This window comes from Pseudomonas xionganensis (genome assembly GCF_009763245.1).
In the GTDB taxonomy this organism is placed as follows: Bacteria; Pseudomonadota; Gammaproteobacteria; order Pseudomonadales; family Pseudomonadaceae; genus Aquipseudomonas; species Aquipseudomonas xionganensis.
This window is the reverse complement of the sequence record NZ_WKJZ01000001.1, coordinates 1,333,988-1,390,064: the sequence shown is the minus strand read 5'-3', so window position 1 is coordinate 1,390,064 and position 56,077 is coordinate 1,333,988. Positions and strand designations below refer to the sequence as shown.

The window sequence follows — 56,077 nt, the reverse complement described above, 5'->3', positions numbered from 1 at the left end:
CTGGCGGGTGCTGGTCTGCAGGGTCTGGGTCAGCCGACTCTGGTCGCCACCACCGAAGAAGAAGCCGGTCATGCCGTTGATCTGCTCGATCACCTGGGGATTGCTGTTGTTGCCGATGCTATCGAGGTCGATGGGGATCCACTGGGCATCCTGGGCGCCGTAGGTTTCCAGCAGCGCAGCGTAGAACTCGCCGTTGGCCTGGGAGTTGCGCGCATTGGCGGTGCCGGCATCCGGATCCTGGCTGGGCGGGATGGAGGCGGCGGTGATAATGCCGATCCGCGCCTGGCTGCCGCCGGCCAGCTGGATCAGGCGTTGATAAACGGCCGCATTGTCATCCTTGATGGCGCCGCCGATCAGCACCAGGGGGCCGGCAGCCTGGCCGGCCATGGGCAACAGGGCGAGTAGAAACAGGGTGCAGCGTAAAACTTTGCTAACCATCATGTTCGCGTTCTCCGAAACGTGCGTCTGGCGCACTCTTGTTGTGGGTGTTGTGCAACGAGAACTGCTGCAGGGTCAGGTAGTGGGTGGAGGGCCTCCAGCTCAGTAAACCGAGAAGTGTTTGAAGTAACGTTGCTCGATGCGCTTGTAGACGCCGTTGCCAAGGATCACCGCCAGGGCGCGGTCGAGGCGCTCGCGCAGGGCCGTGTCGCCCTTGCGCACGGCGATGCCCTGGCCCTGGCCGAAGTGCCTGGGTGACACCACCTTGTTGCCGACCTGCTCGAAGCCCTGGCCATGGGGCGTTTCGAGAAAACCGAAAAAGCCGGACACGGCGTCATCCAGCACCAGATCGACCTGGCCGGCGGCCAGGGCCTGGTACATCAGGGCAGCGGACTCGAAGCGCTGCAGCTGAACGTGGGCGGCGTACTTGTCATCCAGCAGGCGCTCGTAGGTGGTGCCCTGCTGCACACCGACCCGTTTGCCGGCGATACGCCGTGGAGTGACGATGACCTCGTTGATCAGGTTCTTGCGGGCGAAGAAGTAGGCCGGGGTCTGGGCGTACTTGGCGGTGAAGTCGACCCGCTGCTGACGGGCCTCGGTGATCGACATGGAGGCCAGGATCAGATCGGCGCGCTGGGTATCCAGGGCCGGGATCAGATCGTCCCAGGCAAAGCGCAGCAACTGGCACTCCACTGCCATGGCCTGGCACAGGGCCTGGGCGATATCGACATTGAAGCCCTTGAGCTGGCCGCTCTCGTCCAGTTCCTCGAACGGCGGGAACTGGCCTTCCATGGCGATGCGCAAGGGTTGTGCCTGCAGGCTGGTGGCCAACAGACAAAGAATCAGGGGCAGAACACTACGCATGCGGTTTATCTCGTGTGATAGCGCTGCATAAGGCCGCGAAAAAAACGGCACCCGCGGGTGCCGTCAGGTCAAAGGAGCGTGGAGAAGACCTTTAAAACTTGAGGTTTACCCTGCCCCGGGATGCAATCGGGACAGGGGTGCAACACCTTCAAAGTCCGGTCTAAGTCTCGCGAGCTAGAGTCATGCAAGGCGAAAACAGGCGAGGGAGCGGAGTTTACGAGCTGTAAATGAGCATCCCGAGCCTGGTTTCAACGCAGCAGGACCGACGCGCAGCAGACTTAGAGCAGGCTCAGCGGGTACTCGATGATCAGGCGTACATCCTGCAGATCATTGTCAAACCCGGTGGAGCGGTGGGTTGCCTGGCGCAGGCGCAGAGACAGGTCCTTGGCGGCACCGGACTGCACCACATACTTGGCTTCGAGATCACGCTCCCAATGTTTCTCGTCGTCGCCCGCCCAGCCGGCGAAGGCGCCATTGGGATCGGCCTTGGTGCCATCGATCTGGTCACCTTTGATATAGCGGGCCATAAAGGTCAGGCCCGGCACACCGAAGCTGGCCATGTTGAGGTCGTAGCGGATCTGGAAGGAACGCTCGTTGGGGGCGTTGAAGTCGGAGTACTGCACCGAGTTGGCCAACCAGATGGAGTCGCCACCGATATAGTCGAAGAACTCATCGCCGTTGACCTTCTGATAGGCCAGGCTGAGCTTGTGCGCGCCGAAGCTGTAGGCGCCCTTGATCGAGTAGGTCAGGGTATCCAGCTCACCGGCCAGGGCCTTGCCCTCATCGCGAGTCTTGTAGGCCACCAGGTCGAAGTTCAGCGACTGATCGTCGGCCAATGGGATGGTGTAGTAAACGTTACCGAAGTACTGACGCCAGACGTCCTCGGCTTCACTGCCATAGAGGGAGACGCTGAGGTTGTCGTGGATGTTGTAGGTGCCGCCGATAAAGTCGACGCTGCGCGCTTCCACTTCGGCGTACTCGCTGGTCAGCTCGCCATCGGAGTTGGTCGAGTTGCGACGGTTGATGGCGGTGAAGTGACCGGCTTCGAGGAACAGGTTGTCGATCTCGCTGCTGGACAGCTGGAAGCCCGTGGCGGTTTCCGGCAGCAGGCGCGAGTCGCCAGTGGCGAATACCGGGGAAGTCGGGCGCTGCTCGCCAAATTTCAGTTCGGTGGAGGAGATACGCGCCTTGACCGCGCCCCCCATTTCACCGGTGTTGTCCTCGATGCGGCCCTCACCGTCCACCGGCAGGATGCCATTGCCCACACTGCCGCGCCCGCCGTCGAGCTTGATGCCGCCATAAGCGAAGGCATCCACGCCCACACCCACGGTGCCCTGGGTAAAGCCGGAGGCGTAGTTCAGGTGCATGCCATGGGCCCACTCCTCACGGGTGTTGCGCTGGCTGTTGACGAAGTTGCGCTGCATATAGAGGTTGCGGTTGATCAGCTCCAGCGTGCTGTCTTCGATAAAGCCCTTGGACTCCTGCTGGTCACCGGCGACGGCGAACTGCGAGCCGGCGGCGACCGCCAGGGCGATCAGGCTCAGTTTTACGACTTTCATGGCTTACTCCATTGGGTTTGTTATGGGTTTCACTTGACCGTCCGCCTTCAGGCGAACAGCTCCGGCACCAGTTCGGGCGGACACTCGCCCTTGCTGATCACCGCCTCCAGGCACAGGGTCGATGCCGACTCGGCCCAGCAGACGAAATAGCCCTTGGCCCGCAGGCGCTTGAGGCGAAATGGCCACTCCAGCTCGTTGACCGGCTGCAGGGCAGCCAGGTGCTCGGGCAGCTGGATGATCGAGTAGAAGCCGGCACGGGTTTGCACCCGCTCCAGTACCTGCAGATCGGGCTGGCTGGCCACCAGCTGCTCGCGCTGCGGGGCATGCCAGAGTTTTTCCAGGGCGAAGGCTTCCAACCTGTTCAGTTGCATACAGGGCTCTCGGGGTAGCGGTGGTTGATTGGGCGGCGCCTGCAGGCACCGCCGCCTCGGACTTAGCTCTTGAGCAAACCGGCGATACGGGCCAGGGTCTGCGCCACTTCGGCGCGGCTGACCGGTGCCTCGGGCTCGAAGCGCCCCTGCTCGGCCTTGAGCCAGCCCTCGCCCACGGTCAGGCGTGCGGCCTCGGCCAGTTCGGCATCCAGCTGGCCCAGGTCATTGAGGACCGCAGTTTTTTCCAGGGTGGTGTTGTGGAAGCGCTCGACCAGCGCCTTGCAGGCCAGGGCCCAGTCCTTGCGGGTGACCGGCTGCTGCCCGGCAAAAGCCGCGCCGGCGCGCATCCAGCCATTGGACAGCACCACCTGCAGCTGCTCATGCAGGGGATGCTCGGCGCCGATATCGCTGAGAGTCGGCAGCTTGTCCAGCTTGGGCTCGGCGGCCAGGGTCATCTGCAGGGCATTGGCCAGTTCCAGGCGGGTGATGGCGCGCTGCGGCTCGAAGGCGTTCTGCCCATTGAGGGTCATCAGGCCACGGAAGCTCACCGCGCGAATGGCATCGCCCTGGGCGCCATTGCCGGCATCGCGCGGGGCACTGGCGGCCGGGTCACCCAGATTGGCATTGACCGGCCGGATATCCAGGCGCACGCCCTGCACGCTGTAGTTGGTCAGCGAATCGTAGAACTGACTGTGGGCGCTGAATTCAGGGGTTTTGCTGAACTCGAAACGGTAGCCGTAGTGGTAGCCGTTGAGCGGGTTGTAGCGGGTCATCAGACCCAGCTGGCGACTGGCGGTGTTATCGGCCAGGCCGTAGAGCACCGCGCGGCCCATGGCCGAGACGGCGGCCAGGTCGGTGATCAGCTGGTTGCCCACCAGATACTCGTTGCCCGCTTCGATGGCGGCCTTGCCTTCGGCCGGTTGCAGCGCGCCGCTGTTCAGGTCGTAGCGGTCACCCTGGCCGAGCATGGCCAGGCGCACATTGCTCAGCTGGGTGCCATAGAGGCCGAAGCCTTTCTCGGCCTGGCTGGCATCCATCACCGTCAGGTAGCCCTCCCCCAGCACTTCCAGCTGGCCACCGGGTTTGACCCACATGGCGGTGTTGGTATCCAGGCCAAAGCCCTTGGTGGTTTTGCGCTCGGCCAGATAGGCGGCCATGCGCGCGGCGCGGCCGGTGCTGGTTTCCTCGATCTGGTCCAGGTGCTGATCGATGATGCCGTTAAACAGACCGGCGCCCTTGAGGATGGCCGTGCCGCGCTGATCGGCCTTGGCGGCCACGCCAAAGTCCAGGGTATCCATCACCACGCCGTAGGCGGTGGGCATCTCGGCGCCGAGGATGCTGGCGCCGGCGCTGGTGCCCGCCACCACGCCACCCTGGTCATAGACCTTGCGTACCGCGTTCATCAGCAGCGAGGGGCTGCCATCGGCATTGAACAGGGCGCGAGCGATGCGCGCCTGGTCGCCACCGACAAACCACACCGCGCTGGCCTCGTTGAGGGGCTTGATCACCTCGGCGTCGTTCATGGTTTCCAGGTAGTTGTGGCGGTCGATGCCGACGATGCTGATGCGCTCGGCCGGCACCCCCAGGGCGACCAGCTCGGCCATAAAGCGCTTGCTGGAGCTCTGGCTGCCGCTGGCGGTGGGCAGGATGACGATGCGCGCATCGGCCTGGCCGCCGGCCAGTTCGACGAACTTGCCGTACACCGGGGCATTGCTGGCGCGCAGCATGCCACCCACGGCCAGCAAATGGCCTTCGGCATACACGGAGCTGGCGCAGGAGAGAATCAGCGCGGCAAACAGGCCGCGGGGCTGGAACGACTTTTTCATTCTTATTGCTCTTGTTATGAAAATTCTGGCGAGGTTTGACCTCCCTGTAGTGGCTACACGCCACGCCAGTCCTGGCACCCAGCATATGAATATTTATTTTCATAGTGCCGCTTCGTGAAATTTTATATACCAGCAAGACCACCTGCACAAGCGCCCTTGGCGACCATTTGTCCGCTGCCGATTTTTGAAAATTTCCTTTCATGGCACGCCATGCAGCGTGCTAGAGCGGCTGCGGCAGGCTCCAGAGCGCAGCAAAAATGATAGAAATATTTCTAGATACTAGCTTTATGAAAATAATCGTGTCATAGATAGCTCCAACAGGACCGGAGCCGGCCCACTTCGCCAGCTCTTTGCAACCCGACCCACAAGTACCGGTTGCCGGCTGCGCTCAGGCGCCGCCATTGCACGGGCAGCCCCGCTGCTCGGTGTGCAGTGACCACCCAGACCACAACCCAAGGAGTCAATAAGATGAACAAGATCGCACTTCTCGGCGCTCTGGCGCTCTCCGTCGCCAGCAGCTTCAGCCACGCCAGCCAGGACAGCCTGCGCATCGGCATCGAGGCGGCCTACCCGCCCTTCGCCTTCAAGACCCCGGACGGCGCCATCAGCGGCTTCGACTACGACATCGGCCAGGCCCTGTGCGCCGAGATGCAGGTCAAGTGTCAGTGGGTCGAGCAGGAGTTCGACGGCCTGATCCCTTCGCTCAAGGTGCGCAAGGTGGATGCCGTGCTGTCGTCCATGTCGATCACCGAAGATCGCCTGAAATCGGTGGACTTCAGCAAAAAGTACTACCACACCCCCGGCAAGCTGGCGATGAAGGAAGGCAGCCAGATCAACGACCCGCTGGTTGACCTGAAAGGCAAGAAGGTCGGCGTGCAGCGCGCCTCCACCTATGATCGCTACGCCAGCGACAAATTCGAGAAGGCCGGCATCGAGGTGGTGCGTTACGCCTCGCAGAACGAAGCCTTCCTCGACCTGGCATCCGGCCGTCTGGACGCCACCCTGGCCGACATCGTCAATATCGACGAGGGCTTTATCAAGACCGATACCGGCAAGGGTTTCGCCCTGGTCGGCCCGGACTTCAACGACCCGCAGTACTTCGGCCGCGGTGCCGGCATCGCCGTGCGCAAGGGTGATGAGGCCAATGCCGCGCGCATCAGCGCCGCCATCGACGCCATCCGCAGCAACGGCAAGTACCAGGAAGTGCAGGCCAAGTACTTCGACTACGACATCTACGGCCAGTAACCCTTCCCCGCCCGCAGAGGCATCCGCCACCCGGCGTGATGCCTCTTTCTCGTATTCGCGCAGCGCCTGTCGCCGCGCGTGAGGACCCCATCATGCTTCACGGCTACGGCTCGACCATCCTCGATGGGGCCTGGCTCACCCTGAGCCTGGCCCTGACTTCCATGGCCCTGGCCATCACCCTGGGCCTGCTCGGCGCGGCCTTTCGCCTGTCGCCGCTGAAATGGCTGGCGCTGCTTGGCGAGGGTTATGCCACGGTGATCCGCGGCATTCCCGATCTGGTACTGATCCTGCTGATCTTCTACGGCGGCCAGGACATCGTGAACCGTGTGGCGCCGCTGCTCGGCCATACCCAGTACATCGACATCAACCCCTTTATCGCCGGCGTCGGCACCATGGGCTTTATCTTCGGTGCCTACCTCTCGGAGACCTTCCGTGGCGCCTTTATGGCCATCCCCAAGGGCCAGGCCGAGGCCGGCGCGGCCTATGGCATGGGCCGCCTGCAGGTGTTTTTCCGCATTCTGGTGCCGCAGATGATCCGCTTCGCCATCCCCGGCTTCACCAACAACTGGCTGGTGCTGACCAAGGCCACCGCACTGATTTCCGTGGTGGGCCTGCAGGACATGATGTTCAAGGCCAAGAATGCCGCCGACGCCACCCGCGAACCCTTCACCTTCTTCCTCGCCGTGGCTGCCCTGTATCTGCTGCTGACCAGCGTCTCGCTGCTGGCCCTGCGCCTGCTGGAACGGCGCTACAGCGTGGGCACCCGCCTGGCCGACATCTAAGGAAGCTTGAGACATGCTTGATTTCCAACTGATTGCCGAGCACTTGCCGCTGTATGGCCGGGGCGTACTGGTGACCTTCCAGTTGCTGATTATTGCCCTGGCCCTGGGCCTGGCGTTGGCCATTCCCCTGGGCCTGATGCGGGTGTCGAAAGCCCCCTGGCTGAATGCCCCGGCCTGGCTCTACACCTATGTGATTCGCGGCACGCCGATGCTGGTGCAGCTGTTTCTGATCTACTACGGTCTGGCCCAGTTCGAGGCGGTGCGGAGCAGCTTTATGTGGCCCTACCTGTCCAGCGCTACCTTCTGTGCCTGCCTGGCCTTTGCCATCAACACCAGCGCCTACTCGGCCGAGATCCTCGCCGGCAGCCTAAAGGCCACGCCCCCTGGCGAAATCGAGGCGGCCAAGGCCATGGGCATGTCGCGGGCCAAGCTGTACCGCCGCATCCTCCTGCCTTCGGCCCTGCGCCGGGCGCTGCCGCAGTACAGCAACGAGGTGATCATGATGCTGCACACCACCTCACTGGCGTCCATCGTCACCCTGGTGGATATCACCGGCGCGGCGCGCACCCTGAGCTCGCGCTACTACATGCCGTTCGAGGCCTTTATCACCGCCGGCCTGTTCTACCTGGTGCTGACCTTCGCCCTGGTTCAGCTGTTCAAGGGTGCCGAACGGCGCTGGTTAAGCCATCTGGCGCCGCGCAAGGCCTGAGGAAAACCCATGGAGCCTATTCAATATCCGCTGCCCTGGAGCCCCAGCGGCAATGAGCGTTATCTGTCGGTGTTTCGTTATGGCAGCGGGGCACGCAAGGCCTATATCCAGGCCAGCCTGCATGCCGATGAACTCCCCGGCATGCGCGTGGCGGTGGAGCTTAAGCGCCGTCTGGCTGAATTGGAAAAGCAGGGACGCTTGACCGGCGTGGTGGAAGTGGTGCCGGTGGCCAACCCCATCGGCCTGGGGCAGATGTTCCAGGCCACTCACCAGGGCCGTTTCGACTTTGCCAGCGGGGCGAACTTCAACCGCGACTTTGTCGATCTGGCCAAGCTGGTTGCGCCTCACTTGGAAGGGCTGCTGGGCGAAGACGGGCCGAGCAATGTGTCGCTGATTCGCCGCATGATGACCCAGGCTCTCGACCAGCTGCCCCCGGCCCAATCGGCCCTTGAGGGGCTGCGCCGTCTGCTGCTGCGCCAGGCCTGCGACGCCGACCTGGTGCTCGACCTGCACTGCGATTTCGAGTCGATCCTGCTGCTCTATGCCCTGCCCCAGCACTGGCCGCGTCTGCAGCCTCTGGCCGCACGCCTGGGCGCCGGCGCCGTGCTGCTGGCCGAGGACAGTGGAGGTCAGTCCTTCGACGAAGCCTGCGCCGCGCCCTGGCTAAAACTGGCCGCGCAATTTCCCCAGGCGGCCATTGCCCCGGTCTGCCTGGCCAGCACCATCGAACTGCGCGGCATGGCCGATACCGAGGCGCAGCAGGCCCAAGACGATGCCGAGGCGATCCTCGGCTTTCTCGCCGATCAGGGCCTGATCGAAGGTGATTGGCCGGCGGCGCCTACCACCTGCTGCGCCGCCACGCCCTTTGCCGGCGCGCAGTACGCCTATGCCCCGCACCCGGGCGTGGTCAGTTATCTGCAACCGCTGGGGGCCTGGGTCGAGCCGGGCGATGCGCTGTTCGAGGTGATCGACCCGCTCAGTGATCGCCACAGCGTGGTGCATGCCGCAACCCGCGGCGTGCTCTATGCCCGCGAGCGCCTGCGCTATGCCCAGCCGGGGCTATGGCTGGCCAAGGTGGCTGGCGCCCAGCCCATTCGTCAGGGCCGTTTACTGACTGACTAAAAATAAGAGACCTCTACCATGTACACCCTGGAAATCGACAACCTGCACAAACGCTATGGCAGCCATGAGGTGCTCAAGGGCGTCTCGCTCAAGGCCAAGGCCGGCGACGTCACCAGCATCATCGGCTCCAGTGGCTCGGGCAAGAGCACCTTCCTGCGCTGCATCAACCTGCTGGAGCAGCCCCACAGCGGGCGCATCCTGCTCAATAACGAAGAGCTCAAGCTTAAGCCGCACAAGCTCACCGGCGATCTGCGCGCCAGCGACCCCAAGCAGCTGCAGCGCATGCGCGCGCGCCTGGCCATGGTGTTTCAGCACTTCAACCTGTGGTCGCATATGAGCGCCCTGGACAATGTGATGGAAGCGCCGGTGCATGTGCTGGGCATCAGCAAGCAGGAGGCCCGGGAGAAAGCTGAGCACTACCTGCACAAGGTCGGCGTGGCCCATCGCAAGGACGCCTACCCGGCCCATATGTCCGGCGGCGAACAGCAGCGCGTGGCCATCGCCCGGGCCCTGGCCATGGAGCCGGAGGTAATGCTGTTCGACGAGCCCACCTCGGCCCTGGACCCGGAACTGGTAGGTGAAGTGCTCAAGGTGATGCAGGACCTGGCCCAGGAAGGCCGCACCATGGTGGTGGTGACCCACGAAATGGGCTTTGCCCGCGAGGTGTCCAACCAGCTGGTATTCCTGCATCAGGGCCGGGTGGAGGAAAGCGGCTGCCCGCGCGAGGTGCTGGCCAACCCGCAGTCCGAGCGCTTGCAGCAGTTTCTCGCCGGCAGCCTGAAGTAAGCAGCAGCTGCACCTGGGGTGGCCGGCTGGGATAGACTGCAGCCACGCCGGCCTGCGCCGCCCCACTCACTCTGCGTATCCAACACCATGCCGAAAACCGCCGAGAACGCCACCGTCTATGCCGCCCCCGTGATGCGCAAGCTGGCCGAGCGCATCCCCACGCTGCAGCCCTCGCTGCGCAAGGTGGCCGAATTTATCCTGCGTCATCCGCTGAAAGCCGCGACCCTGACCATCGAGGAAATGGCCGTGGCCACCGTCACCTCGCCGGCGGCGGTCAACCGTCTGGCCAAGGCCCTGGACCTGGGCGGCTATACCGGGCTCAAGGCCGAGCTGGTGAGTACCCTGCAGCAGATGGTGTCGCCGGTGGACAAGCTGCGCAGCGAGCTGGAGAGTCGTCCGGACGGCAGCTTCGGCCTGCATGAACAGATCCAGATCGCCCGCAGCAACCTGGCCACCGCTGGCGCCAATAACACCCCGGCCAGTTTCGATGCCTTTGTCGACTGCCTGATCCAGGCGCGCAAGATCTATATCCTCGGCTTCGGCAACAGCGCCTATATGGCTGGCCTGGCCGCCGCCAACCTGGTGCCTTTCTGCGCCGACGCCACGGCCATCAGCATGGAGGGTGGCAACGAAAACGCCGCCTACCGCCTGGCCGCCATCACCGAGCAGGATGTGCTGCTGGCCATCGCCATGCCGCGCTACAGCCTGGACACCCTGCAGCTGGCGCGCTTTGCCCGCGAACGCGGCGCCTGCGTGCTGGCCATCACCGACTCGCCCGCCTCGCCCCTGGCCGGCATCGCCCGCCACAGCCTGTTCGCTCCTGCCGATCACCCGGTGCTGATCAGCTCCAACAGCGCCGTGCTGGCCCTGATCGAAGGTCTGGTGGCCGGGGTGATGGCGCGCAACAAGGAGGCGGTGCAGCTGGCCGCCGAGCTGACCGAAAGCGTGATGGCCTATTTGCATGTGCCGAGCAACGAAAAACCGCCACGCAAGAGCATCAAGCGCCGCGGCGGCCCTAAGTAGGCTGAATTATCCAAGGGCGGAGCAGTCTCAACTCCATCCATAGCGCCAAGGAGATCCGCCATGAGCAGCGCCCCATTACTCCGTCTGCTATTGATCGGCCTGCTGTTACTCGGCCTCAACGGCTGCAGCAGCCTGGGTGGGCATGATCCTTTGCAGGTCAATCTGGTGGGCATCGAGCCGTTGCCTGGTGAGGGCCTGGAGATGCGCTTTGCGGTCAAGCTGCGGGTGCAGAACCCCAATGCCCGCGCCGTGGATTTTCAGGGTGTGGCCCTGCAGTTGCGGGTCAACCAGCAGCCCCTGGCCAGTGGCGTCAGCGACCAGCGCGGGCAGCTGCCGGGCTTTGGCGAGAGCCTTATCAGCATCCCGGTGAGCATCAGCGCCTACTCGCTGATGCGCCAGGCCTGGGCGGCCGCCGGTTACCAGCAGGGCCGGGGCCTGCCCTATGAGCTGAGCGGCAAGCTGGGCGGCGGCCTGTTCGCCACCCAGCGTTTCAACGCCAGCGGCAAACTGGACTGGCCGCAGCCTCGCACGCCCTGAGCGTCAACCGATCAGGCCAGACTGACGTCGTAGCCGGCCTCGGCGATGGCGCTCATCAGCTCGGTGGCATCCACCTGGCTGTCCACCCGCACCTCTTTCTTGCCCAGATCCACCTGCACCTTGGCCGCCGGATCACGGGACTGCAGCGCCTCGCTGATGGCCTTGATGCAGTGTCCGCAGGTCATGCCTTCCACGTTGAATACTTGCATTTGCATACTCCTGAACAACCCGCCCCCTGGCGGGATTGGCAGCAGTCTCAGGCTTACCACGGGGGCAAGGTCAAGATCGCTGTCACATCGGCTACTCCAACCGCACCCGATACACCTCGGCCAGGGAAATAATCCGCTGCCGGGCCAGGGCCAGGGCGCTCTGGGTCAGAGGGCGCATACCATCGGCAATGGCCTGCAGTTCGATCTGCTGCGCCGATACCGCCGGCTGGATCAGGGCACGCAGGGCCGGGGTCACCTCCAGCAGTTCATAGGCCGCCACCCGCCCGGCAAAGCCCTTGCCATGGCAATGGGGACAACCGCGCCCCACATGGAAGAGTTCATCCTCGGCGATGCCCAGGGCCTGACGCACATGGCCGGGCACGGCTTCTTCCACCAGGCATTCGGGGCAATTGCGCCGCACCAGGCGCTGGGCCAGCACGCCGAGCAGGCTGGCGTTGAGCAGGTAGGGGGCGATACCGATCTCCAGCAGACGGGTCACGGTGGTGGCGGCGCTGTTGGTGTGCAGAGTGGACAGCACCAGGTGCCCGGTCAGGGCGCTCTCGGTGGCCATCATGGCGGTTTCATGGTCGCGAATCTCGCCCACCATGATCACGTCCGGGTCGTGGCGCAGGATATGCCGCAGGGCGCGAGCGAAGGTGTAGCCGATCTGCGGCTTGACCTGGATCTGACGAATGCCGTCGATCTGGTACTCCACCGGGTCCTCCACGGTGATCACGTTCACCCCGCTGTCCTTGATGCCGTTAAGGGCGGCATACAGGGTGGTGCTCTTGCCCGAACCGGTGGGGCCGGTCACCAGCAGAATGCCCTGGTTGTGACTGGTCAGCTCGGCAAAGCGCGCGGCATCCTCGGCATTGAAACCGATCTGGTCCAGGGTCTTCATGCTCTGCTGGGTGTCGAGGATACGGATCACCACGCTCTCGCCATGCACCGTGGGCATGATCGACAGACGCAGGTCGATGGTCCTCGCCCCGCGCCGCACCAGATGACGACCGTCCTGGGGCAGGCGCCGCTCGGCGATATTCATGCCGCCGATGATCTTGATCCGGCTGACGATGGCCGCCAGATTGCCCGGTTTGATCCGGCGCATCTCCATCAGCACACCATCGATGCGAAACAGGATCACCACCTCGTGCTCGCCCGGGCGCAGGTGAATATCCGAGGCGCGGCGGTTGACCGCATCTTCCAGCAGGCCATCGACAAAGCGCACCGTGGGCTTGTCCTCGGCCAGCTGCTTGATCCGATGCAGGCTGAGCTCAGGCTCGGGCACCTCATCCTCAGGCAGCTCCTCCAGCATCACCGTGCCGTAATAGCGGCCGATAGCCAGGTCCACACTGTCATCGCTGGCCTGCAATGCCTCGATCTGCTTGCCGGAAATAAAGCCCAGCAGGTGCAGCAACTCGGAGTCCGAGGGATTGGGGGTGGCCACCACCAGCATCTCCCCCAGCACCAGCAGCGGCAGCACCCTGCGCTCGCGGGCCAGCTCTTCGGGAATCAGCGCCAGGGCCTCGGCTTCGACCTTGAACGCCTCCAGGTCGACCCGGGCGATCTCCAGCTGCTCGGTCAGGGCCTCGGCCAGGCTGTGCCGATCGACCAGGTCCTGGTTCAGCAGGATCTGCCCCAGGCGGCTGTCATCCTTGTCCTGCAGGCGCAGCGCATACTGCAGTTGCGCCGGGCTCAGATGGCCGCCCTCCACCAGCAGTTCACCGAGACGGTGACGGCGCTGCGGTTCGGACAGGTGCTGCTGCAGGTAACAGAAGAGTTGCTGGTGATCCTGGATAAGCTGTGGCACGCCTGACACTCCCGAGATTGGCCCTGAAGTGAAAGCATAGTGCCAGCTGTGACATTGGCATTGCCGCGTATCAATGCACCCTGACGTTGCCGCGCAACAATGAACAATAAGCCCTTGACCTTACCCATATGGCAAGGTTGATCCTGTGCCGGAGTTCAATGGAGAGCCATCATGTCCAGCCCTGTCACCTTTGATCTACCCATTAGCGGCATGACTTGCGCCAGTTGCGCCGGCCGTGTCGAGCGCGCCCTCGGTCAGGTACCTGGGGTGGCCAGTGTCAACGTCAATCTGGCCAGCGAAAAGGCCCGTGTGCAGAGCGCGAACGGGGATCTGGCGCCTCTGGTGCAAGCAATTGAATCGGCCGGCTACCAAGTGCCCAGCGAGAACCTGGAGCTGGTTATCGGCGGAATGACCTGCGCCAGCTGCGCCGGACGTATCGAGCGCGCCCTGAGCAAACAACCCGGCGTGCTCTCGGTCAGCGTCAATCTGGCCAATGAGCGGGCCCGGCTGCAGGTGTTGCGCGGCAGCGATCCGCAAGCCCTGATCACGGCGGTACAGCAGGCCGGCTACAGCGCCAGTCGGCCGGATTCAGCTATCCCCGCAGAGGCCGAGCCGCAGGCCCATCTGCTGCACGAACGCTGGGCCCTGGGCCTGGCCCTGCTGCTGACATTGCCGCTGGTGGTGCCGATGCTGGTCGAGCCTTTCGGCCTGCACTGGATGCTGCCGGCCTGGCTGCAGTTTGCCCTGGCCACGCCGGTGCAGTTCGTCTTCGGTGCGCGCTTCTACCGCGCGGCCTGGAGCGCCCTGCGCGCCCGCGCCGGCAATATGGACCAGCTGGTGACCATCGGCACCAGCGCCGCCTATGGCCTGAGCCTGTATCAGTGGGCGCAGGCCCCGACAGGCAGCATGCCGCACCTGTATTTCGAGGCCTCGGCGGTGATCATCAGCCTGATCCTGCTCGGCAAATACCTGGAAAGCCGCGCCAAGCGCCAGACCAGCAGCGCCATTCGTGCCCTGCAGGCGCTGCGCCCGGAACGCGCCCTGCGTCTGCGCGATGGCGTCGAGCAATGGGTGGCCCTGAGCGAGGTGCAATTGGCTGACCTGATCGTGATCAAGCCCGGCGAACGCTTTCCGGTGGACGGCACGGTACGCGATGGCCAGAGCCATGCCGACGAGGCTCTGATCAGCGGCGAGAGCCTGCCCCAACCCAAGCAGCCCGGCGACAAGGTCACCGCCGGGGCCATCAACGGCGAAGGTCGCCTGCTGGTAGAAACCACGGCCCTGGGCGCGGAAACCGTGCTGGCGCGGATCATTCGCCTGGTGGAGGACGCCCAGGCGGCCAAGGCGCCGATCCAGAAGCTGGTGGATCGGGTCAGCCAGGTGTTTGTCCCGGCGGTGCTGCTGATCGCCCTGGCCACCCTGCTGATCTGGTTACTGCTGGGCGCCGGCCTGGAAACCGCACTGCTCAATGCCGTGGCGGTACTGGTGATCGCCTGTCCCTGCGCCCTGGGCCTGGCCACGCCCACGGCGATCATGGCCGGCACCGGGGTGGCGGCGCGCCACGGTATTCTGATCAAGGACGCCGAAGCCCTGGAGATCGCCCATGGGGTGACCCGGGTGGCCTTCGACAAGACCGGCACCCTGACCTCGGGCGCACCGCGTATCGCCCACCTGCGCGCCGTGGATGACAACAGCGCACAACTGCTGCAACTGGCCGGTGCCCTGCAACTGGGTAGCGAACACCCGTTGGCCAAGGCGGTGCTGGATGCCTGCAGTGAGCAGCAACTGGACCTGCCAGCGGTCAGCCATAGCAAAGCCCTGGCCGGGCGCGGTATTGCCGGACAGGTCGGCGAGCGGCAACTGGCCCTGGGCAACAAGCGCCTGCTGGAAGAGCACTGGCTGCAGAATCAGGTGCTGCTCGATGAAGCCAGGGCCTGGGAGGCCGAGGGGCGTACCCTGTCCTGGCTGCTGGAACTGGCGCCGGAACCCCGGGTGCTGGGCCTGTTCGCCTTTGGCGACACCCTCAAGGAAGGCGCCCTGGAGGCCATTGCAGCCCTCAGCGCGCAGGGTATCGACAGCCATCTGATCAGCGGCGACAACCGCGGCAGCGTGCAGGCAGTGGCCCAGGCCCTGGGCATTCATCAGGCCCATGCCGAAGTGCTGCCGGCAGACAAGGCGGCGCTGATCAACCGGCTGCGCCAGGATGCCGTGGTGGCCATGGTTGGCGATGGCATCAACGACGCCCCCGCCCTGGCTGCGGCCGATGTGGGCATCGCCATGGGCAGCGGGACTGATGTGGCTATGCACGCTGCCGGCATCACCCTGATGCGCGGTGACCCGCGCCTGGTGGCGGCTGCATTGGATATCAGCCGGCGCACCTACAACAAGATCCGCCAGAACCTGTTCTGGGCCTTCGCCTACAACCTGATCGGCATTCCCCTGGCCGCCGCCGGGCTGCTCAACCCCATGCTGGCCGGCGCGGCCATGGCGGCCTCCAGCGTCAGCGTGGTGAGCAATGCCTTGTTGCTGAAAACCTGGAAGCCCAAAGCCCGAAGTGGAGTCAACCCATGAATATCGGCCAAGCGGCAAAGAAAACCGGCCTGAGCGCCAAGATGATCCGCTACTACGAAAGCATCGACCTGCTGCCCGCCGCCGGGCGCACCGACAGCGGTTATCGCCAGTACAGCCAGCAGGATCTGCATCGCCTGGCCTTTATCAAGCGCTCCCGGGATCTGGGCTTTTCCCTGGCCGAGGTCAGCCAGTTACTGACCCTGTGGCAGGACCGCCAGCGCGCCAGCGCCGACGTAAAGGCGCTGGCCGCCGGGCATATCGCCGAACTGGAGCGCAAGATCGCCGAATTAAGCGGCCTGCGCGACACCCTGCGGGAATTGATGGACAGCTGCCAGGGCAACGACCGCCCGGACTGCCCGATCCTCAAGGATCTGGAGTCCGGCTGCTGTCATAAGGAGAAGACCCCGTAGGGTGGATGACGCTTCACCCATCCACCCATTGCACCCCTGTGGTGGATGGATAGAGCGCCATCCACCCTACAGCAGCTGGTGCAAGGCGCGGCAATCCACGGCGAAATGATCAGCCAGTTCCGGCCAGGGGTTTTCTTCCAGGTTGACCAGCACGCTGCGCGCTCCGGCAGCACGGGCGCATTCCAGGTCGAAGCGGTAGTCGCCCACCATCACCAGCTCGCTCGGCACCACCTGCCAGGTGCTGGCAAGGTGCAGCAGGCCGCCGGGATCGGGCTTGGGCGGCGCTTCGTCACGGCCGATCACATCCGCCACGGCAAAGCAGTCATCCAGGCCGATGGCGCGCAGGGTCAAGAGCGCCAACTCATGGGCATTGCGAGTGAGGATGCCGAGGCGACAACCGCGGCCGTGCAGCTCGCGCACCAGCTCAATCGCTCCAGGTGCCGGCTCGGCGGCCAGGGCCAGCTCGCGCTCATGCTCCAGCAACCAGGCATGCTTGGCCGCCGCCACCGCCTCGGGCAGGGCCGCCAGATGGCCGAGGATGTCGTCTTCCAGAGGAATTTCCAGGGCCCGCTTGATCGCCTCGAAGTCGTGTACCGCCAGGGTCAGGGTGCCGTCCATATCGAACACCCAGTGCTTCGCGCTGCGTAGGCTCACTTCCAATCCTCACGCACGCGCGTCAGGCCTTCCTGGGCCACCGAGGCCACCAGCTGACCCTGACGGTTGAAGATGCTGCCGCGGGAGAAGCCGCGGGCGTTGCCGGCCCAGGGGCTGTCCATGCTGTACAGCAGCCAGTCGTCCATGCGCAGGTCGGCGTGGAACCACAGCGCATGGTCGAGGCTGGCCACCTGCATGAATTTCTGGAACACCGACACGCCGTGGGGCTGCATCGAGGTGGTCAGCAGGTTGAAGTCGCTGGCGTAGGCCAGCAGCAGCTTGTGCAGTTGCGGCTCGTCCGGCAGGGCCCCGGCGGCGCGGAACCAGACATGCTTGACCGGCTCGCAGGCCTTGGGCGCGAAAGGGTTGATCAGGGTCACCGGGCGGATTTCGATGGGCTTGTCGCTGGTGGCGCGCTCGCGCATTCGCTCGGGAATCAGTTGCTCAACCATGCGCGCCAGTTCGGTTTCCGACTTCAATTCCTCCGGCCCCGGCACCTCGGGCATGCTGTTCTGGTGATGGAAACCCTCCTCGTCGAACTGGAACGAGGCACTGCAGGTAAAGATCGGCTGGCCCTTCTGGATCGCCGTCACCCGGCGGGTGCTGAAGCTGCCGCCATCGCGCACCCGATCCACCTGATAGACGATGGGCAGGCTGGCGTCACCCGGGCGCAGAAAGTAACCATGCATGGAATGCACATGGCGCGCGGCATCCACCGTCTGGCTGGCGGCCGAAACGCACTGGCCGAGTACCTGGCCGCCAAACAGCTGACGAAAGCCCAGGTCCTGGCTGACCCCGCGAAAGAGGTTTTCCTCGATGGTTTCCAGGGTCAGCAGGGCGACCAACTCATCCAACACCTGACTCATGCATGCTCTCCTGTTAACGCGCGGGCTGGGGGCGAGATGGTAAAGGCTTTGCCGCGCTTTGTCGGCCCGACTGAACGATGGTGCGGACAATAATGGCAGCATTTTAGCCAATAGACCGCTGGGCTTGAGCGAGCCAGGTGCCCTCGCCATACTTCCAGCCCTACCACCCGAGCCTGACAGCATGCGCCTGCCGCTGGTCTACCACGACGACTACAGCCCGCCCTTCCCGGCCACTCATCGCTTCCCCATGGAGAAGTTTCGCCTGCTGCGTGATCACCTGGTGGACAGCGGCCTGTGCACGGACGCCGAGCTGCTGCGCCCCGAGCTGTGCCCATCCGAGGTACTGGCCCTGGCCCACTGCCCGGCCTATATCCAGCGTTTTGCCAGCGGCGAGCTGGGCCATGAGGAACAGCGCCGCCTGGGCCTGCCCTGGAGCGAGCCCCTGGCCCGGCGCACCGTGCGCGCCGTGGGCGGCTCGCTGCTGGCCGCCGAACAGGCTCTGCAGCACGGCCTGGCCTGCCATCTGGCCGGCGGCACCCACCATGCGCACTACGATCATCCGGCCGGCTTCTGCATCTTCAATGACCTGGCGGTGATCAGCCAGTACCTGCTGGCCAGCGGCAAGGCCCAGCGGGTGCTGATCTTCGACTGTGACGTGCACCAGGGCGACGGCACCGCACGCCTGCTGCAGGACACCCCGCAGGCCGTCACCGTGTCCCTGCACTGCGAGAAGAACTACCCGGCGCGCAAGGCCGCCAGCGACTGGGATATCCCCCTGCCCAGGGGCATGGGCGATGCCGACTACCTCAAGGTGGTGGACGATACCCTGAACTACCTGCTGGCCCTGTACCAGCCGGATATCGTGCTGTATGACGCCGGTGTGGATGTGCACCAGGACGACGCCCTGGGCTACCTCAACCTCACCGATGCCGGCATTGCCGCCCGCGATGAGGCCGTACTCGACCACTGCCTGGGCCGCGATATACCCGTAGTCGGGCTGATTGGCGGTGGCTACGACAAGGACCGCATGGCCCTGGCCAAACGCCACGGCATCCTGCATCACAGCGCGGCCAGACTCTGGCAGGCACGCGGGCTGGGATAAAATCGGCCCGCGAGCTGTCCTATCGCCCACCCCCACCCATCAGGAACTTCACCCTATGCACGGAAGACTCAAGCCACTGCTGGCCGCACTCGCATTCGCCGCCTGCACCACAGCCCAGGCAACAGACAGACTGCAGTCGCTGGTGGACGAAACCATCCGTCCGGTGATGAAGGAATACGATATCCCCGGTATGGCCGTGGCCATCAGCCATAACGGTCAGGCGCACTACTTCAACTACGGCATGGCGCGCCTGGACGACCGGCAGCCGGTCACCCGCGACACCCTGTTCGAGATCGGCTCGCTGAGCAAACCCCTTACCGCCACCCTGGCCGCCCTGGCCCAGAGCACCGGCAAGCTGACCCTGAATGACCGCGCCGGCCAGCACTGGCCCGAACTGCAAGGCAGCCCGCTGGCACAGGCCAGCCTGCTTGATCTCGGCACCTACACCGCCGGCGGGCTGCCGCTGCAGTTTCCTGACAGCGTGACCGACCCGGCCAGCCTGCTTGCCTATTACCGCCAGTGGCAGCCCGAACATAGCCCCGGCACGTATCGGCGCTATTCCAATCCCAGCATCGGCCTGCTTGGTTTTCTCGCCGCCCGCAGCATGGGTCAGCCATTCCCCAGTCTGATGCAAGGCACCCTGTTCCCGGCCCTGGGCATGCAACACAGTTATATCCAGGTGCCGGATCAGCAGATGCCGCGCTATGCCTACGGCTACAGCAAAGAGAATCAGCCGCTACGGGTTACCCCGGGCATGCTGGATGCCGAAGCCTACGGGGTAAAAACCAATGCCAGGGACATGCTGCGTTTTATTCAGGCCAACCTGAACCCTGCAGGCCTGAGCATTGAGCTGCAGCGCGCCATCGCCATCACCCAGACCGGTTACTACCGTATCGGCGAGATGACCCAGGGCCTCGGCTGGGAGCGTTACCCCTACCCGATCAGCCTGGAACGCCTGCAGGCCGGCAACAGCCCGGCCATGGTTCTGGAGGCGCAACCGGCCAAACGCCTGCTACCGCCCGAGTTCGCGCCGGGCGACAGCCTGTTCAACAAGACCGGCTCCACCGGCGGCTTTGGCGCCTATGCCCTGTTTGTGCCCAGCCAGCAACTGGGCCTGGTGCTGCTGGCCAACAAGAACTACCCCAATGCCGCCAGAATCGAGGCGGCCTACGCCCTGTTACGCGCGCTGGACAGCGCCAGCAGCGCGCCGGAGTAATAACCCCTAACCCGCCAGCACCTTATCCAGCGCCTGCTCCAGGGTCGCCACGCTGCGTTCGATATTGCCCAGCTTGTCCAGGCCGAACAGGCCCAGGCGGAAGGTCTGGAAATCCGCCGGCTCGTCGCACTGCAGCGGTACGCCGGCGGCGATCTGCAGGCCCTGGGCGGCGAATTTGGCGCCGTTCTTGATCTGTGCATCGTCGGTGTAGCAGACCACTACCCCGGGCGCTTCGAAGCCCTTGGCCGCGACGCTCTTGAAGCCGCGAGCGGCCAGCAGCGCGCGTACCCGCTCACCCAGTTCCTGCTGTTGCTCGCGCACCTTAGCAAAACCGATGGCTTCGGCCTCGCACATGGCATCGCGAAAACGCGCCAGGGCATCGCTGGGCATGGTGGCGTGGTAGGCGTGGCCGCCCTGCTCGTAGGCCTGCATGATCTGCAGCCACTTTTTCAGGTCGCAGGCAAAGCTGCTGCTTTGCGTGGTTTCAACCCGCGCCTGGGCGGCTTCGCTCAGCATCACCAGGGCGCAGCAGGGCGAGGCGCTCCAGCCCTTCTGCGGGGCGCTGATCAGCACGTCGATGCCGCAGGCCTGCATATCCACCCAGAGGGTGCCGGAGGCGATGCAGTCGAGCACAAACAGGCCGCCCACCGCATGCACCGCATCACTTACCGCGCGCAGATAATCATCCGGCAGGATCATCCCCGAGGAAGTTTCCACATGGGGGGCGAAGACCACCTGGGGCTTTTCCGCGGCGATGGTGGCCAGCACCTCACCCAGCGGCGGCGGGGCAAAAGCCGCCTGGCTGCCTTCGGCCACCGGCCGAGCTTTCAGCACAATGGCTTCCGAAGGAATGCGGCCCATCTCGAAAATCTGCGTCCAGCGGTAGCTGAACCAGCCATTGCGGATCACCAGGCACTTCTGGTCAGTGGCCAGCTGCCGCGCCACCGCTTCCATGCCATAGGTGCCGCTACCGGGCACCACCGCCACGGCGTGAGCGTTGTAGACCTGCTTCAGGGTGCTGGAGATAGCCTTCATTACGCCCTGGAACGACTGCGACATATGGTTGAGAGAGCGGTCGGTGTAGACCACCGAATATTCGATCAGGCCGTCGGGGTCGATGCTGGGGTAGAGGTCAGACATAAAGGGCTCCAGTTCATAAGGGTCTCAAGCCGAAACTGCCCTATGCCGGAGCAAATAACAAGGCCGTGGCATGCTCGGGTAGAATGCCCAGCCTCCATAGCCTGCCGATCCAGCCATGACCCTGACCACGCCCAAACCTGCTCCCTGTGTTGCCATTATCGGCGGCGGCCCCGCCGGGTTGATGGCGGCCGAGGTGCTGGCCCGGGGCGGCGCGCGGGTCGAGCTTTACGACGCCATGCCCTCGGTGGGACGCAAGTTCCTCCTGGCTGGGGTCGGCGGCATGAATATCACCCACTCAGAAGCCAAGCCGGCCTTTATCGCCCGCTATGGCGCGCGCCAGAACAAGATGACCGAGTGGCTGGCGGATTTCGATGCCGAGGCCCTGCGCGCCTGGATTCACGGCCTGGGCATCGACACCTTTGTCGGCACCTCGGGCCGGGTGTTTCCCACCGATATGAAGGCCGCGCCGCTGCTGCGCGCCTGGCTCAAGCGCCTGCGCGAACTGGGCGTGCGCATCCACACCCGGCATCGCTGGCTGGGCTGGAACGCTGAAGGTGCCCTGCGCATCAGCGGCCCCAGTGGCGAACAGGCGGTCAAGGCCGCTGCCACCCTGCTGGCCCTGGGCGGCGCCAGCTGGGCGCGGCTGGGCTCCGATGGCGCCTGGGTGCCGCTGCTGCAAGCCCGTGGTGTAGCGATTGCACCCCTGCAGGCGAGCAACTGCGGTTTCGATGTAGCGGCCTGGAGCCCTTTTCTGCAGGACAAGTTCGCCGGCGCGCCGCTGAAGAATGTCAGCCTGTGCCTAGCCGGCGAGTCGCCACGGCTGGGCGAGTTTGTCCTCACCGCCACGGGTATCGAGGGCAGCCTGGTCTACGCCCTGTCAGCGGCGATCCGAGAAACCATCAACCGGCATGGCCGCGCCACCGTGCAGCTTGATCTGCTGCCGCAGACGCCCCTGAACAAACTGCAAGCCGCCCTGGGCAAGCCGCGCGGCTCCCAGTCCATGGCCAAGCACCTGCATCGCCAGGCCGGTATCGACGGCGTCAAGGCAGCGCTGCTGCGCGAGCTGGCCAACAAGGATGCCTTCAACGATCCCATGCAGCTGGCCAGGGCGATCAAGGTACTGCCCATCGAGTTGATCCGCCCCCGCCCCCTGGATGAAGCCATCAGCACGGCCGGCGGCGTGCCCCTGGAGCAGCTGGATGCGGGCCTGATGCTCAAGGCCCTGCCCGGCACCTTCTGCGCCGGGGAAATGCTCGACTGGGAAGCCCCCACCGGCGGCTACCTGCTGACCGCCTGCTTTGCCAGCGGCCGCCGTGCTGCTCAGGGCATCCTCGGCTGGCTCAAACAGCAGGCCGAATAAGCCGCCACAGCCCCGCGCGAGCGACTATGCTGGAAAAAACCGCCCCAGAGCGGCGTCTTTCCACGCGTAAAGGTATTCCCCAGCTGTGATTCCACTAGTGGTCTGCGACGACTCGAATATGGCGCGCAAGCAGTTGATTCGTGCCCTGCCGCCGGAATGGCCGGTGACCATCAGCCAGGCCAGCAATGGCGAGGAAGCCCTGGCTGCGCTGCGCCAGGGGCTGGGCCAGATCATGTTGCTGGATTTGACCATGCCGGTACTGGATGGCTATGAAACCCTTGCCGCGCTGCGTGATGAAGGCCTGGCCTGCAAGGTCATCGTGGTTTCCGGCGATGTGCAGGACGAGGCCGTGCGCCGGGTCAAGGCCCTCGGTGCCCTGGCATTTATCAAGAAGCCCGCCGACCCGGAAATCCTGCGCAGCACCCTGCTGGAGCTCGGTCTGTTCGCCCCCAGGGCCACCCCCGGCGCCATGGCCCAGGCGGCGCTGCTGGATGAACTGAAAGTCAATTTCCGCGACGCCCTGCGCGAGGTGACCAACGTCGCCATGGGCCGCGCGGCCGCCCTGCTGGCCAAGGTGCTGGGGGTGTTCGTGCAGTTGCCGGTGCCCCAGGTGAATATCTTCGAGGTCAGTGAACTGCATATGACCCTGACCGATGCCATGCGCGGCGAACGCCTCAGCGCGGTGTGCCAGGGCTTTATCGGCGACGGCATTGCCGGCGAGGCGCTGCTGCTGTTCCATGACTCGGAAGTGGCGGATATGGCCAAGCTGCTGGGCTGGCAACCGAAGGACGACACCCAGACCTCGGAAATGCTCCTGGATCTGGCCAGTATCCTCACCGGGGCCTGCCTGGCCGGTATCGCCGAGCAGATCGATGTGCGCTTTTCCCAGGGCCACCCCATGCTGCTCGGCCAGCACGCCTCCATCGAGCGGCTGATTCACCTCAACCAGACCCGCTGGAAAAAGACCCTGGCCATCGAAGTGAGCTACAGCCTGGAGGCCCACAGCATCCACTTCGATCTGCTGCTGCTGTTTACCGAAGACTCGATCAAGCGCCTGACCCACAAGCTCAACTACCTGATGAACTAGGCGGAACGCCCATGCCTGCACAGATCGATATAAAGGAAGTCCACTGGCTGCTGGATATCGTCCAGTGCATCGACGTGGGTGTGATCGTGCTCGACCGCCAGTACCGGGTCGAGGTGTGGAACAGCTTTATGGAAAATCACTCCGGCATGGGCCCGGACGAAGTGCACGGCAAGACCCTGTTCAGCCTGTTCAGCGAAATCGACGAAACCTGGCTGCGGCGCAAGGTCGACACCGTGGTGGCCCTGGGCACCCGCGCCTTCAGCCTGTGGGAACAGCGCCCCTACCTGATGCACTTCAAGAACTACCAGCCGATCACCGGCCAGGAAGACTTTATGTACCAGAACGTCACCCTGCTGCCACTGGGTGGCTCCACTGGCGAGGTGGAGCATATCTGCGTGGTGATCTACGACATGACCGCCGCGGCCACCCATAAAAAACAGCTCGCGGCCCTAAGCAAAGGCTGAATCACGCCCTCGTTTACCCCTCTGCCGCCCCGGCAGCGTTTTACTGGTTTAGAATCATCGGCCCATTGCCTGGCTGATGAGCGCGACTGACTGCATGAAACCCTGGATTCTTGGCCTGACGGGCGGCATCGGTAGCGGCAAGAGTGCCGTGGCCCAGTGTTTTATCGAGCGCGGCGTACACCTGGTGGATGCCGACCATGCCGCCCGCTGGGTGGTGGAACCGGGCCGTCCGGCCCTGGCCAAGATAGTCGAACACTTTGGTGAACAGGTGCTGCAGGCCGATGGCCAGCTGGACCGCACCGCCCTGCGCCAGCGAGTGTTTGCCGACCCTGCCGAACGGCGCTGGCTGGAGGCCCTGCTGCACCCGCTGATCGGGGTGGAGATCAGCCAGTACCTGGCCCGCGCCGAATCACCCTACGCCATTCTGGTGTCGCCTTTGCTGATCGAATCCGGCCAGCACCGCATGACCCAGCGTGTGCTGCTGGTGGATGCCCCCGAGCAGCTGCAGATTGAGCGCACCATGGTCCGTGATCAGAGTTCCAGCGAGCAGGTCGAGGCCATTCTCAAGGCCCAGGCCAGCCGCGAGGAACGCCTGCGCCATGCCCACGACGTACTCAGCAACGACCGCGACCTGGGCTGGCTACAAAACGAAGTCGAGCGTCTGCACCATTTCTATCTGACCCTGAAAGGAGGCCAAGCATGAGCGCGCCCACCACCGTCGCCTGCCCCACCTGCGGCGCCCCGGTCGAATGGGGCCCGCAAAGCCCCAACCGGCCCTTCTGCAGCGAGCGCTGCAAGCTGATCGACCTGGGCGCCTGGGCGTCCGAAGAGCACGCCATTCCCGGCGACCCGCTGGAAGACGATGTGTTTTCCGGCGAACTGCCGCCGCGCCAGCATTAGTCGCCTGAGCCAAGCAGCCCCTGCCGGCGCCAGCTTGCTGGCGCTCAAGGGGCCCGGATCGCCCATACGCCCCACCGTGTTTTACGGCCGCATAAAGGCGTAATCACGCTCATCATCCAGATTGTCGGCGAGAAACTGCAGCTCGGCGGCCAGATCCGCCGCCGGACGCAGCGCCTTGCTGCGCTGCACCACCTCGCTGAGCAGCACGCGTAACGCCAGCAGCGGCTCGATACCCTGCTCTTCAGCCTGCTGCAGGCTCTGTTCCAGCTGCTGCCGTGCCCAATCGTATGCACCCATGCTGCGTCCTCCCGGTTGATGGACTTTGAGCCTGCCAGGCAGAAACAGGCAGCGCTTGACCTGGATCAAACCCGGCGCCGCGATCACAGGGCTGAACACCCGGGCATCACCCCGTTCAATCGCGCTCATCCTTCCACGGTGCCGAGAGATAGCGGGTGCGGTTGAAGGTTTCCAGCCAGCCCGGCTGAAACACTACCAGGGCGGTGACCAGCATGCCGTTGATAAAGGCCTCGGGAAACATCACCAGCCACAGGTAGCCTACAAAATCCGCCAGCCAGGGCGGCGCGCCCCAGATGCCGTCGACCATCAGAATGCCCAGCCCCAGCAACAGGCTGGCCAGGGTTGCCAGTGCCGCCGCGAAAAAGCCGCTGCAGAAGATATAGACAAACAGATTGCGCGGCTGCCGCCGCTCCACCCACAACGCACAGAGCTCGGTGACCAGCACCGGAACCAACACCAGCAGCAGGCCGTTGACGCCTAGGGCGGCCAGGTCCTGGCGCCCCAGGGCGACCATCGCCAGCTGTGCGGCAAAACCGGCCAGGATCGCCAGAGGCCAGTCCAGCAGCAGGGTCACCACGGTCATGCCGATAAAGTGATAGGACAGTCCCGACTCGAAATCGCGCCGCACCAGCCACAGCAGCACCAGCCCCACCACCGTGGCAAACAGCAGGTGCTGACGGCGCACATCGCTGATCAGCTGCAGCCAGGGCGTGCGCCATAACGCCCAGCCCAGCAACGGCCCATAAAACAGCCAGGCACTCCATTGGCTGAGAGGGGACAGCAGTTCGGCGCCTATCATCGGCAGGACTCCAGCAATCACAGGCAACCAGTCTAGCGCGCCCTTGAGCAAACCCCATGCGACCGGCTGCCACGCTGATCAAACCCTACCCAGGGCCATAGGCTGCGGGCTAAGCTGTGGCCATGGACGACTCCGACTACCTGCGCCTGCTCACCCACCAGGCCGAACAAGCCAATGCCTTTCTCTCCAATGCGCGCAAATGGGAACGCGAGCGTTGGGTCTGCCAGCGCCTGCTGCAGGCCCTCAACGTGCATCACCGCCTGGAAGACTTCAGCGCCGCCGGCCAGGAGCCGCCGGATGTGCTGTTCCGTGAGGCCAACTTCGAGGTGTTCTTCGTTCTCGACGAGGGGCGCCGCCTCAATGATGAATGGCGCGCCGAGCTGGAGCGCAGGCGCAGTGCCTTTTCCCTGAGCCAACTGGTACGCCGCGAGATCAAGCCCAGGCGCATCCCCCTGGGCGAGCTGCAGCAGCGCCTGGCGCCGACCCTGCGCAAGAAGGCGCACAACTACACCGAACGCGGCCTGGATCTGGGCGAGCTGGATCTGGTCGCCTTTGTCAGCCTGAAACGGGCAGTGGCCGACTTCAACAGCCACTTCCCACCGCCCACCGAGTACCTGCGCCAGGGCTGGCGCTCGCTGTCGATGGTGGGGCCAACCTTTGCCCGGGTGCTGCTCGCCCACCCCGACGCCCCGGACTTTCTGCGGGCCAACCTGGGCCGCACCCTGCTGTTCGATATCGGGATCAGCCTGTGAGCCCGCTGCAGGAACTGCTGGCGACGGTGCCGCAACAGGGCCTGGTGCGCTGGATCGGCGTGCGCCCGGAGGCGCGCGCCGAGATGCTGGAACTGGAGGCGGTGGAAGCACGCCGCGAAGCCGGCCTGACCGGCGATCACAGCCGACCGGGGCCGCGCAACGCCCGCCAGGTCACGCTGATCCAGTGGGAACATCTGGCGGTGATCAATGCCCTGCTTGGCCGTGAGGGCAAACATTTGCTGCACCCCAGAGACCTGCGGCGCAATCTGGCGATCAGCGGGATCAACCTGTTCAGCCTCAAGGGCCGGCGCTTTCGCATCGGCCAGGCCGTACTGGAAACCACCGGCTGGTGCCAGCCCTGCCACAAGCTGGAAGAACGCCTGGGGCCTGGCACCTTCCAGGCCATGCGCGGCCATGGCGGCATCACCGCACGTGTCCTGCAGGGGGGCATCATCCGTCTCAACCAGCAACTGACTGTCGAACCCCTGTAAGCCCCCTGAGCCGGGGCCTGCTAGAATGCCTAGCCTAAAGCCCAAGCCCGCCCGCCATTCGAGGTATGCATGACCAGCCGACTGAGCCCGGAAGACCAGCAGCGTGTAGATCAGTACCTGAGCGCACCGCAGCATCAGGTTGAACGCCAGCCGTTTCGGGTCTGGCTGCTGCTTACCCTGATCATCGTCGTGGTAATCGGCATGGGCCTGCTGAGCCGTCTTCTGAGCAGTCTGGTGCTATGAGCTGCTTCGCGCTCGCCCAGAACCGCTCGCCCTGCTTTTCTAAAAGCCTTGTGAGAGTGTCAAATGTCCCATCGCATCCTGATAGTCGGCGGCGGCGCCGGCGGCCTGGAGTTGGCTACCCGCCTGGGTAGAACCCTGGGTAAACGTGGCCAGGCGCAAATCACCCTGATTGATGCCAACCTGACCCATATCTGGAAACCCCTGCTGCACGAAGTGGCAGCCGGCTCGCTGAACTCCTCGGAAGACGAACTGAACTACGTGGCCCAGGCCAAGTGGAACCATTTCGAATTCCAGCTGGGGCGCATGTGTGGCCTGGATCGCGCTGCCCGCGAGATCACCCTGGCCGCCACCCTGGATGAGCAGGGCGAAGTGCTGATGCCCGAGCGCCGTCTGGGCTATGACAGCCTGGTGATCGCCGTGGGCAGCACCACCAATGACTTCGGTACCGCAGGTGCCGCCGAACACTGCCTGTTCCTCGACACCCGCGCCCAGGCCGAGCGCTTCCACCAGCAGTTGCTCAATCACTATATGCGCGCCCACGCCGGCCAGGGCGACAGCACCGAGCAGATCAGCGTGGCCATAGTCGGGGCCGGCGCCACCGGGGTCGAACTGGCCGCCGAACTGCATCACGCCGCCCACGAACTGGCGGCCTACGGCCTGGACAGCATCCGCCCGGAAAACATGCGCATCACCCTGATCGAAGCCGGCCCGCGGGTCCTGCCGGCCCTGCCCGAGCGTATCGGCAAGCCGGTGCACCAGACTCTGGAAAAGCTCGGCGTCACCGTGCTCACCGGCGCGGCAGTCAGCCAGGTGACCCGTGACGCCCTGCACACCGCCCAGGGCCAGGTAATCCCGGCCAGCCTCAAGGTGTGGGCCGCCGGCATCCGCGCGCCTGGCTTTCTCAAGGACATCGATGGCCTGGAAAGCAACCGCATCAACCAGCTGCAGGTGCGGCCGACCCTGCAGACCACCCGCGACGACGCCATCTTTGCCTTCGGTGACTGCGCCGCCTGCCCGCAACCCGGCGAAGATGGCCGCAACGTCCCGCCCCGGGCCCAGGCAGCACACCAGCAGGCCTCCATGCTGGCCAAGTCGCTGAAGCTGCGCATCGAGGGCAAACCGCTGCCGGAGTATCGCTACCGCGACTACGGTTCGCTGATCTCGCTGTCGACCTTCTCCGCGGTGGGCAACCTGATGGGCAACCTGACCGGCAGCGTGATGCTGGAGGGCTGGCTGGCGCGCATGTTCTATGTGTCGCTGTACCGCATGCACCAGATCGCCCTGTACGGTATGACCCGCACCCTGCTGATGATGCTTTCCGACCGCATCGGGCGCAGCACCGAGCCGCGCCTCAAGCTGCACTGAACCTGACAGCGGCCCCGCCAAATGGCGGGCCGCTGTTGCATGGCGCGGTACGCAAGTAAATCTCAGGCAAGAAAAAACCCGCCATCTAGGCGGGTTTTTTGTGTTGGTGGGTCGTGTAGGATTCGAACCTACGACCAATTGGTTAAAAGCCAACTGCTCTACCAACTGAGCTAACGACCCTGAAATGGTCGGGGTAGGGGGATTCGAACTCCCGACATCCTGCTCCCAAAGCAGGCGCGCTACCGGACTGCGCTATACCCCGATGGAAAGATTGGCTCCGCGACCTGGACTCGAACCAGGGACCCAATGATTAACAGTCATTTGCTCTACCGACTGAGCTATCGCGGAACGTAGCATCTTTCACTCTGTTGCGGGCTTTGCCGTGAAGCGTTTCCCGTATCAGAGGCGCGCCATTTTACGTTTCCAGAACGCCCTGTCAACCCCTTAAATTGCTTTTATGACAATGATTTGCAGCCTTCAAGCAAGCTGCTATATGTACCAGCGTTGCTTGCCTCGCGCAGGGCGCGCCAACCCTAAGGTTTACCCAGGACAGGTTATGAGCACTCAGGGCACGCCACCCGACACACCCCACAAGCTTGCCAACCGTATTATCCAGCCCCGCCATGGCGAGCTGGTCCAGCGTTGCCGCCAGTTGGTCATGAATAAACTGGCCGAGCAGCTTGGCCGCGTCTTCGGCCAGGTCGACGACAGCCTGTTCGAATGCGCGGAAAAGGCCGAGAACAATCAGCTGCAGAATCTGTTCTTCGACAATATGCGCGAGATCCGCAAACAGCGACCGCAGATTGAACGCAGCTACCACCAGAAGATCTCCCACAACCTCAACGCGTTTCTTGAAGGCCGCCTGCAGCCCGCCCCTCACGCCGCACCACTGGATGCCGAGCAGATGGCGCTGGTCCAGAACGAGGACTACGAGGAAAGCCTGCAGATCATTCATATGGTGAGCCGGGTCAAGGCTCGCTGCGCCCAGACCCTGTTCACCCTGGAGCAGCGTCTGGCCCTGCTCAACAACGGACAGAAACTGAGCGAAGACAGCAACCCCTTCGGCCCCCAGGTCATCGCCCAGGCCTTCCGTGACAGCCTGGCGCCAATGCCCTTCCCCCTGCGGATCAGGATTATTCTCTACGGCCTGTTTGATCGTTATGTCATGCAGGGCCTGGATGCGCTCTATATCGAGCTCAACCAGCAACTGATCGATGCCGGCATCCTGCCCAACCTGAAATATCGGGTGCAAGCCAGCACCAGCCCGGCCCGCCCAGCCCGCAGCGACAGCCCGGCCGAGCCAGCCGAGAGACCGGCAGTTACCCAGCCGCATGCCCCGGCGCCCGAGCTCAACGGCCCACCGCCCAGTGATCCGGCCCAGCTGCTGGGCAGTCTCGCGGCCCTGCTCAGCGAGCGCCGCCAGAGCGCACCGGACAGCCCGCTACCGGGCAATAGTCGCAGCATGGCCAGCTTCAATCCCAGTGGCGCCACCCATAGCTACAGTGCCAGCGAGCTGCTCGATGCCCTCGATCGCCTGCAGCAACAAGCCGCCCAGGAACTGGCGCAGCACCTGCAGCACCCTCAACAGGTAGAAAGCCTCAAGGCCAATCTACAAGCGCAACTAGAAGCCCACAGCGCCCGCCCGGGCCAGCAAAAACTGAGCGAACAGGAAACCGATGTCATCGACCTGGTTGGCATGCTGTTCGACTTTATTCTCGACGACGAAAATCTCCCGGACAGCTGCAAGACCATCCTTTCTCACCTGCATACGCCCTACCTGAAGGTCGCCCTGCAGGACAAGGCGCTGTTTACCCAACACCATCACCCGGCCCGCCGCCTGCTCAATGCCATGGCCCAGGCCGGCGTACTCTATGGCGGCGAAGGCGACGAGCGCGGCCTGCTGGGCAAGATGCACTGGGTGGTGGAGCGGATCATCCATGCCTTCAGCGGTGACCTGCAGCTGTTCGACAGCCTGCTGCAGGAGTTCGACGACTTTGTCGCCACGCTCAGGCACAAGGTCGAGCTGCGCGAGCGCCGCGCCGTGGAGGCGGCCAAGGGCCGCGACAAGTTGCTGGGCGCACGCCAACGCGCCACCGAAGTCATCAGCCAGTGCCTTGAAGGGCGCCATCCGCCCAGCATTATCCGCAACTTTCTGGAACTGACCTGGACTGATGTCCTGGTCTTTGTCCTGCTACGCCAGGGCGAGCAGCACCCACAATGGCAACGCGCCTGCGAAGTGGCCGAGCAACTGGCCTGGAGCGGCACGGCCCTGGACAGCGCCGGCCAGAAACGTCTGCAGGGCCTGCGCGTGGCCTTGCTGGAGGATCTACGCAAGGGCCTGCAGTTGCTCGGCGGTTACCATGAAGACGGCATTCGCCGCCTGCTGCAGGACCTGGTGGCCTGCCAGCACGCCGTTCAGGCCCAACAACCCCAGCTGGCCGCCAAACTCACCCCCACATTGGCGGACAGCCCGCTAGGCGCCATGCTGGGTGAAGATGCCCACCTGCTAAGGCCCAACCAGTCCCCTGCCCTCTCGGCCCGAGCCCGGCAACTGCGTGAGGCGCTGACCCGGATCGAGTTCGGCACCTGGTTCGAATTTATCGAGAACAATCAGCCACGCCAGCTCAAGCTGTCCTGGTTCAGTCCCACCACCCACAACTATATGTTTGTCGATCACGGCGGCCAGCGCGCGGCGGTCAAAGCCCTGAACCAGCTAGCCCAGGAACTGGAGCAGGGCCAGGCCCGCATCCTCACCGAGGAGCGCAATACGCCCCTGGTGGATCGCGCCCTGCACGCCATCTACCGGGTATTGCAGCGTTTCACCGGACGCAGCCCAGAGAGCCATAAGGAAGCCCCATGAGCGATGAGCGTCGCCTGCACGACAGGCACAGCACCGACCTGGATATTGAAGTATTCGAACTGCACAGCCACAGGCGCCTGGGACGGGTGGTGGATCTGTCCAGCGACGGTTTTATGCTGTTCAGCGACACCCCGCTGGCCGCTGACGAGCTGGTCGAGTGCCGCCTGGTCAGCGAACAGGTGATCGAAGGTGTGGGGGAAATCCAGCTGGTGGCCGACTGCCTGTGGAGCCGTCCCGGCGCCGATGGCCAGCACGGCTGGGCCGGCTTTCATATCATCGACCTGAGCGAAGAGCAGGCCGCCGCCCTGGATATCCTGCTGCAGCATCTCTAGAGGCTGTTGCGTCTCGCGCCGAAGCTGGCGCGCAGCCTTTCTAGCAGGCCGAAACAGAAACGCCCCGTTCGGTGCAAACCGAACGGGGCGTTTTAGCAGAGCGTGCCACTTAAACGAAGACGATCTCCTCACCCTCCACCTGGGCATGCACCACCGCGCCCGGGGCAAAGCTGCCGGCGAGGATCTGCTGGGCCAGGGGGTTCTCGATCCAGCGCTGGATCGCCCGCTTGAGCGGACGCGCGCCATACACCGGGTCGTAACCCACGGCCACCAGCTTATCCAGCGCCTCATCGGACAGTTCCAGACGCAGCTCGCGCTCGGCCAGACGCCCGCGCAGACGCTGCAGCTGGATGGTGGCGATACCGGCGATCTGCTCGCGGCCCAGGGGCTCGAACACCACCACCTCGTCGATCCGGTTGATGAACTCGGGGCGGAAGTGACTGCCTACCGCATCCATTACCGCCGCGCGCTGGGCTTCCTTGTCGCCGACCAGCTCCTGGATCTGCGCCGAACCGAGGTTGGAGGTCATCACGATCACGGTGTTCTTGAAGTCCACGGTGCGGCCATGGCTGTCGGTCAGGCGACCGTCTTCGAGCACCTGCAGCAGCACGTTGAACACGTCCGGATGGGCCTTCTCCACCTCATCCATCAGCACCACCGAGTAGGGTTTGCGGCGCACCGCCTCGGTCAGGTAACCGCCCTCCTCGTAGCCGACATAGCCGGGCGGGGCGCCGATCAGGCGAGCGACGCTGTGCTTTTCCATAAACTCGGACATGTCGATGCGCACCAGCGCTTCTTCTGTATCGAACAGGAACTCGGCCAGGGCCTTGCACAGCTCGGTCTTGCCCACCCCGGTGGGGCCGAGGAAGAGGAACGAGCCGCTCGGCCGGTTGGGGTCGGCGAGCCCCGCACGGGAGCGGCGCACGGCGTTGGCCACGGCCACCACCGCTTCGTGCTGGCCGATCACCCGCTGGTGCAGCAGGCCTTCCATCTTCAGCAGCTTGTCGCGCTCGCCTTCGAGCATCTTGCTCACCGGGATACCGGTCCACTTGGACACCACCTCGGCGATTTCCTCATCGGTGACCTTGTTGCGCAGCAGCTGGTTCTCGCTCTTGCCGTGCTGATCGACCATCTGCAGGCTGCGCTCCAGGTCCGGAATGATGCCGTACTGCAGCTCGGCCATGCGCTGCAGATCGGACTTGCGTCTTGCTGCTTCGAGGTCGGCCTTGGCCTGTTCGATCTTCTGCTGGATCTGCGCCGAGCCTTGCACCTCGGCCTTTTCCGACTTCCAGATCTCTTCCAGATCGGCGTATTCGCGCTCCAGCTTGGCGATATCTTCCTCCAGCTTGGCAAAACGCTTCCTGGTGGCCTCGTCCTCTTCCTTCTTCAGCGCCTCGCGCTCGATCTTCAGCTGAATCAGGCGGCGATCCAGACGGTCCAGGGCCTCGGGCTTGGAGTCGATCTCCATGCGAATGCGGCTGGCGGCCTCGTCGATCAGGTCGATGGCCTTGTCCGGCAGCTGACGGTCGGTGATATAGCGGTGGCTGAGCTTGGCCGCGGCGATGATCGCACCGTCGGTGATGGTCACACCGTGGTGCACCTCGTAGCGTTCCTTCAAACCACGGAGGATGGCGATGGTGTCTTCCTCGGACGGCTCATCCACCAATACCTTCTGGAAGCGCCGCTCCAGGGCCGCGTCCTTCTCGATGTACTGGCGGTATTCGTCCAGGGTGGTGGCGCCCACGCAGTGCAGCTCGCCGCGGGCCAGTGCCGGCTTGAGCATATTGCCGGCGTCCATGGCGCCCTCGCCCTTGCCGGCGCCGACCATGGTGTGCAGCTCATCGATAAACAGGATGATGCGCCCTTCCTGCTTGGACAACTCATTGAGCAGCGCCTTGAGGCGTTCCTCGAACTCACCTCGGAACTTGGCGCCGGCAATCAGCGCGCCCATGTCCAGGGCCAGCAGGCGCTTGTCCTTGAGGCCATCGGGCACTTCGCCGTTGACGATGCGCTGGGCCAGGCCCTCGGCAATGGCGGTCTTGCCCACGCCGGGTTCGCCGATCAGCACCGGGTTGTTCTTGGTGCGCCGCTGCAGCACCTGGATGGTGCGGCGGATCTCGTCGTCGCGGCCGATCACCGGATCGAGCTTGCCGTCCTCGGCGCGCTTGGTCAGGTCGACGCAATACTTGTCCAGGGCCTGTCGCGACTCCTCGACATTGGGGTCGTTCACCGCCTGGCCGCCGCGCAGGTTGGCCACGGCGTTTTCCAGAGCCTTCTTGCTCACACCCTGGCCGAGCAGCAGCTTGCCCAGCTTGGTGCCTTCATCCATGGCCGCCAGCAGGACCAGTTCGCTGGAAATAAATTGATCACCCTTCTGCTGCGACAGGCGGTCGGCCTGATTGAGCAGGCGAGCCAGATCCTGCGACAGGTTCACGTCGCCCGTGGGGCTCTGGATCTTGCCCAGCTGATCCAGCTCCCTGGTCAGCGCCTTGCGCAGGCTGGCCACATCAAAGCCCACCTGCATCAGCAAGGGTTTGATCGAGCCACCCTGCTGGTCGAGCAGCGCCTGCATCAGATGTAAGGGTTCGATGGCGGCGTGATCCATGCCCACGGCCAGGGATTGGGCATCGGACAGGGCCAGTTGCAGCTTGCTGGTTAAACGGTCAATTCGCATGGAGAGTCATCCCTCTAGGTAAGTGCAGGCCGGCGCCCTGATTCGCGCCTGATACAGAAAGCCTGCGAGATGAAGACTAGATGAGGATGATTGTGCGAGTTTCAAGGCAACCGATCTTGATCTGGATCAGGCGGCGCCGCTGAAGCCTCAGCCGGCCAGCCAGATCAGGCTGGCAAAGCGTCCGGTCTGCGCCGAACGGCGGTAAGAGTAGAAGCGCGCATCGCTGTAGGTGCACAACCCGCCACCATATACGGCCGTCACGCCGCGGGCGGCCAGGCGGATACGTGCCAGCTGGTAGAGGTCGGCCAGGTACTTGCCGGGGTTGGCACTGGGCCGGAAGGCCTCTACAGCCTCGGCGTGCTGGCTGACAAAGGCGGCATGCACCTCGGGCCCCACCTCGAAATGCGCAGGACCGATGGCCGGACCAAGCCACACCAGCGCATCCTCGGGCGGCACGACCATGGCTGCCAACGTGGCTTCCAGCACGCCAGCGGCCAGGCCGCGCCAACCGGCGTGGGCGGCCGCCACCCGGGTACCGGCGCGGTCGCAGAACAACACGGGCAGGCAATCGGCGGTCATCACCACACTGGCCAGGTTGGCCGTGCCGGTCCAGCTGGCATCGGCCTGCGTCACCTGGGCCGGATCGGCTGCAGCCACGGCAATGCCATGCACCTGTTCCAGCCAGGCCGGCTTGCAACCGAGCTGACTGAGCAGGCGCTGGCGATTCTTGGCCACGCTGGCGGGTTCGTCACCCACATGCTCGGCCAGGTTGAAACTGTCGTAGGGCGGCAGGCTGATACCACCGCTGCGGGTGGTGATGCAGGTTCTGACCCTGGCCGGCGCAGGCCAGTCGGCCACCAGCCAGTCGTGTGCCCGGTTACTCACCCGGTAAAGGCCTCGCGATCCTGGCGCAGCAGGGTCAGCAGCCAGACGAAATCCTCCGGCAGCGGCGACTCCCACTTCATGCGCTGCCCGGTCAGCGGGTGATCCAGTTCGAGAAAGCGCGCATGCAGGGCCTGGCGCGGGAACTCCTTGACCGCCTGCACCATGCCCGGGCTGGCCGCGGGCGGAATGCGGAAACGCCCGCCGTAGACCGGATCGCCCACCAGTGGAAAACCGACATGGCTCATGTGCACGCGAATCTGGTGGGTGCGCCCGGTTTCCAGCTTGACCCGGGCATGGGTGTGCGAGCGGAAGCGCTCCAGCACCCGGTAATGACTGACCGCCGGCTTGCCGCCGTCGGTCACGGCCATGCGCTGGCGCTGCGACGAGCTGCGGCCGATGGGCGCGTCGATCTTGCCGCCGGCGGTGATCACGCCGATCACGATGCACTCGTAGATACGGCTGACGGTGCGTTTCTGCAGCTGGTCGACCAGGCGGGTCTGCGCCTCGATGGTCTTGGCCACCACCATCAACCCGGTGGTGTCCTTGTCCAGACGATGAACGATGCCGGCCCGCGGCACATTGATGATGTCCGGCACATGGTGCAGCAGGGCATTGAGCAGGGTGCCGTCGGCATGCCCGGCCGCCGGATGCACCACCAGACCGGCGGGCTTGTCGATGACCAGGATCTGCTCGTCCTCATAGACGATATTCAGCGCTATATCCTGCGCCACCCATTCGCCCTGGGCCTCCTGCTCGGCCTTCAGGGCCAGCACCGAGCCGCCGTGGACAATGTCACGCGGACGCAGCACGGCACCATCGACCGTCAGGCGTCCCTCCTTGATCCAGGCAGACAGGCGCGAACGCGAGTGCTCGGCGAACAGCTGTGCGGCGACTTGGTCGAGGCGCTGGCCGCCCATTTCATAGGGCACCTCGGCGTTCAGTTCAATGGTCTGCTTATTTATAGAGGACATGCTCGGCAACGGCGGGGGCGCAGGCTTTGGTTTCGGCCACACGCTTGTGGTTAAATACGGCGTCTTTGCCCCGGGGGGTTCCAGGGGCGCTCATCATAACAGGACGGCTTTGCTCAAGACAGCCGCCGACACAGGGACGCAAGCCGCCATGCAAGTGAGACACCTGCTGCTGATCGCAATCCTCGCCTTCACCACCGCCTGCTCTTCCAAGCACGTGGTCGACGAAAACCTGAGCGAGACCGAGCTCTACCAGCAGGCCCAGGCCGATCTGGACACCCGCAACTACGGCAGTGCCATCGCCAAGCTCAAGGCCCTGGAATCCCGCTACCCCTTCGGCCGCTATGCCGAACAGGCTCAGCTGGAGCTGATCTACGCCTACTACAAGAACGTCGAGCCGGAAGCCGCCAAATCCTCGGCCGACCGCTTTATCCGCCTGCATCCGCAGCATCCTAGCGTCGATTACGCCTACTACCTCAAGGGCCTGGCGTCCTTCGATCAGGACCGTGGCCTTGTCGCCCGTTTCGTGCCGCTGGACATGACCAAGCGCGATCCAGGTGCTGCCCGCGACTCCTATAACGAGTTCGCCCAGCTCACCAGCCGCTTCCCCAACAGCCGTTACGCCCCGGACGCCAAGCAGCGCATGATCTACCTGCGCAATCTGCTGGCCGCCTATGAAGTGCATGTCGGCCAGTATTACCTGACCCGCAACGCCTATGTCGCCGCCGCCAACCGTGGCCGCTATGTGGTGGAAAACTTCCAGGAAACCCCGGCTGTTGGCGACGGCCTGGCCTTGATGGTCGAGGCCTACCAGCGCCTGACCCTGGATGACCTGGCTGCCACCAGCCTGGAAACCCTGAAACTCAACTACCCGGACCACCCGAGCATCACCACTGGCCAGTTCGTACCCCGTGAGCGTGGTGATGAAGATCGCTCCTGGCTGGCCAAGGCCACCCTGGGCCTGATCGAAACCGATACTCCGCTGCCACCGGGTGAGACCCGCGCCAGCCAGGACGTGATCCGCCAGTACGAAGACGCCGAGCAGCAGATCCCTCGCGAGCTGATGGGCGAGGAACCGCAAACCAAGAAGCGCTCCTGGTTCAGCTACCTGACCTTCGGCCTGTTCGACTGACAGACCGCAACCAATAAAAATGCCGCGCACTGCGCGGCATTTTTATTTTGGGTTCACGCCTTGCTCGCCTCGTCAGGTAGAGCTGCCACAGGCTGGCTCACCACCTGCTGCGAAGATCAGGCCTGAATCGCTGAGGTGGTACGTGCAACTGGCCGTGCCAGTACGCTTAACCCTGCAGGAAACGCAGGGTATCAGCGGCACTTTGCTGGGGAATCTCTTCCATGGGGATATGCCCAACCCCAGGATAGGTCTTGACCTGAATACCCGGCAGATCACGCTGCCAGAGCGGTACATGCTGCGGTGATATCCAACGATCACGCTCGCCCCAGAGCAGCAGCGTCGGCGCCTGGATCTGTGCCACCCGCGCCGGCGTACCATGCAGTTCCTGCTTATTGACCTGCAGCAGAACACGGAAGATATCCATCATCGCCCGCCGATTGCCCGGGCGGCGGGTCAGGTCGTAGTAACGATCCACCACACCCGGCTTGATTCGCGCCGGCTCGCCATAAACTTCCTTGATGCCCTGGGCGATCAGGGCTCGCGGCATCCACAGGGGCATCAGCTGGGTCGCACCCGGCAAGGCCGCCGCGGCAATCATCCATGGCACCTTGCGCATGGGGTAACCCGCCGGGTCAATCAAGACCAGCTTGCTCACCCGCGCCGGTTCCGCCAGGGCGAAGTTCCAGGCGATATAGCCCCCCAGGGAGTTGCCCACCAGAGCGGCCTGTTTGACCTGCAGATAATCAAGCAGCATGCCCAGCACCTTGATCATCCGCTCGGCGGAATACTGGCCATCGCGGGCGGGACCGGTCAGGCCAAAACCCGGCACATCGAAGCGGATAACCCGGTAGTCCTTGGCGAAGGCCGGCAGCCAGTCGTCCCAGGTGTGCAGCGAGGCGACCACGCCGTGAATCAATACCAGCGCCGGCTTGTCGCGACTGCCCTCATCGCGGTAGTGCAGATTGAAACCATCCAGTTCGATATAGCGCGAGCCGGCGGTCGCGTTGCCATAGCGCGCCTTGAGTCGCTCCAGGGGCAAGGCGCCAAAGCCCAGGCCGGCCACACCGCTGGACAGGGGAGAGGCAAAGGGAAGACTGGAAGCAGACATGCAGGCACCTCGATATTGTTGTTTTTGAAATAGGCAGACGCCCAATCAAATCATGGATGCGCCCGTATGGCGCCCAACCTAGGTTGAGACGCGCACCCCACACAAGGAGGCAATCAGCAGTTGGCTGAGTACGCGCTTGGCCTGCTCGATCTCCTCACGACTGGCCGCCCGCCCCAGCAGATCCAGGGACGCCGCCTCCATCGCCCAGATCAACGCCCGGTAGGTCAACGGATCGTGCTGACGGCTATCGCCATGCAGGCGCTCGGCAAGCAGTCGCGCCATCTCGGCATGGGCGTGCTGGCGATGGGCAGCCAGAGGGGAGCCGGTGCGCAGGGCCTCTTCCTGCATCAGACGGATGATCGGCCCCACCGCCAGGTGATAGTCGAAGTAACGCTCCACCATGGCGCCCAGCCAGGCCTCGGGGCTACCGGCCATGCTCTGCATGGCCATAAAGCGCGACAGCAATAGCGCCACGGCGCTCTGGTAGATACCTTCGAGGACCTGCATCTTGTTCTCGAAATACTTGTAGAAAGTGCGCCGCGACACCTGGGCCGCGGCCAGCAGGTCATTGACCGTGGTCTCGCCGAGCCCTTTACGGGCAAATACGGCGATGGCCGTCAGCTGAATATGGGTGCGCTGCAAATGCCCAACCAGAGGCCCCTCGCCACCCTGCTCCTGCTGTCGATGCAGGGCACCATAACCGCCCAGGTCCTCGAAAACCGCCTGTACCGCGTCCGGCTCGGTCATCGCTCCTCCTTCGCCACCCAACCTTGGCGCGGGTGACGCCAAGCTTCGGGCTGATTACTCTAAGGCCTGACCTCTCTGCTGGATCCTGCCGTGCGCCTCACGCTAACACGCCGCCTCTACTCATTACTGGCCATCCTTTTGCTGGTGTGCGCCCTTCCCCTGCAGGCCACAGAGCTGTTTTATCTGGGACAGAAGATCCCCGACATTCACAAGCCCTGGAACAGTGCCGACTATCAGCAATTGCTAGAGGCGCTCAGCGTTATCGACCGCACCCAGGCCAATGCCCTGCCCCGACGCAGCGGCGAGTTCACCGGGCCGATCTACCAGCGCATGGTCAGCGAGGAAAATTTCCGCCCGCAGCTGAATATCTACGCCCCCCTTGAACTCAGGCAAAACGAAGCCCGCGAAGCACTGTTCCGCCTCAAGGAGCTGATGCGCTTGTATTTCGACTTCAAGGCCGCCCAGCAACCCTATGGTGCAGAGGCCCTGGGCCTGATGAGCTACTCACTGCGTCAGCAGGCGGTGCTGTTCACCCTGACCACCGAATTCTGGATGACCCTGGCCGAGAGCGAGCAGCGCAACCCGGTGCGCCTGCAGGGCCTGCATGAAACCAAGGCGGCCGCCGCCATGCTGATCTCCAGCGCGCTGGACTACCTGGGCCTGACCCGGCACTTCGCCCGCGACGAACTGGTGCTGTACAGCGCCGAACTGGGCAGGCTGCTGCCGGAACTGTTTATCCACCTGAGCAGCGAGGTACGCGAGCAGTTGCTAGAGCGCAGTGCCAAGCTGGCCGAGCAGCATGCCTACGCCGAAGTACGCACCAGCATGGCCGAACTGGTGCCGGTGCTACAGGGCCTGCAGGTCGATATGCAGGCCACTTTGAGCGCAGCGGATCAGGCCAAGCCCAAGCCCCGACCGCTGGATCTTTCGCTACCCGCTGATTAGGCCAGCAGCCCCAGCGCCTTGGCCCGCGCCACCGCCTGGGTGCGCCGTTCCACGGCCAGCTTGCTGTTGATATGGCGGGCGTGGGTTTTCACCGTATGCAGGGAAATAAACAGGCGCTCGCTGATTTCCTGATTCGAACAGCCCTGGGCGATCAGTTGCAGCACCGCCAGTTCCCGACTACTCAGCGCCTCAACCACAGCAGCGTTCTGCTCCGCGGATAATGGGGCCGCGGCACAGGCCCGCGGCAATTCAGCCAACAAGGCCGCCCGCAGCGCCGAGTCCGGCAGGCCCAGTAGCTGGCCGCGCAACCAGTCGGGCTGCGCCACCAGCAGTTCATGGAAAGGCAACAAGCCGCCGCCGGAGGACGCTTCCAATGCCTGGGCAAGGTATTGCCTCGCCTCCTGCTCCGCTCCGGTGTCCAGCAGCAGCGAGGTCAGCTGGGTCAGGGCCAGGGCCTGCAGCAACTGCCCCCCCGTGCCACGGGCGCGCTCAATCAACGCTCGCAGACGGCGCTCGGCCTCGGCCAGCTGACCGCGCTGGCGCTCCAGACGCGCCTGTTGCAAGTCCACATGCCAGGGCAGATAAGGGTGAAACTCCGGCGCGGCCGCCGCTTTCTCACCGCTGTAGGTCTGCGCCAGGCGGCTTAACCAGATGCCAGCCAGGTCCGTCTGCCCCTGCAACAGCCAAAGCTCGCACTTGCACAGTGTAATCATCGCCAGGTAGTAGATGGGGGGGATATCCCAGATGTGCATCAACCGCTCGGCCTCGGCCAGATGGGCATGGGCGGCAGACAGATCGCCGGCCCGCCCCTCCATGTTGGCCAGCACACAATGACCGATCAACAAGCTGATATCACGACAGGCCCGCGCCTCGACGATACCTGCCAACAAGCGCTCCCGAGCTTGCCTGGGCTGCAGGCGCAGACTCAGCAGAAAGCCCTCGTACAGCGTAAGGCGGGCACGAATCGCATACTGGCGCGGGCCAGACAGGCCACTGAGCCGCAACAAACCTCGCTGCACCTCTTGCAAGGCACGCTGAACCTCGCCCCGGGCCTGCAGCGCACGGGCCCGGTCATAATGAGCCAGCGCCTCAAACAACGGATTACCGACGCGCTGCGCAGAGTCCAGGGCTTCCCGGTTTAAGGTTCGCGCGCGCCACAGATCGCCCTGAACAATGGCCAGATTGGCCAGACTGGAGAGGCACATCAGGCGCTGGCCATAGCGATCCTCTGGCAGGCATCCCAATGCCTCGCTGCAATACTGCTGAGCCCGCGCCGTTTCACCACGACCGCGAGCGATCACTCCGCTCAAGGCCAGCCATTGAGCCAGCAACCCCTGCTGCTCGGCCTCGCTGGCAGCCGGCAAAAATCGCTGCAACTGACTCAACAACTCCTGCGCCGCATCCAGCTGGCAGGCCAGCGCCAGTGCCCAGCTGTACAGCAGAATCAGGCGCGGCGTGCTGGCCAGCAGACTGTCGGGCAGGTGCATCTTCCAACGCAGCAGGGTGGCCACATTCTGCTCCGCCAGCAACTGCTCCTCGGACAGGCTCTGCACCAGATTGGCCGCCACATCCGGCTGCCCGGCGCGCAGGGCCTGTTCGATGGCCTCATCCAGCAGGCCCTGAGTGCTGAACCAGCGACAGGCGCGCAAGTGCAGGCTAGAGGTCGCCTGAGTCAGGCCGGCACTGGGGCGACTGCGCAACAAATCGGAAAACAGGTGGTGGTAACGAAACCACTTGCCCTGCTCGTCCAGGGGCACAAGAAACACCTGATGCGCCTGCAAATGCTGCAAAATGGCCGCACTGTCGTAGCTGTCGCGCAGGGCATCGCACAGCTCGGCGCAAAAGCGTTCCTGGCTGGCGGTTTCGAAAAGAAAGGCCTGCACCTCGGCCGGTTGCCGCTCGATCACTTCTTCCAGCAGATAATCGCGAATCAGGCCTTCACCGCCATGGGGCATGGGTAGCAACCCCGCCCCCTCCTGAGCCTCCTGCGCGGTCAATGACCACAGGCGCAGTCCGGCGACCCAGCCCTCGCTGCGCTGCAACAGGGTATGCAGTTCCTCTTCCGTCAGGCGAGCACCCTGACGGGCGAGCAGCTCGGCGCTTTCGGCATCGTTCAGGCGCAGATCCTGCTCATGTAGCTCCAGCAGCTGCCGCGACAGCCGCAACCTGGCCAGATGCCAGTCAGGACGCTGACGGCTGGTGACCAGCAACAACAGGCCCGGCGGCAGATGATTGAGGAAAAACTGCAGGCAACGGTCGAGAACCGCCCCCTGGGCCAGGTGATAGTCATCCACCACCACCAGCACCGGACGGCTCGGCTCAAGGCGCAGCACCAGCTCATCGAGCAGACTGTCCAGCCACTCCTCGAACGCAAAAGGCTGATGGCGCTGGCGCAACCGCAGCAGCCCCATGGCCTCCTCACCCAACTGTGGGAAAAACTGCTGCAAGCCGCTGAGGACGCGCTCAAGAAAGCGCCCCGGATCGCTGTCGCGCTCGCTCAAGCCCAGCCACAGGCTTTGCCAATGGCTCGGCAGCGCCTCGCAAAACTCAATGGCCAGGGAGCTTTTGCCAAAACCCGCCGGAGCGCTGATCAGCAGCAGCCGCCCATCCAAGCCGGATAGCAAGTGCTCACAGAGATGAGGGCGGGGCACATAGCCTGCGGGCAAAGGCGGGCGAAAAAAATGCCCACCCACCGTAACGGGCGAAGAAACCAAGCCAGGCATGCGAAACAGATCAGTCATCAACCGGGTTCTTGTAGTCGACAGGCAGGGGCACTACCAATGCTCAGCAGCCTAGCGCCTTGCCGGGCGCATTTGAAGCCCCCTATGCCGGTCAACGCAAAACCTCTCTCCCAAGCTTGACCTAGTACATCGACGATGCGGCAGCTGTGCCGCGTACAACGCCCTACTTTCCAGACTATTTAAGCGACACCAATAAAAAACCGGCCCACTGGGGGCCGGTTCTTGTGTTGCAACAGCCGTACTTAGCGCACGCCCGCCTGGCGCAGAGCCGCCGGGGTGTAATCGCTTTCCTTGGCCGGGTAGTCGAACTCGTAGGCGCTCTTCTCCTCGTTCTTCATACCCAGAGCCAGGTAACGACCGGACAGCAGGTCGTACAGGGTCTCAACGCTGTACCACGGTACTTGCTTGTCGTAGTAGTACTGGGCATGCGCCTCAGCTACACGCCACAGGGTACCGCGACCGTCGTAGTGGTCGATCTGCGCAGCCTGCCAGGTGTCCTCATCGATGAAGAAGTCACGCTTGGCATAGATGTGGCGCTCGCCCGACTTCAGGGTCGCGGTCACATGCCATACACGGTGCAGTTCGTAACGGGTCAGATCCTGGTTGATATGGCCAGCCTTGATGATTTCGTCATACTTCAGCTTCGGCGAATCCAGACGGTAGCTGTTGTAAGGAATATAGATTTCCTTCTTGCCATTCAGGACCCAGTCATAACGGTCAGGAGCACCGTTATACATGTCGAAGTTGTCGGAAGTACGCAGACCATCAGCGGCGGTACCCGGACCATCATAGGACACCTGCGGAGCACGACGCACACGACGCTGACCGGCGTTGTACAGCCAGGCCAGACGCGGCTCCTTCACCTGGTTAAGGGTTTCGTGAACCAGCAGCACGTTACCGGCCAGACGCGACGGAGCGGTTACACGCTGCTTGAAGTAGAACAGCACGTTGCTCGGCTTGCTGGTATCGGCATCCTTCAGCGCACCACGGAAGGTGAACTCGTCCTGGAAGTAAACCATGCTGTAGGAGCCATTGGCCTGCGGAGTCGCCTGGGTGACCAGACGCTTCACGCTGCCGCCGCGGTAGCGGGTGATATGGTTCCAGATGGCTTCCAGACCGTCTTTCGGGATCGGGAACGGAATGGCCTGCTCGAAGTTCTCCAGACCGTTGCCACCTTCAACCATCTTGGTGTTGACGGCGTTACGCTTGGCCGCTTCCAGCACAAAGTCCGGCATGCTGGCCGAGCGATGGGTCGGGAATACCGGCATCTTGTAGGTTTCCGGATAACGCTTGAACAGGGCCAGTTGACCCGGAGTCAGCTTGTCCTTGTACTGCTCGGCGTTGGCCGCGGTGATGGTGAACAGCGGCTGCTCGCTGGGGAAGGGATCGGCCAGAAAGCCAGCAGAGTCCACGGTACCGGCATTCTTCGGCAGACCACCGGTCCAGGCCGGGATGGAACCATCGGCGTTACCCGCCATTTCCGCGCCGACCGGCGTCAGAGTAGTGCCCAGCTTGGCAGCCTCATCAGGCGATACCGCCGCCATTACGCTGCTGGCCAGCAGCGTAAGAGCCAGGGCGCCAGTTTGCAGCAGACCTTTTGTTGTTTTCATAGTCATAGTGTTCCTCAAAATTCCAGTCCGCTTAGAAGTTCATGCCAAAGCTGAGGGCGACGAAGTCGCGATCAACCGAGGTGTTGTACTTGCCACCGAAGAAATCGGTGTAGGACAGGCTGGCGGAGTAGGTGTTCTGGTAATCGGCATCCAGACCCAGGCTGATCGCCTTGGCGCCCTCGGTAAACAGGCCATTGGGACCGTAACCATCAACGTCATGGGACCAGGAAACACTGGGCTTCAGGTTTACACCGGCGAAAGCGTTCGGGTAATCCCAGATGGCACGGGCGCGGTAACCCCAAGCGGTGGAAGTTACGAAGCCATCATTATTACAGTGCTCGGTGAGGTTATCGAAGTTAGTATTACCCACTGCGCCCGCCAAGGTTGATTGGTTAAGCGCCTGGCAGGTATTGACACCATTTGTATCAGGGAGGGCACCCGGTCCAAATATTGGATCACGCCCATAGCGAACTTCGCTAGTGGACTCGAGCCCACCGACATGAACGACACCAATCTCACCAACCAAAGTTAAGCGACTAGCGCCCATAACTTGATCAAAGAAATGCGTGAACGTAGTTTGAAACTGAGTAATCTCCTTACGGCGATAACCATTCAGATCAGAACCAGCCGCCCCATCGAGCAGAGATGCGTTACCAAATAAAGCAAACGCCGGGTTCACATCCGCTAGCGGCCCAACGCCTGCAAACAAGATATCTGTCGTATTCAAAAGAACTGGCGCATTAGGACGATAGCTCAGCTCCCCCGCCCACGAAGTTCCGGTTGGCAGCGTAGTCGCAAAACTCAAACCATAAAGACGAATGTCTTCAGGGTACTCAAGGAAGTACTCGGAGTTCCCGGCGACCGCAAGCGCGGCTAAAGGTCCGAACTGAGCTGGCAAACCGGCGACTGCAGCAGCTGCAGATTGATAAACATCGAAGCCTGGAGCCGATGCACTAAAAGCAGGCGTTCGACTGTGATAATTCATAAAGTAGAGGCCGAACTCAGTATCAATAGGCTCGAACATATAGCGGAAGGCTAGGCCCCATTGACCACTATCACGGGCATCACGATCTCCACCGCGAGGAACAAGAGTACCCTCAAAGTTTTGGTCAATTGCCAAGTCAGGTCGATTAGGCAGTAAACCACCGGTTAAAGCATTAAGAGCAGCCAAGCGACCATTAATAAGCGCGCCTGCGTTAGGATCATTGGTTAGCAAGCGCAAGTTATCATCACAACCGTCTGCAATAATATCTGGCTGAGCAAAGAACGTACCGCAATTATCTACAACAGTCTGGTCCCACTCCAGCTGATAGAACGCCTCCATGGAGAGGTTCTCAGTCAGACTCTGGGCCACATAGAACATATTGACCGGAATCAGGCCTTCCTTGATTTCGGCACCCGGACGACGGAAGGCGGATACATCAACCGGGTTGATTTCATTGATACTGTTACGGATAAAAGTACTTTCACCCCAGCTGACCACCTGCTTACCCAAGCGCACGCTGCCCGGCTGATCGCCGATGGCATAGTTGTGGTAAACAAAGGCATCAAGAATTTGGGCACCGGAAGCCTGAGCCCCTTCTTTGCGATTGCTGTCACTGATGTCCTTGAACAGGCGGCTTTCATCTTTGGTTTCAAAGTCATACCAGTACTTGCCGCGAACAAAAACACCGGTGTCACCGTACTTCAGTTCCAGATCGTGGATACCCTTAAATATCTTGGAAAAGGTTTCACCCTTTTTAAAGTTTTGGCGCGAGTCATCGGTGGTCTGAGACAGACCCTTGCCACCATTGTTGACGCCAATCAAATCTGGATCCGCCCCACGCACCGACCAGCTTGCGCCCACCGACAGGGACGAATCGAACTGACCTTCGATCTCACCAATATTGAAAGTAACGCCGAACGCAGGTGCGGCGAGAGAGGTGGCGAGGCTGACTGCCAGGGGCAGTTTGGCCAGGCGCCAGATTTGCTGTGTTTTTGTCATCGACGCTACTCCATGTGTTTTTTGTTATGGATGGTGCGGACTATAGCCAGCGGGTACTGCTGCATGATCCCTCGAAAGTGTGATTTGCAGCTCCCAGGCACTCTGGCCTGCGGGTTTGGGTGCGAGGCACCGGCGGCAAGGTCCAGAATATGGGGTTAGCAGCAATTACCAAGCCAAACGCTTGTTTGACCCAATAGTCACGCGTAACGATTTGTACAGTTGCCAAATGGCCAACAAAATGTGGCTCAAGCCTGTCGGCCGCAACCAGCCTCTGGGCATCCCTTAAACCGCAGAGAATCCAGCAGCGGCAAGGCCCGCAGACCGATAGCCGTGACTCAGACGCAGACTTAGCTGCGCCCGAGCCCTGCACCTAGAGCGTGGACAGAAACGCGCTGCCGGCCGCCTGCCATTGGGCGATATCCACGCGGATACGTTTCTTGTCCAGCTTGCCGACACTGGTCTTGGGAATTTCGGTAACAAGGGCAATCTGAGTCGGTATCGCCCACTTATTGATATGGCCCATCTCCACGAAGGGGATCAGGTGCTCCTTGAGCCCCTTGGCATCCAGACTCTGCCCCTCACGCAGCACCAGCAAGGCAAAGGGTCGCTCGCCCCACTGCGGATCGGCCACCCCTACCACGGCCACTTCGCGCACGGCGGCGTGACGACTGATCAGGTCTTCCAGCTCCAGGGAGGAGATCCACTCGCCGCCGGTCTTGATCACATCCTTGATGCGATCGCGTATCTCGATAAAGCCCATGCTATCGATGGCCGCCACGTCGCCGGTATGCAGCCAGCCGTGTTCCCACAGCTCCTCACCTTTCTGCGGCTCACGGAAATACCCCTGGGTCAGCCAGGGCGCGCGCAGCACCAGCTCGCCCTGGGCCTCGCCATTGCTGGGCAACAGCTGACCATCGGCGCCCATGATGGCGGCCTCAACCAGCGGCACCGGCACACCAGCCTTGATCCGGTAGGTCGTGCGCTCATCCTCCGTCCCCGCCAGCAACTCTTCGTTGATATAAGCGCAGGAGATCAGCGGGCATGTTTCCGACATGCCATAGGCGGCGGTCAGCTGGATTCCTGTGGCCTTGGCGGCTTCATACAGGGCGCGATTGAGGGCACTGCCGCCGATAATCATGCGCAACCCGCCGAAATCGTGCCCCTTGGCGCTGGGGGTGTTCATCAGCATCTGCAAGATGGTCGGTACGCAGTGGGAGAAGGTGACCTTTTCCTGCTGGATCAGCTTCATCAGCAACTCCGGCTCGTAGCGCCCCGGATACACCTGCTTGACCCCGAGCATGGTGGCCACATAGGGCACGCCCCAGGCATGCACATGGAACATCGGCGTGATGGGCATATAGACATCGGCATTACCCAGCAAGCGGATGCTGTCCAGGGCGCTGACCGTGGCAGCCATCGACAGCGTGTGCAGGACCAGCTGGCGATGGGTGAAGTACACCCCCTTGGGGTTGCCGGTAGTACCGGTGGTGTAGAAGGTGGTGGCTACCGAGTTCTCGTCAAAATCAGCGAAGTCATAGCTGGGGCTGGCGGCGGCCAGCAGGCTCTCGTACTCGCCGACCAGGTTGGGCAGATCGGCGCTCTTGTCGGCTGCATCGGTGAGCAGAATGGTCTTTTCCACCGTGGTCAGCTGACTTTCGATGCCTTTGTACAGCGACACGAACTCGCTGTTGACCAGCACGAACTTATCTTCGGCATGGTTCATGGTGTAGAGGATCTGATCAGCGGAAAGGCGGATATTGATGGTGTGCAGCACCGCGCCGAGCATGGGGATGGCGAACATGCACTCCAGGTAACGGTGGCTGTCCCAGTCCATCACCGCCACGGTATCGCCGGCCTTGACCCCGGCTGCGGTCAGGGCATTCGCCAGCCGCGCGATACGCTCATTGAGGGTGGCATAGCTGTAACGCAATTGATCGCGGTAGACGATCTCACGGGTTTTCTCGTAGCGGCTGCCGGACAGCAGCAGGCGCTTGATCAACAGGGGCGATGAATGGGCGTTGTCGGCGGGCGCGATCACGCGGGTCTGCAGCATGGCGATACCTTTCTTGTCGGTTTTTCAGTGCAGCCAATCTAGAGCGCCGTACGGCCTGCCAAATCAGCCCAAAGAATGATTTGCCGGATGACTCTTTGGCCATTTCCGGTCACGCAGTAGAATCGGGGGCGACAGCGACTATTTATTCCGCTCTACAAGAGGATTTTTTGATGTCCGAGATTGTGATCGTCAGCGGCGCCCGCACCCCCATGGGCGGCTTTCAGGGCAGCCTGTCGAGCGTGCCTGCGGTTGATTTGGGCGCAGCCGCCATTCGCGCCGCGGTCGAGCGTGCCGGCATTGCCGCCGCCGATGTCGAAGAAGTGATCATGGGCTGCGTACTGCCCGCCGGCCTCAAGCAGGGCCCGGCACGCCAGGCCTCGCTGAACGCGGGCCTGCCTACCGCCACCGGCTGCACCACCATCAACAAGCTGTGCGGCTCGGGTATGAAGGCGGTGATGCTGGCCCATGATCTGCTCAAGGCCGGTACTAACAGCGTGATGATCGCCGGCGGCATGGAGAGCATGTCCAACGCTCCCTACATCATGACCAAGGCTCGCGCCGGCCTGCGCATGGGCCACGGTGAGATCAAGGACCATATGTTCTTCGACGGCCTGGAGGATGCCCGCACCGGCCGTCTGATGGGCTCCTTCGCCCAGGAAACCGCCGACCAGTACGGCATCACCCGCGAAGAAATGGATGCCTACGCCATCGAATCGCTCAAGCGTGCTCAGGCTGCCATCGCCAGCGGCGCCCTGGATGCCGAGATCGTGCCGATCACCGTCAGTGGCCGCAAGGGTGACGTGCTGGTCAAGGACGATGAGCAGCCACTGACCGCCAACCTGGAGAAGATCCCTGGCCTCAAGCCCGCCTTCCGCAAGGACGGCTCGATCACCGCGGCCAACGCCAGCTCCATCTCCGATGGTGCCAGCGCCCTGCTGCTGATGACGGCTGAAGAAGCCACCAAGCGCGGTCTCAAGCCGCTGGCGAAAATTGTCGGCCACGCCACCCAGAGCCAGGACCCGAGCGAGTTCACCATCGCCCCCATCGGCGCCATGAGCAATCTGTTCAAGAAGACCGGCTGGAGCAAGGACGACGTCGACCTGTTCGAGATCAACGAAGCCTTCGCCATGGTGACCATGCTGGCCATGCGTGAACACGGTCTGGATCATGCCAAGGTCAACGTCTATGGCGGCGCATGCGCCCAGGGCCACCCGGTCGGTTCCACCGGCTCGCGAATCATCCTGACCCTGATCAATGCCTTGAAGAACACCGGCGGCAAGCGCGGCGTCGCCTCGCTGTGCATCGGCGGTGGTGAAGCCACAGCCGTGGCAGTGGAACTGCTGTAAGGCAAAACGGCAGGGTATTGCGCCCTGCCGTTTTCTTATCTGTAGGGTGCGCCATGCGCACCGAAAACCCCGGGGATGCGGTGGTGCGCATGGCGCATCCTACACGCGCTCAGATACCCCCTGCCTTTGCCTGAGGCTGCGCCGCTCTTTCAGCGCAACTCGCTAAACGCCAGCTTGACGCCCAACCCCACCAGCACAGCCCCCATCACCCGGTCAAACCAGTGTCCCAGGCGGGCAAAGCCTGCGCGCACCCGGTCCTGGCTGAACAGCACCGCCACCAGGCAAAACCACAGGGCCGTGGCCACGGCCAGATAAAGACCATAGCCGGCCTGAATCGCCAGCGGCGTTTGCGGGTTGATCACCACGGTGAACAAGGAAAGGAAAAACAGCGTGGCCTTGGGGTTCAGGCCATTGGTGATAAAGCCCACGGAAAAGGCCTTGGCGGGCGTGCGCGCATCGGCATCCAGACTGATCTCGCCGCTACCGGCGGCTGCTGGCCGGGCCCGCAACGCCTTGATGCCGATATACAGCAGATAAGCCGCCGCCAGCCATTTCAGCGCATTGAACAGCACAATCGACTGCGACACGATCAAACCGATGCCCAGCAGTGAATAGGCGACGTGGATAAAGATTCCGGCCCCCACCCCCAGGGCGCAGAAGATCCCGGCCCGCCGCCCAAACCCCACGCTTTCACGCAGCACAATCGCGAAGTCCGGCCCCGGACTGGCCACCGCCAGCAGATGGATCAACGCCACGGTGAAAAATTCTGTCCAGTACATAGAGCGCTCCGGGGCACATGAGGATTCTGCTAGGCTCGCCACTGTAAAACCTGCCCAACCCCCCAGGATAGATACAGTTGATAAACAACAGTCTGCGCGCCGTCTTCCTTGACCATGCCTCTCTCGATCTGGGCGACCTTGACCTGACGCCCCTATATGACTGCTTCGCCGAGCTGACGCTGCACAGCCAGACCAGTCCCGATGCGGTGATCGAACGCCTGCAGGGTGTACACGTCGCCATCAGCAACAAGGTGCCGCTGAGCGCCGAAGTCTTTGCCGCCTGCCCCGAGCTGAAACTGGTGCTGGTGGCCGCCACCGGCACCAATCCCATTGATCTTGACGCCGCTCGCCAGCATGGCGTGGCCGTTTGCAACTGCCAGGGCTACGGCACGCCCTCGGTAGCCCAGCACAGCCTGATGTTACTGCTCGCCCTGGCTACTCGCCTGCCCGATTACCAGCGCGATATCCGTGCCGGACGCTGGAAGCAGGCCAGCCAGTTCTGCCTGCTGGATCACCCCATAGTCGAATTGCACGGCAAGACCCTGGGCCTGCTCGGCCATGGTGAGCTGGGCAGCGCGGTGGCGCGCCTGGCCGAGGCCTTTGGCATGCGCGTGCTGCTCGGCCAGTTACCGGGACGCCCACCCCGGGACGATCGCCTGCCCCTGGATAAACTGCTGCCGCAGGTGGACGCCCTCAGCCTGCACTGCCCACTTAACGAACACACCCTGGGCCTGATCGGCGCTAAAGAGTTGAGCCTGATGAAACCCCAGGCCTTCTTGATCAATACCGCACGAGGTGGTCTGGTGGACGAGCAGGCCCTGGCTGACGCCCTGCGCGCCGGTCACCTGGGCGGCGCAGCCTGTGATGTTTTGACCCAGGAACCACCAAAGGATGGCAACCCGCTGCTGGACGAGGATATCCCGCGCCTGATCATCACCCCGCACAGCGCCTGGGGCAGCCGTGAGGCACGTCAGCGTATCGTCGGCCAGCTGGCCGAAAATACCCGCGCCTACAGCACTGGCGCGCCCATTCGCCTGGTCAACGGGTAAACTACGCGCCTTTTTTCCAGCCAGAGGTGCCCATGGACCCACGAAGCGAAGTACTGCTGCGCCAGGCCGAACTGTTCCAGGGCCCTCTGCTGTTGGCCGGTCTACCCGCCGACGACCTGCTCGGCCAGTTGCCCGAGGCCCAGGGCTGGAGCTGGCATGCCGGGGAGCAGGCGCAGCTGGCGACACGATTTGCCGGACGCTGCCAGTTTGCTGTCAGCCCGCCTGCAACCGACTTCCAGGGCGCCGTGCTGTTTCTACCCAAATCCAGGGAGCTGACCGACTACCTGCTCAATAGCCTGGCCGCACGCCTGCCCGGGGGCGAACTGTTTCTGGTGGGCGAAAAACGCGCCGGTATCGAACGCGCCGCCAAACAGCTGAGCGCCTTCGGCAAACCACGCAAACTGGACAGCGCCCGCCACTGCCAACTGTGGCAGGTACGCATTGAACAGACGCCCGCCAGCCCCGAGCTGGAAAGCCTGGCCCGCCACTATGAGCTGCCCCTGGCCGATGGCCCGCTCAAGGTCGTCAGCCTGCCGGGCGTGTTCAGCCACGGTCGCCTGGATGTGGGCAGCGCCCTGCTGCTGGAACATCTAAATAGACTGCCGGCAGGTCATCTGCTGGACTTTGGCTGCGGCGCCGGAGTGCTGGGGGCCACGCTCAAACGCCGCTATCCAGACAGCCAGGTCAGCCTGCTTGACGTGGACGCCTTCGCTATTGCCAGCAGCCGTCTGACCCTGGCCGCCAATGGCCTGGAGGCCGAGGTGATTGCCGGCGACGGCATCGACGCCGCCCCCCGCGGGCTTAGCTCCATCCTCAGCAACCCGCCCTTCCACCAGGGCGTGCATACCCATTACCAGGCCACCGAAAATCTGCTTCGGCAGGCGGCCGCGCACCTGCAGAAAACCGGCGAGTTGCGCCTGGTGGCCAACAGCTTTCTCAAATACCCGCCCCTGATCGAGCAGCACCTGGGCCCATGCCAGACTTTGGCCGAGGCCAATGGTTTCAGAATCTACCGGGCGCAGAGAAACTGACTTGATCAATACCCCGAAGCTGGGCAGAATGCGCCCGTCCTAGGGGAGTAGTCTCCCGCAAGCTCAAGCTTGCCCGGCACCCGTCAACATACTTGCTCCACAGAGCATGGCGCGTGCGACCCGTGGTTCCGCCAGGAGCCCAGGGTTTGACAAGACCTATGACACGCACACCTGACCCGGGGCGGGAAGGTTGTACGTGTCATAGCCGTGTCGACCCGCCCCGTTAGGAAAGCCCATGCTCGAATCCCTGTTTATCCCCACCCTGATCGTGGCCCTGGCCGAAATCGGCGACAAGACCCAATTGCTCGCCCTGCTGCTGGCCGCGCGCTTTCGCCGGCCCTGGCCGATCATCTGGGGCATCGTCGTGGCCACCCTGGCCAATCACTTTGCCGCCGGCGCCGTGGGCAACTGGGTCGCCAGCTTTTTCTCGCCGTCGACCCTGGGCTGGATACTCGCTGCCAGCTTTGTTGCCGTGGCCGCCTGGACCCTGATCCCGGACCAGCTGGACGATGACGAAGCCTCAGGCCTGAAGAAATACGGTCCCTTCCTCACCACCCTGATTGCCTTTTTTATTGCCGAAATGGGCGACAAGACCCAGGTCGCCACGGTGATGCTGGCGGCCCAGTACCCGCACTTCGTCCTGGTGGTTCTCGGCACCACCCTGGGCATGCTGATTGCCAACGTCCCGGTGGTGCTGGCCGGCAACTTCGCCGCCGAACGCCTGCCGCTGACCCTGATCCGCCGCCTGGCCGCCTGCGCCTTTCTGGCCCTGGCGCTCTATGCCGCCTGGCAGGCCTGGCACCTGGCGGGCTGAGGCGACATCCGGATGACGCCATCGATCTGGCGCTTCGGCCAATGCAAGACAGGCCGAGGTTACTGCTACAGTGCGCCAGATCTTGCTCAACCCATCATGTTGTCAGGGAGATAGAGATGTCACTGGATGATCGTAAGAAGCTGGTTCGCCACCATATAGACCTGTCCTGGAATAAAGGTCGCATGGCCCTGGTGGAACAGCTGCACAGCAAGGACTTCCTGTACAAGAGCTCCTTTATTGGCCGCCCCCTCACCAGTCCGGCCTTCGTGCAGATGGTGCAGGACATCCGTCACGCCATGCCGGACCTGCAGGTGGTGATCGAGGAATGCATCGCCGAAGACTATAAGGTGGTGAGCTGGAGCACCCTGATCGGCACCATCCAGAAACCGGCACTGGGCTATCCGCCCAGTGACAAGATCCTGAGCATCTCGGCCATGGCCTTCTGGACCTTCAATCCAGCCAACGAGATCCAGGAAATCTGCACCATGTTCGATATGGAAAGTTTCCGCGCCCAGCTAGGGCTTAGCACCCAGCCCTTCGCCGAAAAGGCCCTGCCCTGAGTAACGAAGGCGCGCAGGTTATACAGCCTGCGCGCCTTCGTGGATCCAGCCCGGTGCGCACGGCGCACCCTACCTACTGTCTTAACGCGCGGCCTTGGCTTGCTGATACAACGGCATCACCCGCGGAATCGCCGCCTGCAACGCGGCAATGCGGCTGCTCGAAGAAGGGTGGGTGCTCATAAACTCCGGCGGCGCACCACCACCGGCCTGAGCCATCTTCTGCCACAGGCTGATCGCCGCATTGGGGTCATAACCACCCCGAGCCGCCAGCTCCAGACCGATCAGATCGGCCTCGTTCTCGTTACCCCGGCTGTTGGGCAGGGTCAGGCTGTACTGCACCACAGTGTCGGCCAGGGCCATGCCAGTCTCGCCCAGCCCCAGCAGCGCGCCGGCGCCCTGCTTGGCCATGGCCACGCCATAGGCGCGGGACATGGCCTCGCGGCTGTGTTCGCGCAGGGCATGGGCCATCTCATGGCCCATGATGGCGGCAATCTCGTCATCGCTCAGCTGCAGCTTCTCGATAATGCCGCTGTAGAAGATGATCTTGCCGCCCGGCCCGCAGTTGGCATTGAGCTCAGGGCTCTTGATCAGATTGACTTCCCACTGCCACTGGGCCGCATCCGGGCGAAAGATCGGAGCATGGACAATCAGGCGATTGGCAATGCGCTGCAGGCGTTTGGCATTGGTGCTGGTCTTGTCCAGCACGCCCTTGCTGGACGCCTCCCCCAGCGTCTGCTGATAGGACTGGGCATACATCTGATTGACTTCCTGGGTCGAGAGCATGCTGAACATATACTGCTTGCGCTCAACCCCCACCGCACCACCGCTGGTGGTATTCACCGCCTGACAGGCCGCCAGCAGCGAGCAACAGGCCAGGCTGGCCAGACGAAATGGCATATTCATGTACGTTCTCCTTCACGACAGGGGCCGTATGCTAGGGCGTGCTTTTACCTAAAACAACCCGCGCGACTTGCACTATGACCGCCAAGCTTCTTTGCTAGTTGCAGGAGCGCTAATGCTTTAGTCATTAGCGGCCGATACGCCAGGGACAGGCGCAGTCCATGCGTTGAGGAGTCCCCATGCGATTCAAGTCGATCCAGTTTTCCGTCGCCCTTCTGGCCGGCGCAAGCATTCTGGCCGTGGTCGTGGCACTTGTGCTGTACGCCCTGTTCGCCGGTAGTCGTACCCAGGAGCTGGTGCAGCAGCGTACCCAGAGCCTGTTACAGGCCACCATCAACCAGCGTCTGGAAGCCATTGCCGACGCCCAGGTCGGCAAGCTGCAACGCCAGTTCGAGCAGCCCATGCTGGTGGCCAAGGCCATCGCCACCCTCAACAGCCGCCTGGGCCAGCCCATGTCCGACGGCACGGTGCTGAGCATCAGCCGCGAGGAGCTCAGCGCCCTGGTTGGCGAATACCTGCAGGACAACCCCGACCTGATCGACGTTTATATCGGCTGGGAAG

The 56,077-nt window shown here is 63.3% G+C and carries 52 protein-coding genes, 3 tRNA genes and 1 pseudogene (2 of these 56 cut by a window edge); 30 read left to right on the top strand and 26 right to left on the bottom strand.

Annotation, left to right across the window (positions count from 1 at the left end; translation table 11 throughout):
- The 5 genes from GJV18_RS06375 to GJV18_RS06355 all read right to left on the bottom strand — a co-directional run.
- A protein-coding gene (locus GJV18_RS06375; RefSeq protein WP_178113417.1) for a cyanophycinase crosses the window boundary here: on the bottom strand, positions 1-441 show its beginning. It extends 819 nt beyond the left edge of the window; 441 of the gene's 1,260 nt are visible here — the first part of the coding sequence; it begins with the start codon at positions 439-441; its stop codon lies beyond the left edge, outside the window.
- Positions 442-540: 99 nt separating this feature from the next.
- On the bottom strand, positions 541-1,302 hold the full coding sequence (locus tag GJV18_RS06370; protein ID WP_160343862.1) for a transporter substrate-binding domain-containing protein: 762 nt from the start codon (positions 1,300-1,302) through the stop codon (positions 541-543).
- 278 nt (positions 1,303-1,580) lie between these two features.
- Positions 1,581-2,861, bottom strand: a complete 1,281-nt coding sequence (locus tag GJV18_RS06365) for an OprD family porin (protein ID WP_160343861.1) — start codon at positions 2,859-2,861, stop codon at positions 1,581-1,583.
- Positions 2,862-2,908: 47 nt separating this feature from the next.
- Positions 2,909-3,232, bottom strand: a complete 324-nt coding sequence (locus GJV18_RS06360; protein ID WP_160343860.1) for a hypothetical protein — start codon at positions 3,230-3,232, stop codon at positions 2,909-2,911.
- Positions 3,233-3,294: 62 nt separating this feature from the next.
- A complete protein-coding gene (locus GJV18_RS06355) occupies positions 3,295-5,058 on the bottom strand; it encodes a cyanophycinase (protein ID WP_160343859.1) in 1,764 nt (587 codons plus the stop codon).
- A gap of 468 nt (positions 5,059-5,526) precedes the next feature.
- On the opposite strand from GJV18_RS06355, the gene GJV18_RS06350 reads away from it, so the two are divergent.
- The 7 genes from GJV18_RS06350 (at position 5,527) to GJV18_RS06320 (ending at position 11,262) form a co-directional block, all read left to right on the top strand.
- On the top strand, positions 5,527-6,303 hold the full coding sequence (locus GJV18_RS06350; protein WP_160343858.1) for an ABC transporter substrate-binding protein: 777 nt from the start codon (positions 5,527-5,529) through the stop codon (positions 6,301-6,303).
- Positions 6,304-6,395: 92 nt separating this feature from the next.
- Entirely contained in the window at positions 6,396-7,085 is a 690-nt protein-coding gene (locus tag GJV18_RS06345) for an ABC transporter permease (protein WP_160343857.1), read from the top strand.
- A gap of 13 nt (positions 7,086-7,098) precedes the next feature.
- Positions 7,099-7,794 (top strand): ABC transporter permease, encoded by a 696-nt coding sequence (locus GJV18_RS06340; RefSeq protein WP_160343856.1) that lies wholly within the window; start codon positions 7,099-7,101, stop codon positions 7,792-7,794.
- Between the two features lie 9 nt (positions 7,795-7,803).
- Positions 7,804-8,916: a succinylglutamate desuccinylase/aspartoacylase family protein gene (locus GJV18_RS06335; protein ID WP_160343855.1), complete on the top strand. Its 1,113-nt coding sequence runs from the start codon at positions 7,804-7,806 to the stop codon at positions 8,914-8,916.
- Between the two features lie 18 nt (positions 8,917-8,934).
- The gene (locus GJV18_RS06330; RefSeq protein ID WP_160343854.1) at positions 8,935-9,702 is read left to right on the top strand and encodes an ABC transporter ATP-binding protein; all 768 of its coding nucleotides are present in this window, start codon (positions 8,935-8,937) and stop codon (positions 9,700-9,702) included.
- Between the two features lie 87 nt (positions 9,703-9,789).
- Positions 9,790-10,725, top strand: coding sequence for a MurR/RpiR family transcriptional regulator (locus GJV18_RS06325; protein WP_160343853.1), 936 nt, complete (start codon positions 9,790-9,792; stop codon positions 10,723-10,725).
- A gap of 60 nt (positions 10,726-10,785) precedes the next feature.
- Positions 10,786-11,262 (top strand): LEA type 2 family protein, encoded by a 477-nt coding sequence (locus GJV18_RS06320; protein ID WP_160343852.1) that lies wholly within the window; start codon positions 10,786-10,788, stop codon positions 11,260-11,262.
- A gap of 11 nt (positions 11,263-11,273) precedes the next feature.
- On the opposite strand, the gene GJV18_RS06315 is transcribed toward GJV18_RS06320, so the two are convergent.
- Together GJV18_RS06315 and GJV18_RS06310 are read right to left on the bottom strand one after the other, a co-directional pair.
- Positions 11,274-11,471 (bottom strand): heavy-metal-associated domain-containing protein, encoded by a 198-nt coding sequence (locus GJV18_RS06315; RefSeq protein ID WP_160343851.1) that lies wholly within the window; start codon positions 11,469-11,471, stop codon positions 11,274-11,276.
- A 91-nt stretch (positions 11,472-11,562) separates the two neighbouring features.
- A complete protein-coding gene (locus GJV18_RS06310; RefSeq protein WP_160343850.1) occupies positions 11,563-13,281 on the bottom strand; it encodes a GspE/PulE family protein in 1,719 nt (572 codons plus the stop codon).
- A 171-nt stretch (positions 13,282-13,452) separates the two neighbouring features.
- On the opposite strand from GJV18_RS06310, the gene GJV18_RS06305 reads away from it, so the two are divergent.
- Together GJV18_RS06305 and cueR are read left to right on the top strand one after the other, a co-directional pair.
- Positions 13,453-15,852, top strand: a complete 2,400-nt coding sequence (locus tag GJV18_RS06305; protein ID WP_160343849.1) for a heavy metal translocating P-type ATPase — start codon at positions 13,453-13,455, stop codon at positions 15,850-15,852.
- Complete coding sequence (gene cueR / locus GJV18_RS06300; protein WP_160343848.1) at positions 15,849-16,262, top strand: Cu(I)-responsive transcriptional regulator; 414 nt, start codon at positions 15,849-15,851, stop codon at positions 16,260-16,262. Before GJV18_RS06305 ends, cueR begins: the two co-directional genes overlap by 4 nt.
- A gap of 66 nt (positions 16,263-16,328) precedes the next feature.
- On the opposite strand, the gene GJV18_RS06295 is transcribed toward cueR, so the two are convergent.
- Both GJV18_RS06295 and tesB read right to left on the bottom strand, forming a co-directional pair.
- Entirely contained in the window at positions 16,329-16,916 is a 588-nt protein-coding gene (locus GJV18_RS06295; protein ID WP_325065243.1) for an HAD family hydrolase, read from the bottom strand.
- On the bottom strand, positions 16,913-17,782 hold the full coding sequence (gene tesB, locus GJV18_RS06290; protein ID WP_160343846.1) for an acyl-CoA thioesterase II: 870 nt from the start codon (positions 17,780-17,782) through the stop codon (positions 16,913-16,915). Before tesB ends, GJV18_RS06295 begins: the two co-directional genes overlap by 4 nt.
- A gap of 181 nt (positions 17,783-17,963) precedes the next feature.
- On the opposite strand from tesB, the gene GJV18_RS06285 reads away from it, so the two are divergent.
- Both GJV18_RS06285 and ampC read left to right on the top strand, forming a co-directional pair.
- Entirely contained in the window at positions 17,964-18,884 is a 921-nt protein-coding gene (locus tag GJV18_RS06285) for a histone deacetylase family protein (RefSeq protein ID WP_160343845.1), read from the top strand.
- A 55-nt stretch (positions 18,885-18,939) separates the two neighbouring features.
- Entirely contained in the window at positions 18,940-20,100 is a 1,161-nt protein-coding gene (gene ampC, locus GJV18_RS06280; RefSeq protein ID WP_160343844.1) for a class C beta-lactamase, read from the top strand.
- Between the two features lie 6 nt (positions 20,101-20,106).
- Here the strand turns inward: ampC and GJV18_RS06275 are convergent, their stop codons facing one another.
- A complete protein-coding gene (locus GJV18_RS06275) occupies positions 20,107-21,240 on the bottom strand; it encodes an aminotransferase class V-fold PLP-dependent enzyme (protein WP_160343843.1) in 1,134 nt (377 codons plus the stop codon).
- 115 nt (positions 21,241-21,355) lie between these two features.
- Here GJV18_RS06275 and GJV18_RS06270 point away from each other — a divergent pair, with 115 nt between their 5' ends.
- From GJV18_RS06270 to yacG, 5 genes are all read left to right on the top strand, one after another.
- Entirely contained in the window at positions 21,356-22,600 is a 1,245-nt protein-coding gene (locus tag GJV18_RS06270) for a TIGR03862 family flavoprotein (protein WP_160343842.1), read from the top strand.
- Positions 22,601-22,685: 85 nt separating this feature from the next.
- Complete coding sequence (locus GJV18_RS06265; protein ID WP_160343841.1) at positions 22,686-23,687, top strand: response regulator; 1,002 nt, start codon at positions 22,686-22,688, stop codon at positions 23,685-23,687.
- Positions 23,688-23,698: 11 nt separating this feature from the next.
- Positions 23,699-24,151 (top strand): PAS domain-containing protein, encoded by a 453-nt coding sequence (locus GJV18_RS06260; RefSeq protein WP_160343840.1) that lies wholly within the window; start codon positions 23,699-23,701, stop codon positions 24,149-24,151.
- Positions 24,152-24,245: 94 nt separating this feature from the next.
- Positions 24,246-24,854 (top strand): dephospho-CoA kinase, encoded by a 609-nt coding sequence (gene coaE, locus GJV18_RS06255; protein ID WP_160343839.1) that lies wholly within the window; start codon positions 24,246-24,248, stop codon positions 24,852-24,854.
- Complete coding sequence (gene yacG, locus GJV18_RS06250; RefSeq protein ID WP_160343838.1) at positions 24,851-25,051, top strand: DNA gyrase inhibitor YacG; 201 nt, start codon at positions 24,851-24,853, stop codon at positions 25,049-25,051. The genes coaE and yacG overlap by 4 nt, the downstream gene beginning before the upstream one ends.
- 81 nt (positions 25,052-25,132) lie before the next feature.
- Here yacG and GJV18_RS06245 read toward each other — a convergent pair whose 3' ends face one another.
- Both GJV18_RS06245 and GJV18_RS06240 read right to left on the bottom strand, forming a co-directional pair.
- Complete coding sequence (locus GJV18_RS06245; protein WP_160343837.1) at positions 25,133-25,348, bottom strand: hypothetical protein; 216 nt, start codon at positions 25,346-25,348, stop codon at positions 25,133-25,135.
- A 115-nt stretch (positions 25,349-25,463) separates the two neighbouring features.
- Positions 25,464-26,147: an energy-coupling factor ABC transporter permease gene (locus GJV18_RS06240; RefSeq protein WP_160343836.1), complete on the bottom strand. Its 684-nt coding sequence runs from the start codon at positions 26,145-26,147 to the stop codon at positions 25,464-25,466.
- 122 nt (positions 26,148-26,269) lie between these two features.
- Between GJV18_RS06240 and GJV18_RS06235 the strand changes: the two genes are divergently transcribed.
- From GJV18_RS06235 to GJV18_RS06220, 4 genes are all read left to right on the top strand, one after another.
- Entirely contained in the window at positions 26,270-26,899 is a 630-nt protein-coding gene (locus GJV18_RS06235) for a DUF1780 domain-containing protein (protein ID WP_160343835.1), read from the top strand.
- Positions 26,896-27,390 (top strand): MOSC domain-containing protein, encoded by a 495-nt coding sequence (locus tag GJV18_RS06230; protein WP_160343834.1) that lies wholly within the window; start codon positions 26,896-26,898, stop codon positions 27,388-27,390. Before GJV18_RS06235 ends, GJV18_RS06230 begins: the two co-directional genes overlap by 4 nt.
- Before the next feature lie 69 nt (positions 27,391-27,459).
- Positions 27,460-27,633 carry a DUF3094 family protein gene (locus GJV18_RS06225; protein WP_160343833.1) on the top strand — a complete coding sequence of 58 codons (174 nt, stop codon included), beginning with the start codon at positions 27,460-27,462 and terminating at the stop codon, positions 27,631-27,633.
- Positions 27,634-27,696: 63 nt separating this feature from the next.
- Positions 27,697-28,998 (top strand): NAD(P)/FAD-dependent oxidoreductase, encoded by a 1,302-nt coding sequence (locus tag GJV18_RS06220; protein ID WP_160343832.1) that lies wholly within the window; start codon positions 27,697-27,699, stop codon positions 28,996-28,998.
- A 104-nt stretch (positions 28,999-29,102) separates the two neighbouring features.
- Here GJV18_RS06220 and GJV18_RS06215 read toward each other — a convergent pair.
- From GJV18_RS06215 to GJV18_RS06205, 3 genes are all read right to left on the bottom strand, one after another.
- Positions 29,103-29,178, bottom strand: a tRNA-Lys gene (locus GJV18_RS06215).
- A gap of 5 nt (positions 29,179-29,183) precedes the next feature.
- Positions 29,184-29,260: transfer RNA gene (locus GJV18_RS06210), tRNA-Pro, on the bottom strand.
- A 10-nt stretch (positions 29,261-29,270) separates the two neighbouring features.
- Positions 29,271-29,346 (bottom strand) — tRNA-Asn (locus GJV18_RS06205).
- Positions 29,347-29,554: 208 nt separating this feature from the next.
- Between GJV18_RS06205 and GJV18_RS06200 the strand changes: the two genes are divergently transcribed.
- Both GJV18_RS06200 and GJV18_RS06195 read left to right on the top strand, forming a co-directional pair.
- Positions 29,555-31,858 (top strand): DUF1631 domain-containing protein, encoded by a 2,304-nt coding sequence (locus tag GJV18_RS06200; RefSeq protein ID WP_160343831.1) that lies wholly within the window; start codon positions 29,555-29,557, stop codon positions 31,856-31,858.
- Positions 31,855-32,190, top strand: a complete 336-nt coding sequence (locus tag GJV18_RS06195; protein ID WP_160343830.1) for a PilZ domain-containing protein — start codon at positions 31,855-31,857, stop codon at positions 32,188-32,190. Before GJV18_RS06200 ends, GJV18_RS06195 begins: the two co-directional genes overlap by 4 nt.
- Positions 32,191-32,299: 109 nt before the next feature.
- Here GJV18_RS06195 and clpB read toward each other — a convergent pair whose 3' ends face one another.
- The 3 genes from clpB to rluD all read right to left on the bottom strand — a co-directional run bounded on the left by clpB (position 32,300) and on the right by rluD (position 36,720).
- Complete coding sequence (gene clpB / locus GJV18_RS06190; protein WP_160343829.1) at positions 32,300-34,864, bottom strand: ATP-dependent chaperone ClpB; 2,565 nt, start codon at positions 34,862-34,864, stop codon at positions 32,300-32,302.
- Positions 34,865-35,011: 147 nt separating this feature from the next.
- Positions 35,012-35,749, bottom strand: a complete 738-nt coding sequence (pgeF, locus tag GJV18_RS06185; RefSeq protein WP_160343828.1) for a peptidoglycan editing factor PgeF — start codon at positions 35,747-35,749, stop codon at positions 35,012-35,014.
- Entirely contained in the window at positions 35,746-36,720 is a 975-nt protein-coding gene (gene rluD, locus GJV18_RS06180) for a 23S rRNA pseudouridine(1911/1915/1917) synthase RluD (protein WP_160343827.1), read from the bottom strand. Before rluD ends, pgeF begins: the two co-directional genes overlap by 4 nt.
- A gap of 148 nt (positions 36,721-36,868) precedes the next feature.
- Between rluD and GJV18_RS06175 the strand changes: the two genes are divergently transcribed.
- Positions 36,869-37,849, top strand: a complete 981-nt coding sequence (locus GJV18_RS06175) for an outer membrane protein assembly factor BamD (RefSeq protein ID WP_160343826.1) — start codon at positions 36,869-36,871, stop codon at positions 37,847-37,849.
- Between the two features lie 166 nt (positions 37,850-38,015).
- Here GJV18_RS06175 and GJV18_RS06170 read toward each other — a convergent pair whose 3' ends face one another.
- Both GJV18_RS06170 and GJV18_RS06165 read right to left on the bottom strand, forming a co-directional pair.
- Positions 38,016-38,957 (bottom strand): alpha/beta fold hydrolase, encoded by a 942-nt coding sequence (locus tag GJV18_RS06170; RefSeq protein WP_160343825.1) that lies wholly within the window; start codon positions 38,955-38,957, stop codon positions 38,016-38,018.
- Positions 38,958-39,035: 78 nt separating this feature from the next.
- Positions 39,036-39,704 carry a TetR/AcrR family transcriptional regulator gene (locus GJV18_RS06165; protein ID WP_160343824.1) on the bottom strand — a complete coding sequence of 223 codons (669 nt, stop codon included), beginning with the start codon at positions 39,702-39,704 and terminating at the stop codon, positions 39,036-39,038.
- Between the two features lie 90 nt (positions 39,705-39,794).
- Between GJV18_RS06165 and GJV18_RS06160 the strand changes: the two genes are divergently transcribed.
- Positions 39,795-40,649 (top strand): hypothetical protein, encoded by an 855-nt coding sequence (locus GJV18_RS06160; protein WP_160343823.1) that lies wholly within the window; start codon positions 39,795-39,797, stop codon positions 40,647-40,649.
- Here the strand turns inward: GJV18_RS06160 and GJV18_RS06155 are convergent.
- The 4 genes from GJV18_RS06155 to GJV18_RS06140 all read right to left on the bottom strand — a co-directional run bounded on the left by GJV18_RS06155 (position 40,646) and on the right by GJV18_RS06140 (position 49,037).
- On the bottom strand, positions 40,646-43,390 hold the full coding sequence (locus GJV18_RS06155) for a LuxR C-terminal-related transcriptional regulator (protein ID WP_160343822.1): 2,745 nt from the start codon (positions 43,388-43,390) through the stop codon (positions 40,646-40,648). The two genes, GJV18_RS06160 and GJV18_RS06155, sit on opposite strands and share 4 nt — an antisense overlap.
- A 242-nt stretch (positions 43,391-43,632) precedes the next feature.
- Positions 43,633-45,000: a DUF1329 domain-containing protein gene (locus tag GJV18_RS06150; protein ID WP_160343821.1), complete on the bottom strand. Its 1,368-nt coding sequence runs from the start codon at positions 44,998-45,000 to the stop codon at positions 43,633-43,635.
- A 31-nt stretch (positions 45,001-45,031) separates the two neighbouring features.
- Positions 45,032-46,984, bottom strand: a complete 1,953-nt coding sequence (locus GJV18_RS06145) for a DUF1302 domain-containing protein (RefSeq protein ID WP_160343820.1) — start codon at positions 46,982-46,984, stop codon at positions 45,032-45,034.
- A gap of 370 nt (positions 46,985-47,354) precedes the next feature.
- Positions 47,355-49,037 carry a fatty acid--CoA ligase gene (locus GJV18_RS06140; RefSeq protein ID WP_160343819.1) on the bottom strand — a complete coding sequence of 561 codons (1,683 nt, stop codon included), beginning with the start codon at positions 49,035-49,037 and terminating at the stop codon, positions 47,355-47,357.
- A gap of 170 nt (positions 49,038-49,207) precedes the next feature.
- Between GJV18_RS06140 and GJV18_RS06135 the strand changes: the two genes are divergently transcribed.
- A complete protein-coding gene (locus GJV18_RS06135) occupies positions 49,208-50,383 on the top strand; it encodes a thiolase family protein (RefSeq protein ID WP_160343818.1) in 1,176 nt (391 codons plus the stop codon).
- Between the two features lie 149 nt (positions 50,384-50,532).
- Here GJV18_RS06135 and GJV18_RS06130 read toward each other — a convergent pair whose 3' ends face one another.
- Positions 50,533-51,162, bottom strand: coding sequence for a LysE family transporter (locus GJV18_RS06130; protein ID WP_160343817.1), 630 nt, complete (start codon positions 51,160-51,162; stop codon positions 50,533-50,535).
- Positions 51,163-51,242: 80 nt separating this feature from the next.
- On the opposite strand from GJV18_RS06130, the gene GJV18_RS06125 reads away from it, so the two are divergent.
- The 4 genes from GJV18_RS06125 (at position 51,243) to GJV18_RS06110 (ending at position 54,616) form a co-directional block, all read left to right on the top strand.
- Positions 51,243-52,211 (top strand): 2-hydroxyacid dehydrogenase, encoded by a 969-nt coding sequence (locus GJV18_RS06125; RefSeq protein ID WP_160346007.1) that lies wholly within the window; start codon positions 51,243-51,245, stop codon positions 52,209-52,211.
- A gap of 32 nt (positions 52,212-52,243) precedes the next feature.
- Positions 52,244-53,242, top strand: a complete 999-nt coding sequence (locus GJV18_RS06120) for a class I SAM-dependent methyltransferase (protein WP_160343816.1) — start codon at positions 52,244-52,246, stop codon at positions 53,240-53,242.
- A 235-nt stretch (positions 53,243-53,477) separates the two neighbouring features.
- Positions 53,478-54,056 carry a TMEM165/GDT1 family protein gene (locus GJV18_RS06115; RefSeq protein ID WP_160343815.1) on the top strand — a complete coding sequence of 193 codons (579 nt, stop codon included), beginning with the start codon at positions 53,478-53,480 and terminating at the stop codon, positions 54,054-54,056.
- A gap of 116 nt (positions 54,057-54,172) precedes the next feature.
- Positions 54,173-54,616, top strand: a complete 444-nt coding sequence (locus GJV18_RS06110; RefSeq protein WP_160343814.1) for a ketosteroid isomerase-related protein — start codon at positions 54,173-54,175, stop codon at positions 54,614-54,616.
- A gap of 81 nt (positions 54,617-54,697) precedes the next feature.
- On the opposite strand, the gene GJV18_RS06105 is transcribed toward GJV18_RS06110, so the two are convergent.
- Positions 54,698-55,519 (bottom strand): M48 family metallopeptidase, encoded by an 822-nt coding sequence (locus GJV18_RS06105; protein WP_160343813.1) that lies wholly within the window; start codon positions 55,517-55,519, stop codon positions 54,698-54,700.
- Between the two features lie 176 nt (positions 55,520-55,695).
- Here GJV18_RS06105 and GJV18_RS18845 point away from each other — a divergent pair.
- A pseudogene (locus GJV18_RS18845) lies at positions 55,696-56,077 on the top strand (HAMP domain-containing protein); its annotated part runs 899 nt beyond the window's last position; the annotation flags it as partial.

Excerpts from the sequence above, each read along its gene's own strand:
- GJV18_RS06370 (WP_160343862.1), bottom strand. The coding sequence starts at position 1,302 with ATGCGTAGTGTTCTGCCCCTGATTCTTTGTCTGTTGGCCACCAGCCTG.
- GJV18_RS06365 (WP_160343861.1), bottom strand. The coding sequence starts at position 2,861 with ATGAAAGTCGTAAAACTGAGCCTGATCGCCCTGGCGGTCGCCGCCGGC.
- GJV18_RS06360 (WP_160343860.1), bottom strand. The coding sequence starts at position 3,232 with ATGCAACTGAACAGGTTGGAAGCCTTCGCCCTGGAAAAACTCTGGCAT.
- GJV18_RS06355 (WP_160343859.1), bottom strand. The coding sequence starts at position 5,058 with ATGAAAAAGTCGTTCCAGCCCCGCGGCCTGTTTGCCGCGCTGATTCTC.
- GJV18_RS06350 (WP_160343858.1), top strand. The coding sequence starts at position 5,527 with ATGAACAAGATCGCACTTCTCGGCGCTCTGGCGCTCTCCGTCGCCAGC.
- GJV18_RS06345 (WP_160343857.1), top strand. The coding sequence starts at position 6,396 with ATGCTTCACGGCTACGGCTCGACCATCCTCGATGGGGCCTGGCTCACC.
- GJV18_RS06340 (WP_160343856.1), top strand. The coding sequence starts at position 7,099 with ATGCTTGATTTCCAACTGATTGCCGAGCACTTGCCGCTGTATGGCCGG.
- GJV18_RS06335 (WP_160343855.1), top strand. The coding sequence starts at position 7,804 with ATGGAGCCTATTCAATATCCGCTGCCCTGGAGCCCCAGCGGCAATGAG.
- GJV18_RS06330 (WP_160343854.1), top strand. The coding sequence starts at position 8,935 with ATGTACACCCTGGAAATCGACAACCTGCACAAACGCTATGGCAGCCAT.
- GJV18_RS06325 (WP_160343853.1), top strand. The coding sequence starts at position 9,790 with ATGCCGAAAACCGCCGAGAACGCCACCGTCTATGCCGCCCCCGTGATG.
- GJV18_RS06320 (WP_160343852.1), top strand. The coding sequence starts at position 10,786 with ATGAGCAGCGCCCCATTACTCCGTCTGCTATTGATCGGCCTGCTGTTA.
- GJV18_RS06315 (WP_160343851.1), bottom strand. The coding sequence starts at position 11,471 with ATGCAAGTATTCAACGTGGAAGGCATGACCTGCGGACACTGCATCAAG.
- GJV18_RS06305 (WP_160343849.1), top strand. The coding sequence starts at position 13,453 with ATGTCCAGCCCTGTCACCTTTGATCTACCCATTAGCGGCATGACTTGC.
- cueR (WP_160343848.1), top strand. The coding sequence starts at position 15,849 with ATGAATATCGGCCAAGCGGCAAAGAAAACCGGCCTGAGCGCCAAGATG.
- tesB (WP_160343846.1), bottom strand. The coding sequence starts at position 17,782 with ATGAGTCAGGTGTTGGATGAGTTGGTCGCCCTGCTGACCCTGGAAACC.
- GJV18_RS06285 (WP_160343845.1), top strand. The coding sequence starts at position 17,964 with ATGCGCCTGCCGCTGGTCTACCACGACGACTACAGCCCGCCCTTCCCG.
- ampC (WP_160343844.1), top strand. The coding sequence starts at position 18,940 with ATGCACGGAAGACTCAAGCCACTGCTGGCCGCACTCGCATTCGCCGCC.
- GJV18_RS06275 (WP_160343843.1), bottom strand. The coding sequence starts at position 21,240 with ATGTCTGACCTCTACCCCAGCATCGACCCCGACGGCCTGATCGAATAT.
- GJV18_RS06270 (WP_160343842.1), top strand. The coding sequence starts at position 21,356 with ATGACCCTGACCACGCCCAAACCTGCTCCCTGTGTTGCCATTATCGGC.
- GJV18_RS06260 (WP_160343840.1), top strand. The coding sequence starts at position 23,699 with ATGCCTGCACAGATCGATATAAAGGAAGTCCACTGGCTGCTGGATATC.
- coaE (WP_160343839.1), top strand. The coding sequence starts at position 24,246 with ATGAAACCCTGGATTCTTGGCCTGACGGGCGGCATCGGTAGCGGCAAG.
- yacG (WP_160343838.1), top strand. The coding sequence starts at position 24,851 with ATGAGCGCGCCCACCACCGTCGCCTGCCCCACCTGCGGCGCCCCGGTC.
- GJV18_RS06245 (WP_160343837.1), bottom strand. The coding sequence starts at position 25,348 with ATGGGTGCATACGATTGGGCACGGCAGCAGCTGGAACAGAGCCTGCAG.
- GJV18_RS06240 (WP_160343836.1), bottom strand. The coding sequence starts at position 26,147 with ATGATAGGCGCCGAACTGCTGTCCCCTCTCAGCCAATGGAGTGCCTGG.
- GJV18_RS06235 (WP_160343835.1), top strand. The coding sequence starts at position 26,270 with ATGGACGACTCCGACTACCTGCGCCTGCTCACCCACCAGGCCGAACAA.
- GJV18_RS06225 (WP_160343833.1), top strand. The coding sequence starts at position 27,460 with ATGACCAGCCGACTGAGCCCGGAAGACCAGCAGCGTGTAGATCAGTAC.
- GJV18_RS06220 (WP_160343832.1), top strand. The coding sequence starts at position 27,697 with ATGTCCCATCGCATCCTGATAGTCGGCGGCGGCGCCGGCGGCCTGGAG.
- GJV18_RS06200 (WP_160343831.1), top strand. The coding sequence starts at position 29,555 with ATGAGCACTCAGGGCACGCCACCCGACACACCCCACAAGCTTGCCAAC.
- GJV18_RS06195 (WP_160343830.1), top strand. The coding sequence starts at position 31,855 with ATGAGCGATGAGCGTCGCCTGCACGACAGGCACAGCACCGACCTGGAT.
- clpB (WP_160343829.1), bottom strand. The coding sequence starts at position 34,864 with ATGCGAATTGACCGTTTAACCAGCAAGCTGCAACTGGCCCTGTCCGAT.
- rluD (WP_160343827.1), bottom strand. The coding sequence starts at position 36,720 with ATGTCCTCTATAAATAAGCAGACCATTGAACTGAACGCCGAGGTGCCC.
- GJV18_RS06175 (WP_160343826.1), top strand. The coding sequence starts at position 36,869 with ATGCAAGTGAGACACCTGCTGCTGATCGCAATCCTCGCCTTCACCACC.
- GJV18_RS06170 (WP_160343825.1), bottom strand. The coding sequence starts at position 38,957 with ATGTCTGCTTCCAGTCTTCCCTTTGCCTCTCCCCTGTCCAGCGGTGTG.
- GJV18_RS06165 (WP_160343824.1), bottom strand. The coding sequence starts at position 39,704 with ATGACCGAGCCGGACGCGGTACAGGCGGTTTTCGAGGACCTGGGCGGT.
- GJV18_RS06155 (WP_160343822.1), bottom strand. The coding sequence starts at position 43,390 with ATGACTGATCTGTTTCGCATGCCTGGCTTGGTTTCTTCGCCCGTTACG.
- GJV18_RS06150 (WP_160343821.1), bottom strand. The coding sequence starts at position 45,000 with ATGAAAACAACAAAAGGTCTGCTGCAAACTGGCGCCCTGGCTCTTACG.
- GJV18_RS06145 (WP_160343820.1), bottom strand. The coding sequence starts at position 46,984 with ATGACAAAAACACAGCAAATCTGGCGCCTGGCCAAACTGCCCCTGGCA.
- GJV18_RS06140 (WP_160343819.1), bottom strand. The coding sequence starts at position 49,037 with ATGCTGCAGACCCGCGTGATCGCGCCCGCCGACAACGCCCATTCATCG.
- GJV18_RS06135 (WP_160343818.1), top strand. The coding sequence starts at position 49,208 with ATGTCCGAGATTGTGATCGTCAGCGGCGCCCGCACCCCCATGGGCGGC.
- GJV18_RS06130 (WP_160343817.1), bottom strand. The coding sequence starts at position 51,162 with ATGTACTGGACAGAATTTTTCACCGTGGCGTTGATCCATCTGCTGGCG.
- GJV18_RS06120 (WP_160343816.1), top strand. The coding sequence starts at position 52,244 with ATGGACCCACGAAGCGAAGTACTGCTGCGCCAGGCCGAACTGTTCCAG.
- GJV18_RS06115 (WP_160343815.1), top strand. The coding sequence starts at position 53,478 with ATGCTCGAATCCCTGTTTATCCCCACCCTGATCGTGGCCCTGGCCGAA.
- GJV18_RS06110 (WP_160343814.1), top strand. The coding sequence starts at position 54,173 with ATGTCACTGGATGATCGTAAGAAGCTGGTTCGCCACCATATAGACCTG.
- GJV18_RS06105 (WP_160343813.1), bottom strand. The coding sequence starts at position 55,519 with ATGAATATGCCATTTCGTCTGGCCAGCCTGGCCTGTTGCTCGCTGCTG.